The 57,671-nt window shown below is 71.1% G+C and carries 48 protein-coding genes, 1 tRNA gene and 1 other RNA gene (2 of these 50 running past the window's edge); 19 read left to right on the forward strand and 31 right to left on the reverse strand.

All coding sequences use genetic code 11. The features are described from left to right. The 4 genes in view from ABIC53_RS08130 to ABIC53_RS08145 are tightly spaced (at most 54 nt apart) and all read right to left on the reverse strand, a layout consistent with a single transcriptional unit that may run on beyond the window. Positions 1 to 656 carry the beginning of an aspartate ammonia-lyase gene (locus tag ABIC53_RS08130; protein ID WP_112615031.1) on the reverse strand. 805 nt of this gene lie to the left of the window's left edge, so 656 of the gene's 1,461 nt are visible here — the first part of the coding sequence; the start codon lies at positions 654 to 656; its stop codon lies off the left edge, out of view. Positions 657 to 710: 54 nt separating this feature from the next. Further along, positions 711 to 1,658, reverse strand: a complete 948-nt coding sequence (locus ABIC53_RS08135) for a phosphodiesterase (RefSeq protein WP_282502267.1) — start codon at positions 1,656 to 1,658, stop codon at positions 711 to 713. Between the two features lie 23 nt (positions 1,659 to 1,681). Continuing rightward, positions 1,682 to 2,017: a peptidase gene (locus tag ABIC53_RS08140; protein WP_112613687.1), complete on the reverse strand. Its 336-nt coding sequence runs from the start codon at positions 2,015 to 2,017 to the stop codon at positions 1,682 to 1,684. Further along, positions 2,014 to 3,258 carry an inorganic phosphate transporter gene (locus ABIC53_RS08145; RefSeq protein WP_112615029.1) on the reverse strand — a complete coding sequence of 415 codons (1,245 nt, stop codon included), beginning with the start codon at positions 3,256 to 3,258 and terminating at the stop codon, positions 2,014 to 2,016. The genes ABIC53_RS08140 and ABIC53_RS08145 overlap by 4 nt, the downstream gene beginning before the upstream one ends. A 199-nt stretch (positions 3,259 to 3,457) precedes the next feature. Between ABIC53_RS08145 and ABIC53_RS08150 the strand changes: the two genes are divergently transcribed. Next, a complete protein-coding gene (locus ABIC53_RS08150) occupies positions 3,458 to 5,617 on the forward strand; it encodes a S9 family peptidase (protein ID WP_502915518.1) in 2,160 nt (719 codons plus the stop codon). 20 nt (positions 5,618 to 5,637) lie between these two features. Here the strand turns inward: ABIC53_RS08150 and recR are convergent, their stop codons facing one another. Beyond that, positions 5,638 to 6,231, reverse strand: coding sequence for a recombination mediator RecR (gene recR, locus ABIC53_RS08155; RefSeq protein WP_112613685.1), 594 nt, complete (start codon positions 6,229 to 6,231; stop codon positions 5,638 to 5,640). A 3-nt stretch (positions 6,232 to 6,234) separates the two neighbouring features. Continuing rightward, on the reverse strand, positions 6,235 to 8,541 hold the full coding sequence (locus tag ABIC53_RS08160; RefSeq protein WP_354451037.1) for a DNA polymerase III subunit gamma and tau: 2,307 nt from the start codon (positions 8,539 to 8,541) through the stop codon (positions 6,235 to 6,237). Between the two features lie 90 nt (positions 8,542 to 8,631). Between ABIC53_RS08160 and ABIC53_RS08165 the strand changes: the two genes are divergently transcribed. Beyond that, positions 8,632 to 9,765 (forward strand): NAD(P)-binding domain-containing protein, encoded by a 1,134-nt coding sequence (locus tag ABIC53_RS08165; protein ID WP_354451039.1) that lies wholly within the window; start codon positions 8,632 to 8,634, stop codon positions 9,763 to 9,765. A gap of 36 nt (positions 9,766 to 9,801) precedes the next feature. Here the strand turns inward: ABIC53_RS08165 and ABIC53_RS08170 are convergent, their stop codons facing one another. The 5 genes from ABIC53_RS08170 to ffs all read right to left on the reverse strand — a co-directional run bounded on the left by ABIC53_RS08170 (position 9,802) and on the right by ffs (position 16,734). Further along, the gene (locus ABIC53_RS08170; RefSeq protein WP_112613679.1) at positions 9,802 to 12,381 is read right to left on the reverse strand and encodes a glycoside hydrolase family 65 protein; all 2,580 of its coding nucleotides are present in this window, start codon (positions 12,379 to 12,381) and stop codon (positions 9,802 to 9,804) included. Between the two features lie 65 nt (positions 12,382 to 12,446). After that, entirely contained in the window at positions 12,447 to 13,175 is a 729-nt protein-coding gene (locus tag ABIC53_RS08175) for an HAD family hydrolase (protein WP_354451041.1), read from the reverse strand. A gap of 25 nt (positions 13,176 to 13,200) precedes the next feature. After that, positions 13,201 to 14,430 carry an acetate/propionate family kinase gene (locus ABIC53_RS08180; protein WP_354451043.1) on the reverse strand — a complete coding sequence of 410 codons (1,230 nt, stop codon included), beginning with the start codon at positions 14,428 to 14,430 and terminating at the stop codon, positions 13,201 to 13,203. Then, on the reverse strand, positions 14,427 to 16,544 hold the full coding sequence (pta, locus tag ABIC53_RS08185) for a phosphate acetyltransferase (protein WP_269266720.1): 2,118 nt from the start codon (positions 16,542 to 16,544) through the stop codon (positions 14,427 to 14,429). Before pta ends, ABIC53_RS08180 begins: the two co-directional genes overlap by 4 nt. A 93-nt stretch (positions 16,545 to 16,637) precedes the next feature. After that, positions 16,638 to 16,734, reverse strand: an RNA gene (gene ffs, locus ABIC53_RS08190) — signal recognition particle sRNA small type. Positions 16,735 to 16,841: 107 nt separating this feature from the next. On the opposite strand from ffs, the gene ABIC53_RS08195 reads away from it, so the two are divergent. Genes ABIC53_RS08195 through ABIC53_RS08205 form a run of 3 tightly spaced genes read left to right on the forward strand, consistent with a single transcriptional unit; the run spans position 16,842 to position 21,427 of the window. Then, positions 16,842 to 17,834: an AAA family ATPase gene (locus ABIC53_RS08195; RefSeq protein WP_354451045.1), complete on the forward strand. Its 993-nt coding sequence runs from the start codon at positions 16,842 to 16,844 to the stop codon at positions 17,832 to 17,834. Between the two features lie 7 nt (positions 17,835 to 17,841). After that, the gene (locus ABIC53_RS08200; protein ID WP_354451047.1) at positions 17,842 to 19,122 is read left to right on the forward strand and encodes a DUF58 domain-containing protein; all 1,281 of its coding nucleotides are present in this window, start codon (positions 17,842 to 17,844) and stop codon (positions 19,120 to 19,122) included. Beyond that, a complete protein-coding gene (locus ABIC53_RS08205; RefSeq protein WP_354451049.1) occupies positions 19,112 to 21,427 on the forward strand; it encodes a transglutaminase TgpA family protein in 2,316 nt (771 codons plus the stop codon). Before ABIC53_RS08200 ends, ABIC53_RS08205 begins: the two co-directional genes overlap by 11 nt. Positions 21,428 to 21,542: 115 nt before the next feature. Here the strand turns inward: ABIC53_RS08205 and ABIC53_RS08210 are convergent, their stop codons facing one another. Beyond that, positions 21,543 to 22,940 (reverse strand): dicarboxylate/amino acid:cation symporter, encoded by a 1,398-nt coding sequence (locus tag ABIC53_RS08210; protein WP_269266728.1) that lies wholly within the window; start codon positions 22,938 to 22,940, stop codon positions 21,543 to 21,545. Positions 22,941 to 23,140: 200 nt separating this feature from the next. Here ABIC53_RS08210 and ABIC53_RS08215 point away from each other — a divergent pair, with 200 nt between their 5' ends. Further along, positions 23,141 to 23,749, forward strand: a complete 609-nt coding sequence (locus tag ABIC53_RS08215; protein WP_282502257.1) for an HD domain-containing protein — start codon at positions 23,141 to 23,143, stop codon at positions 23,747 to 23,749. Positions 23,750 to 23,786: 37 nt separating this feature from the next. Here the strand turns inward: ABIC53_RS08215 and ABIC53_RS08220 are convergent. Further along, positions 23,787 to 23,878, reverse strand: a tRNA-Ser gene (locus ABIC53_RS08220). Positions 23,879 to 23,951: 73 nt separating this feature from the next. Here ABIC53_RS08220 and ABIC53_RS08225 point away from each other — a divergent pair. The 3 genes from ABIC53_RS08225 to ABIC53_RS08235 all read left to right on the forward strand — a co-directional run bounded on the left by ABIC53_RS08225 (position 23,952) and on the right by ABIC53_RS08235 (position 26,495). Continuing rightward, positions 23,952 to 24,992, forward strand: coding sequence for a lactonase family protein (locus tag ABIC53_RS08225; RefSeq protein WP_354451051.1), 1,041 nt, complete (start codon positions 23,952 to 23,954; stop codon positions 24,990 to 24,992). A 29-nt stretch (positions 24,993 to 25,021) separates the two neighbouring features. Next, entirely contained in the window at positions 25,022 to 25,798 is a 777-nt protein-coding gene (locus ABIC53_RS08230; RefSeq protein WP_354451053.1) for a siderophore-interacting protein, read from the forward strand. A 61-nt stretch (positions 25,799 to 25,859) separates the two neighbouring features. After that, on the forward strand, positions 25,860 to 26,495 hold the full coding sequence (locus ABIC53_RS08235; protein WP_354451055.1) for an NADPH-dependent F420 reductase: 636 nt from the start codon (positions 25,860 to 25,862) through the stop codon (positions 26,493 to 26,495). Between the two features lie 40 nt (positions 26,496 to 26,535). On the opposite strand, the gene ABIC53_RS08240 is transcribed toward ABIC53_RS08235, so the two are convergent. Continuing rightward, on the reverse strand, positions 26,536 to 27,033 hold the full coding sequence (locus tag ABIC53_RS08240; protein ID WP_112615023.1) for a DUF427 domain-containing protein: 498 nt from the start codon (positions 27,031 to 27,033) through the stop codon (positions 26,536 to 26,538). Positions 27,034 to 27,043: 10 nt separating this feature from the next. Continuing rightward, complete coding sequence (locus ABIC53_RS08245) at positions 27,044 to 27,448, reverse strand: DUF3054 domain-containing protein (RefSeq protein ID WP_323987397.1); 405 nt, start codon at positions 27,446 to 27,448, stop codon at positions 27,044 to 27,046. A gap of 55 nt (positions 27,449 to 27,503) precedes the next feature. Here ABIC53_RS08245 and ABIC53_RS08250 point away from each other — a divergent pair, with 55 nt between their 5' ends. The 3 genes from ABIC53_RS08250 to ABIC53_RS08260 all read left to right on the forward strand — a co-directional run bounded on the left by ABIC53_RS08250 (position 27,504) and on the right by ABIC53_RS08260 (position 31,805). Then, the gene (locus tag ABIC53_RS08250) at positions 27,504 to 28,121 is read left to right on the forward strand and encodes a Type 1 glutamine amidotransferase-like domain-containing protein (RefSeq protein WP_354451058.1); all 618 of its coding nucleotides are present in this window, start codon (positions 27,504 to 27,506) and stop codon (positions 28,119 to 28,121) included. A 97-nt stretch (positions 28,122 to 28,218) separates the two neighbouring features. Then, positions 28,219 to 29,934 carry an AMP-binding protein gene (locus ABIC53_RS08255; protein WP_354451060.1) on the forward strand — a complete coding sequence of 572 codons (1,716 nt, stop codon included), beginning with the start codon at positions 28,219 to 28,221 and terminating at the stop codon, positions 29,932 to 29,934. Between the two features lie 107 nt (positions 29,935 to 30,041). Continuing rightward, positions 30,042 to 31,805: a pyruvate dehydrogenase gene (locus ABIC53_RS08260; protein ID WP_354451062.1), complete on the forward strand. Its 1,764-nt coding sequence runs from the start codon at positions 30,042 to 30,044 to the stop codon at positions 31,803 to 31,805. Between the two features lie 130 nt (positions 31,806 to 31,935). On the opposite strand, the gene ABIC53_RS08265 is transcribed toward ABIC53_RS08260, so the two are convergent. From ABIC53_RS08265 to ABIC53_RS08300, 8 genes are all read right to left on the reverse strand, one after another. Next, entirely contained in the window at positions 31,936 to 33,063 is a 1,128-nt protein-coding gene (locus ABIC53_RS08265) for a baeRF11 domain-containing protein (RefSeq protein ID WP_354451064.1), read from the reverse strand. Between the two features lie 90 nt (positions 33,064 to 33,153). Continuing rightward, complete coding sequence (locus tag ABIC53_RS08270; RefSeq protein WP_112613643.1) at positions 33,154 to 33,708, reverse strand: NYN domain-containing protein; 555 nt, start codon at positions 33,706 to 33,708, stop codon at positions 33,154 to 33,156. A gap of 47 nt (positions 33,709 to 33,755) precedes the next feature. Further along, complete coding sequence (locus ABIC53_RS08275; RefSeq protein ID WP_354451066.1) at positions 33,756 to 34,940, reverse strand: PQQ-dependent sugar dehydrogenase; 1,185 nt, start codon at positions 34,938 to 34,940, stop codon at positions 33,756 to 33,758. A gap of 9 nt (positions 34,941 to 34,949) precedes the next feature. Then, positions 34,950 to 36,347: a serine hydrolase gene (locus ABIC53_RS08280; RefSeq protein ID WP_354451068.1), complete on the reverse strand. Its 1,398-nt coding sequence runs from the start codon at positions 36,345 to 36,347 to the stop codon at positions 34,950 to 34,952. Positions 36,348 to 36,499: 152 nt separating this feature from the next. Then, positions 36,500 to 37,213: an NUDIX hydrolase gene (locus ABIC53_RS08285; protein ID WP_354451070.1), complete on the reverse strand. Its 714-nt coding sequence runs from the start codon at positions 37,211 to 37,213 to the stop codon at positions 36,500 to 36,502. Between the two features lie 20 nt (positions 37,214 to 37,233). After that, positions 37,234 to 38,928: an ABC1 kinase family protein gene (locus ABIC53_RS08290; RefSeq protein ID WP_282502246.1), complete on the reverse strand. Its 1,695-nt coding sequence runs from the start codon at positions 38,926 to 38,928 to the stop codon at positions 37,234 to 37,236. A 53-nt stretch (positions 38,929 to 38,981) separates the two neighbouring features. After that, complete coding sequence (locus tag ABIC53_RS08295) at positions 38,982 to 39,566, reverse strand: PadR family transcriptional regulator (protein WP_282502245.1); 585 nt, start codon at positions 39,564 to 39,566, stop codon at positions 38,982 to 38,984. 89 nt (positions 39,567 to 39,655) lie between these two features. Continuing rightward, positions 39,656 to 40,024: a winged helix-turn-helix transcriptional regulator gene (locus ABIC53_RS08300; protein ID WP_282502244.1), complete on the reverse strand. Its 369-nt coding sequence runs from the start codon at positions 40,022 to 40,024 to the stop codon at positions 39,656 to 39,658. Positions 40,025 to 40,120: 96 nt separating this feature from the next. Between ABIC53_RS08300 and ABIC53_RS08305 the strand changes: the two genes are divergently transcribed. Next, positions 40,121 to 40,978, forward strand: a complete 858-nt coding sequence (locus ABIC53_RS08305) for an SDR family oxidoreductase (RefSeq protein ID WP_282502243.1) — start codon at positions 40,121 to 40,123, stop codon at positions 40,976 to 40,978. Between the two features lie 58 nt (positions 40,979 to 41,036). On the opposite strand, the gene ABIC53_RS08310 is transcribed toward ABIC53_RS08305, so the two are convergent. Further along, entirely contained in the window at positions 41,037 to 41,816 is a 780-nt protein-coding gene (locus ABIC53_RS08310; protein WP_323987388.1) for an isocitrate lyase/PEP mutase family protein, read from the reverse strand. A 78-nt stretch (positions 41,817 to 41,894) separates the two neighbouring features. After that, complete coding sequence (gene ykgO / locus ABIC53_RS08315) at positions 41,895 to 42,017, reverse strand: type B 50S ribosomal protein L36 (RefSeq protein ID WP_023951906.1); 123 nt, start codon at positions 42,015 to 42,017, stop codon at positions 41,895 to 41,897. Positions 42,018 to 42,099: 82 nt separating this feature from the next. On the opposite strand from ykgO, the gene ABIC53_RS08320 reads away from it, so the two are divergent. Beyond that, positions 42,100 to 43,029: a GTP-binding protein gene (locus tag ABIC53_RS08320; protein ID WP_282502240.1), complete on the forward strand. Its 930-nt coding sequence runs from the start codon at positions 42,100 to 42,102 to the stop codon at positions 43,027 to 43,029. Positions 43,030 to 43,044: 15 nt separating this feature from the next. Here ABIC53_RS08320 and ABIC53_RS08325 read toward each other — a convergent pair whose 3' ends face one another. Further along, on the reverse strand, positions 43,045 to 47,598 hold the full coding sequence (locus ABIC53_RS08325; RefSeq protein ID WP_354451075.1) for a lamin tail domain-containing protein: 4,554 nt from the start codon (positions 47,596 to 47,598) through the stop codon (positions 43,045 to 43,047). A gap of 175 nt (positions 47,599 to 47,773) precedes the next feature. Between ABIC53_RS08325 and chrA the strand changes: the two genes are divergently transcribed. Continuing rightward, positions 47,774 to 48,976: a chromate efflux transporter gene (gene chrA / locus ABIC53_RS08330; RefSeq protein ID WP_282502238.1), complete on the forward strand. Its 1,203-nt coding sequence runs from the start codon at positions 47,774 to 47,776 to the stop codon at positions 48,974 to 48,976. On the opposite strand, the gene ABIC53_RS08335 is transcribed toward chrA, so the two are convergent. From ABIC53_RS08335 to ABIC53_RS08345, 3 genes are all read right to left on the reverse strand, one after another. Continuing rightward, positions 48,966 to 50,243: an MFS transporter gene (locus tag ABIC53_RS08335; RefSeq protein ID WP_282502237.1), complete on the reverse strand. Its 1,278-nt coding sequence runs from the start codon at positions 50,241 to 50,243 to the stop codon at positions 48,966 to 48,968. The genes chrA and ABIC53_RS08335 overlap by 11 nt on opposite strands. A gap of 100 nt (positions 50,244 to 50,343) precedes the next feature. Then, positions 50,344 to 51,633, reverse strand: a complete 1,290-nt coding sequence (locus ABIC53_RS08340; RefSeq protein WP_282502236.1) for a M18 family aminopeptidase — start codon at positions 51,631 to 51,633, stop codon at positions 50,344 to 50,346. Between the two features lie 64 nt (positions 51,634 to 51,697). Then, on the reverse strand, positions 51,698 to 52,393 hold the full coding sequence (locus ABIC53_RS08345; RefSeq protein ID WP_323987382.1) for a M15 family metallopeptidase: 696 nt from the start codon (positions 52,391 to 52,393) through the stop codon (positions 51,698 to 51,700). Positions 52,394 to 52,479: 86 nt separating this feature from the next. Between ABIC53_RS08345 and ABIC53_RS08350 the strand changes: the two genes are divergently transcribed. Then, the gene (locus ABIC53_RS08350) at positions 52,480 to 53,148 is read left to right on the forward strand and encodes a response regulator transcription factor (RefSeq protein ID WP_354451078.1); all 669 of its coding nucleotides are present in this window, start codon (positions 52,480 to 52,482) and stop codon (positions 53,146 to 53,148) included. Then, positions 53,145 to 54,248 (forward strand): sensor histidine kinase, encoded by a 1,104-nt coding sequence (locus tag ABIC53_RS08355; protein WP_323987379.1) that lies wholly within the window; start codon positions 53,145 to 53,147, stop codon positions 54,246 to 54,248. The genes ABIC53_RS08350 and ABIC53_RS08355 overlap by 4 nt, the downstream gene beginning before the upstream one ends. A gap of 6 nt (positions 54,249 to 54,254) precedes the next feature. Here the strand turns inward: ABIC53_RS08355 and ABIC53_RS08360 are convergent, their stop codons facing one another. Next, positions 54,255 to 54,563, reverse strand: coding sequence for a TraR/DksA family transcriptional regulator (locus ABIC53_RS08360; RefSeq protein WP_114588055.1), 309 nt, complete (start codon positions 54,561 to 54,563; stop codon positions 54,255 to 54,257). A 208-nt stretch (positions 54,564 to 54,771) separates the two neighbouring features. On the opposite strand from ABIC53_RS08360, the gene ABIC53_RS08365 reads away from it, so the two are divergent. Next, on the forward strand, positions 54,772 to 54,906 hold the full coding sequence (locus ABIC53_RS08365; protein ID WP_274177495.1) for a hypothetical protein: 135 nt from the start codon (positions 54,772 to 54,774) through the stop codon (positions 54,904 to 54,906). A gap of 120 nt (positions 54,907 to 55,026) precedes the next feature. After that, positions 55,027 to 56,526: an MATE family efflux transporter gene (locus tag ABIC53_RS08370; protein WP_282502232.1), complete on the forward strand. Its 1,500-nt coding sequence runs from the start codon at positions 55,027 to 55,029 to the stop codon at positions 56,524 to 56,526. 18 nt (positions 56,527 to 56,544) lie between these two features. Here ABIC53_RS08370 and ABIC53_RS08375 read toward each other — a convergent pair whose 3' ends face one another. After that, a protein-coding gene (locus ABIC53_RS08375; RefSeq protein ID WP_282502231.1) for an NYN domain-containing protein crosses the window boundary here: on the reverse strand, positions 56,545 to 57,671 show its 3' portion. It continues 643 nt past the right edge of the window; 1,127 of the gene's 1,770 nt are visible here — the last part of the coding sequence; the start codon falls outside the window, past its right edge; it ends in the stop codon at positions 56,545 to 56,547.

A 57,671-nucleotide genomic window follows, 5' to 3' on the forward strand; every position in this document is an offset into this window, starting at 1 on the left:
AGGCGGGAGTGATCCTCCCCCAGCGTCGTCGCGAAGCCGTGGAACTCCTGCCCGAGCGTCATCGGGACGGCGTCCTGGAGCTGCGTGCGACCGACCTTGAGGACGTCGTGGAACTCGACGGCCTTCGTGAGGAACGATTCGCGCAGCAGCGCCAGCTCGTCGAGCAGCCCCTCCAGGTCGAGGGCGAGCCCGACCTTGATCGCCGTCGGGTAGACGTCGTTCGTGGACTGGCTGCGGTTCGTGTGGTCGATCGGCGACAGGAACGCGTAGTCACCCTTGGGACGCCCCGCGAGCTCGAGGGCGATGTTGGTGATGACCTCGTTCGCGTTCATGTTCGTCGAGGTGCCGGCACCGCCCTGAACGACGCCGACGACGAACTGGTCGTGGTACTCGCCGTCGATGACGAGCTGAGCGGCACGGTCGATCAGGTCCGCGCGCTCGGCATCGAGCACCCCGATCTCGCGGTTCGCGCGCGCCGACGCCTGCTTGACCATCGCCAGGGCCCGGACGAGGTCGCGATAGACGGAGATCGGCCGCTGCGAGATCGGGAAGTTCTCGAGGGCACGAGCGGTGTGCACGCCCCAGTAGGCGTCGGCGGGAATCTCGAGCGAGCCGAGCGAATCGGTCTCGGTGCGGGTGGCGGGAGTGGACGACATCATGCGCTGGTCCTTGTGGGTCTCACGGCGATGGGAGGGACGGTCCCAGCCTAGTCAGCGCTTGCGCGAAAACGCCTCGAGACGCTCCTGCGGCGACAACCGCGCCATGTCGGCGACCCATTCGGCGGAGAAGTACTCGCCGGTCGGAGCCTCGACGACGGGCACGACGGTGTGGGTGATCACCTCGTCGTAGACGTGCACGAGCTGGAACGCCTGGCCGGCGTCCATGCCGTTGACCGCCTGCGGCGGGCGCTGGAGGTTCATCGTGTAACACGTGGCGGAGGCGACGGAGACGGGAATCCCCGCGAAGGTGCCGGACGTGGAGTAATGCAGGTGACCCGCGAGGATGCCGCGCACGTCCGTCCCTGCGATGGTCTCGGCGAGGGCGTCCTGGTCGCGCAGCTCGAGGATGTCGAAGAAGGGCACGTGGCTGGGCAGCGGCGGGTGATGCATCGCGAGGATCGTGCCGTGTGGCGCGGGCTCCGCGAGGATCTCGTGCAGCCAGTCGCGCTGACGCGCGTCGATCTCACCGTGGTGCCAGCCGGGCACCGTGGAGTCGAGGGCGATCAGGCGCAGGCCCGCCAGATCCCAGACCCCGGTCAGCGGTTCCTGCGTCGGGGGCCCGCCGAACAGCCCCACGCGCATCGCGTCGCGCTCGTCGTGGTTGCCGGCCACCCACACGACCGGTGCACCCAGGCGGTCCGCGACGGGCTCGACCGCGTCGCGGAGGCGGCGGTAGGCGTCCGGCTCGCCGAGGTCGGTCAGGTCGCCGGTGAAGACCAGCGCGTCGGGTCGGACGCCGGTGCGCTCGATCGCCGCGAGCGTGGCGTCGAGATTGGCCTCGACGTCGTAGCGCCCGCCGAGCGCGGCCCCGCCCGCCAGCAGGTGGGTGTCGCTGACGTGGACGAGGACGTGCGCCGCGGGCTCGTGACGCCCGAAACGCACGGATGCCGCGCGGTCGCGAGGCTGCGTGGAACCGTCCGACGGCACTGCTGAGGTCATGGCCACAGCCTATTCCGGGGGTCCTACCGTCCCGCCACGATGAGGACGATGCCGCCGAGGACGGCGAGACCGCACAGGGCGAAGGCGCCGTAGGCCGTGACGAGCGCGATCCTCTTCTGCCCCGCCGTCAGCGGATTCTTCTTCGCCGCCTTGGCCGCTGCCTTCGCGTGGCGCCGTGCCTGCTTCTCACTGATGACGGCGATCGCGTCGGTGAACTCCGCGGGAGTCACCACCGGCACCCGGCCCGCGCGCACCAGCATCCGGAGCCCGAGTGCGTAGAAGCCGACGACGAGCACGGCGCCCGTGATGGCCGCCGCGAACACCTGGACGAAGGCGAACCAGTCGATCGAGACGTTCATCGCTCGCCCTCCGTCTGCTCCGAGCCCGAATTCTTCGCCGCGGCCGCCGCCTTCGCGCGCCGCTGCCGCCGGGTGGGCGGCGGATCGGAGGGCACGTCGACGGCCAGGCCGGAGTCGGCGACCTCGCTCATGGCGTTGCCCGCGTGCACCTCGTTGCGGCGCGAGCGGAGGAACAGCGCCAGCACGATCGCGACGGCGGCGATCGCGTCGATGACGATGCCCACCGGGCCGAGCCACACGACCAGGAGCGCCGCCACGGCGCCGACCGCGCCCGACGCGGGAAGCGTCAGCAGCCAGCCGACGGCGATACGACCGACCGTGCCCCAGCGGACCGTCGAGCCGCGGCGTCCGAGTCCGGAGCCGATCACCGAGCCGGATGCGACCTGCGTCGTCGACAGCGCGAAGCCGAGCGCGCTCGAGGCGAGGATCGTCGACGCCGTCGACGCCTCGGCCGAGAAGCCCTGCGCGGGCTTGACGTCGGTGAGCCCTTTGCCGAGGGTGCGGATGATGCGCCATCCGCCCATGTAGGTGCCCAGCGCGATCGTGACGGCACACGCCACGATGACCCACAGCTGCGGTTCGGCGTGCTCGGCGCTCTGCCAGCCGGCCGCGATGAGGGCGAGCGTGATGACGCCCATCGTCTTCTGAGCGTCGTTCGTACCGTGGGCGAGCGCGACGAGCGACGACGTGAAGATCTGGCCCCAGCGGAATCCGTCGCGGCCGTCCGGCTTTCCGTCGTGGCGACGGGTCACGGCGTAGGCGACCTTCGTGACCGTGAAGGCGATGAGGCCGGCCGTGACGGGGGCGATCAGCGCCGGGAGGATGATCTTGCTCAGCACGACGCCGAAGTCGATGGCCATCGCGCCGACGCCCACGAGGGTCGCGCCGATGAGGCCGCCGAAGAGGGCGTGCGACGAGCTCGACGGGAGGCCGAGCAGCCAGGTGAGCATGTTCCACGTGATGGCGCCGATCAACCCCGCGAAGATCAGCGGCAGCAGCGCGGTGGCGGCGAGCTGATCCTCGTGGATGATGCCGTGCGAGACGGTCTTGGCGACCTCCGTGGACAGGAAGGCTCCGACGAGGTTGAGGCCGGCGGCCAGGAGGACGGCGACCTTCGGTTTCAGGGCCCCCGTCGCGATCGGCGTCGCCATCGCGTTGGCGGTGTCGTGGAAGCCGTTGGTGAAGTCGAAGAAGAGTGCCAGTCCGATGACCAGCAGAAGAATGAGTACAGCGGTTTCCACTGTGCGCTCTCTGTGCGTGCGGGCCCGCGAGCGCGGGTCCTCGAGTACGGGTCGGGATGCCGCGGCAGCGGCGGGCGCGAACGAAGAGTTCACCGTCTGTTCAGGGTCCGGCAACCGGACCATCGAATCCTGCCACACCATCGCCGTCACCGTGAATCCGAGCGGCCGGATCAGGCGGCCGCGGCGCTAGCGTGGAACGGTGACCGACACCCGCGACATCCCCACTCCGTCCCCCTCCGACGCGCCGGCGGCCCCCGTTGCAGCCGTGCGCGAGCACCGCCGTACGCACCACGACGACGAGTTCGTCGATCGCTACGAGTGGCTGCGCGAGAAGGAAGCCGGCGAGGTCGTCGCGCACCTCGAGGCCGAGAACGCGTACACCGACGCCCGCACGGCGCACCTGAGCGGGCTGCGCGAGCGGATCTTCGAGGAGATCAAGGGGCGCACCCTCGAGACCGACCTGTCCGTTCCGAGCCGCCGCGGCGACTGGTGGTACTACAGCCGCACGGTCGAGGGCAGCCAGTACGGCATCCACTGCCGCGCTCCCCTGGTCTCACCCGATGACTGGACTCCCCCGCAGCTCGAACCCGGCGTCGACGTCCCCGGCGAGCAGGTGCTGCTCGACGGCAACGTCGAGGCCGAAGGAGCGGAGTTCTTCTCGCTGGGCAGCTTCGAGGTCTCCACCGACGGTTCCCTGCTGCTGTACGGCGTCGATACCGAGGGCGACGAGCGGTACACCCTTCGCCTGCGCGACATCGCCAGCGGCGAGAACCTCGCCGATGAGATCGCCGGCACCTTCGCCGGAGCCTCGCTGTCACCGGACGGCCGGTTCGTCGTCTATTCCACCGTCGACGACGCCTGGCGACCCGACTCGGTCTGGCTGCACGAGATCGGCACCGACACGGCCTCCGACGAACGCCTCTTCCACGAGCCCGACGAACGGTACTGGGTGGGTGCCGGCTTCACGCGCAGCGACCGGTATCTGGTGATCGAGGTCGGCTCGTCGATCACGAGCGAGGAGTTCCTCGTGCCGGCCGACGACCTGCGGGCGGAGCCGCGCTCGGTGTGGCCTCGCCGTGAGGGCGTGGAGTACTCCGTCTCACACGCGATCGTCGACGGCGCGGATGTGCTCTACGTCCTGCACAACGACGACGCGCTCGACTTCGAGCTCGTGCGGGTCTCGGCCGAAGACCCGATGGGTGCGCGCGAGGTCGTGCTCCCCCACCAGCCGGGACGCCGTCTGGAGGGCCTCTCGACGTTCCGCGACTGGGCGCTGCTCGGCTACCGGCGCGACGGGCTGCAGCGTCTCGGCATCTTCGACTACGCGTCGGGCTCGGTCACCGAGCTCGAGTTCGACGAACCCCTCTACACGGTGGGCTCCGGCGGGAACCCCGAGTGGGCGCCGCCCGTCCTGCGTCTCGGCTACGGCTCATTCGTCACCCCCGGCACCGTCTACGACTACGTCGTCGCGACCGGAGACCTGCTGCTGCGCAAGCGCCAGCCGGTGCTGGGCGGCTACGACCCCGCGGACTACGAGCAGCGACGGGTGTGGGCGACGGCCGATGACGGAACGCGCATCCCGGTCTCGGTCGTCTGGAAGCGGTCGTTCGGAGACCCCGCGGACGGGGCGAGCGGTCAGCCCCGCGCCCTGCATCTGTACGGCTACGGCTCATACGAGCACTCGATCGACCCGGCCATGTCAGTGGCGCGCCTGTCGCTCCTCGATCGCGGCGTCGTATTCGCCGTCGCTCACGTGCGCGGTGGCGGCGAGATGGGGCGGCAATGGTACGAAGACGGGAAGCTGCTGCACAAGCGCAACACCTTCACCGACTTCGTCGCCGTCGCCCGCCACCTCGTCGAGACCGGCTACACCTCGCCCGACCGGATGACCGCCGAGGGCGGATCAGCGGGCGGACTGCTCATGGGCGCCGTGGCCAACCTCGCCCCCGAGCTGTTCGCCGGAATCCTCGCCGCGGTCCCCTTCGTCGACGCGCTGACGACGATCCTCGATCCCTCCCTGCCGCTGACGGTCATCGAGTGGGACGAGTGGGGCGACCCGCTGCACGACCCGGACGTCTACGCGTACGTGAAGTCGTACTCGCCGTACGAGAACGTCCGCGAGGACGCGACGTACCCGCGCATCCTCGCGGTCACCTCGCTCAACGACACCCGCGTGATGTACGTCGAGCCCGCCAAGTGGGTCGCCCGCCTGCGCGAGGTCGGTGTCGACGCGTTGCTGAAGTGCGAGATGGTCGCCGGTCACGGCGGCGTGAGCGGCCGGTACAACTCGTGGCGCGAACGCGCCTTCGAGCTCGCCTGGCTGCTCGACGTCGTGGGTCTCGCAGACCAGCGGGCCTGACCCCGCCTCGAGGGATGCCGTCAGAGCTGGCGGCGTCCCTCGAACGCCCGGCCCAGCGTGACCTCGTCGGCGTATTCGAGGTCGCCCCCGACGGGAAGGCCCGATGCCAGGCGCGTGACCCGGATCTCGAGGGTCGTCAGGAGGCGGCTGAGGTAGGTCGCCGTCGCCTCGCCCTCGAGGTTCGGGTTCGTGGCGAGAATGACCTCCTGCACGGTGCCGTCGGCGAGGCGCTGCATGAGCTGCGCGATGCGGAGGTCGTCGGGGCCGACGCCGCCGATGGGGCTGATCGCTCCGCCGAGCACGTGGTAGAGGCCCCGGAACTCACGGGTGCGCTCGATCGCGGCGACGTCCTTGGCGTCCTCGACGACGCAGATGAACGTGCCGTCGCGCCGCGGGTCGCGGCAGATCGCGCAGCGGTCCTGCTCGGACACGTTGCCGCAGATATCGCAGAACCGTACGCGTTCGCGCAGCTCGCCGAGCAGGTGCGAGAGCTTCGAGACGTCGAAGGTCGGGGTCTGCAGGATGTGGAACGCGATGCGCTGCGCCGATTTCGGTCCGATGCCGGGCAGGCGGCCGAATTCGTCGATGAGGTCCTGGACGATGCCGTCGTACATGGCTTAGCCGAATCTCGTGGGTGAGGTGAAGGGTTCTTCGCGGACGAAGGTGGCACCGAGCATCTGGCGCACGACCGCCTCGCCGTATCGCTCGATCCCGCCCCGCGCGGGCGCCGCGTTCGCTCGACCGTTCGGGGGCGCGGCAACGGGGGCGGCAGCGGGCCGTTCGGGACCGGAGCCGTTCCGGTCTGCGGCCGGAGGCGCGGCCGTGGGCCGCTCCACGGCGACCGGCGCGCGCGGGGGCAGCGGCGCGTAGTCGTCGACGGGCGGCGGCGGGTAGTCGCGGTCCTCCTCGTCGATGGGCGGCAGAGGCTCGGGGTACGGGTCGACGTCACCGTCGTGGGGGGCCGTGAGCGTGCGCACGGGCGCCGCGACGGCATCCTCGGGCTCGTCGTCCACCGCGAACTGCGGCGCCGGGTCGCCCTGCGGAATCGGCGCAACCGCCCACTCCGTGACGGGGGCGGCGTAGGAGGAGGAGCCGGAGGGTGACGCGGTTGCGGTCGGGCGGCCGCCCGCCGGCGCCGAGGGGGCACCCGCGGCCCGCTGACCGCCCGGAGCCTGCTGCGACGAGGGCGCCTGCACCGGCTGCCGCTGATCCGTGGAGGGCTGCTGCCGGGGAGCGCCGCCGGGCTGCCCGCCGGCAGGCTGAGGTGTGGGCCCGCCCGGGGCCGGTCCGCCGCCGGGGTCGGAATCGTGACGAGCGACGTACTTCACTCGCACCCCGAGAACGCCGAGGATCGCGCCGCGCAGGTCTTCGCTCGGGCCCTTGCCGGCGTTGAGCTTCTTGAACTGCAGGACGTCGGACTGGCTCTGGAACGAGAGGGTGAGCACGCCGGTCTCGGAGAAGGCGACGGGCGAGGCGACGGAGGCGATCATCCACGAGGTGCGGCTGATCGTCTCGAGACGCTGCAGCACCTCGGGCCAGGCGTCGCGCATCTGCGCGAGCGTCACGGTCGACGGATCGCGCGGTTCCGCCGGGGCCGCGGCCGCCGAGCCGGATGCGGCCGCCGCAGCGCCGGTCGCCGGCGCGGACGGCTGTGCCGTGGGAGCGGGCGAGGCCGCTGCACGGTCGGGCTGCGCGGAGGCCGGAACCTGCGCCGGAGCGGGGGTGACGATGCGTGGCGGGGCTGCGGGCGCGGACGCGGGCGACGAGGCATGCGACGCGGGGGCCGCGGCGACCGGCGCCTGATCGGCTGCGGGAACGCCGTGCTGGGCCGCGGCGAGCACACGCGCGACCAGCAGCTCGAGCTGCAGCCGCGGTGATGTGGCCCCCGACATCTCGTCGAGCGCGGTCACGACGAGATCGGCCGTGCGCGAGAGACGGTCGGTGCCGAAGAGCGCGGCCTGGCGTCCCATCCGTTCGAGCTCTTCGGCGGACACGCCGCGCAGCACGGCGGATGCGCCCTGGCCGGTCGCCGAGACGATGATGAGATCGCGGAGGCGCTCGAGCAGGTCGTCGACGAACCGCCGCGGGTCCTGGCCCGTCTGGATGACGCGGTCGACGGCCGCGAAGGCCGCCCCAGCGTCGACGGCGCCGAACGCCCCGACGACCTCGTCGAGCAGCTCGGCGTGGGTGTAACCGAGCAGGGCGACGGCGCGCTCATACGCGACGGCGCCGTCGTCGGAGCCGGCGATCAGCTGGTCGAGCAGCGACAGCGTGTCGCGCGGCGACCCTCCCCCGGCACGCACGACGAGCGGGAGGACACCGGCTTCGACCTGCACGCCCTCCTGGGCGCAGAGCTGCTCCACGTACTCGAGCATCGCCGCGGGCGCGACGAGACGGAACGGATAGTGGTGCGTGCGCGAGCGGATCGTGCCGATGACCTTCTCGGGCTCGGTCGTCGCGAAGATGAACTTCACGTGGGCCGGCGGCTCCTCGACGAGCTTCAGCAGGGCGTTGAAGCCCTGAGCCGTGACCATGTGCGCCTCGTCGAGGATGAAGATCTTGAAGCGGTCGCGAGCCGGCGCGAAGACGGCGCGCTCGCGCAGGTCGCGAGCATCGTCGACACCGTTGTGGGATGCCGCATCGATCTCGACGACGTCGAGCGATCCACCGCCGCCGCGGCTCAGCTCGACACAGCTGTCGCAGGTGCCGCACGGGGTGTCTGTGGGTCCCTGCGCGCAGTTGAGGCAGCGGGCGAGGATGCGGGCCGAGGTGGTCTTGCCGCAGCCGCGGGGACCGGAGAAGAGGTACGCGTGACCGACGCGGTCGGAGCGGAGCGCCGTCATCAGGGGTTCGGTCACCTGCGACTGGCCGATCATCTCGCCGAACGCTTCGGGACGGTAGCGGCGGTAGAGGGCGGTGGTCACCCAGACAGACTACGGCGTACCGCTGACACCGGCCCTGTCGGCATCCGCCACCGCGGGAACAGCGCGCGCCCGCGCGCGGTTGCACCGGGCATGAAAGCCGCCCGGGTCGACGTCGTCGTGATCGGCGCAGGGCAGGCCGGTCTCTCCGCCGCCTACCATCTGCGGCGTCGCGGGTTCGTCCCGGTCGCCCCCGGAGACGCACCCTCCGATGCACCCGTGCGAACGTTCGTCGTGCTCGACGCCGAAGACGGCCCCGGCGGCGCCTGGCAGCACCGGTGGGAATCACTGCGGATGGAGACCGTGAACGGCATCCACGAGCTGCCGGGATTCGCCGTGCCGCCGGCCGATCCGCGGGCTCCGGCACGCACCGTGCTGCCGGCCTACTTCGACGACTACGAGCGCCGCTTCGACCTCCGCGTGCATCGCCCCGTGGAGGTGCGGCGCGTCGAACGCGAAGACGCCGATCCGCGCGGTCGTCTGCGCGTGGTGACAGGCACCGGGTCATGGTCGGCCCGCTGGGTCGTCAACGCCACGGGGACGTGGCGCCGCCCGTTCTGGCCCCGCTACCCGGGAGCCGAGACATTCGCCGGCCGTCAGCTGCACGTACACGACTACGTCTCGGCCGACGAGTTCGCCGGGCAGCGGGTCGTCATCGTGGGCGCCGGCATCTCGGCCATCCAGCTGCTCGACGAGATCTCCCGCGTCGCCGACACCTTCTGGGTGACGCGCGACGAGCTGCGGTGGGATGCCGGCGGGTTCGACACCGCCGCGCGCATCGCGGCCATCGCGGGGGTCGAGGAGCGCGTGCGGCAGGGGCTTCCTCTCGGCAGCGTCATCTCGGTCACCGGCCTGCACTGGAATCGCTGGGCGGAGTCGGCGCAGCAACGCGGCGTGCTCGTGCGGCATCCGATGTTCGAGCGGATCGAGCCGACCGGGGTGCGCATGCCGGACGGCCGTCTTGAGCGCACCGACGCCATCCTGTGGGCGACGGGATTTCGAGCCGACATCCCCCACCTGGCACCGCTGGGCCTGCGGACCGCCGCCGGCGGCATCCGGGTCGCGAACGGGCGGTCGGTCGACGAGCCGCGGCTCTTCCTCATCGGCTACGGCCCGTCGCAGTCGACGGTCGGAGCCAACCGCGCGGGCCGCGACGCCGTCCGCGCGATCATGACCGACGCGACCGCCACGGCCGCCGGGGCACGCGAGGTCGCTGCGCGGGCCTGACCCGCCGCAGACGAGGACCGGATGCCCCGGCGTCCGTCAGGAGTCGGTGCTCACCTGCTGGTCGGCGAAGGTCTGCGCGTAATCATCGACGACGGGGATCTCGCCGGTGATAACGGGGACCTCCGTCGTCACCGTGGGGATGGACGTCGTGACGGTCGCATCCGGGATCGACGCCGACAGCAGCGACCCGTCCTCGCGCCTGGCGTCGGCGAGCTGGCGCAGCGACGGCCGCCCCGAGAGCAGCGGGCCCTGACCCGCGAGCGGTATACGGACGGTCTCTCCGCCCTCGACCCGCACGTCGCGTCCGCGGACGGAGAATTCGACCGCGTCGCCGGGGCCGGCGGCGACCGTCATCGCATCGGCCGTCAGCGTGATGTCGAGGCGCGTGCCCTGCCAGTGCAGCGTGTACTCCAGCGAGGGCCAGTCACGCGGCAGACGCGGGTCGAAGCTCAGGGCGCCGTAATGGTCGCGCATGCCGCCGAAGCCCGACACGAGGGCGGTCCACACACCGCCGGCGGAGGCGACGTGCACCCCGTCCGACGCGTTGCTGTGGAGATCGCCGAGGTCGACGTAGATCGACTCGAGGAAATACTCCAGCGCGAGGTCCTGGTATCCGACCTCGGCCGCGAGGATCGACTGCACGACACCCGACAGAGTCGAGTCGCCGGTCGTGAGCGGGTCGTAGTACTCGAAGTCGGCCAGCTTCTCCTCGTCGGTGAAGTGGTTGCCCTGGAGGAACAGCGCGAGCACCACGTCCGCCTGCTTGAGCACCTGGTAGCGGTAGATCACGAGCGGGTGGAAGTGCAGCAGCAGCGGACGCTGGCTGTCGGGGGTGTTCTCGAGGTCCCACACCTCGCGTTCGAGGAAGACCGCGTCCTGAGGGTGGATGCGCAGCGACTCGCTGAACGGGATCAGCAGCGCTTCGGCCGCCCGCTCCCACCCGTCGGCCTCGGCCGGGTCGAGGTCGAGACGCTCGGTGAGGGCACGGTACGCCTCCGGCGCCTGCTCGGCCATGTCGCGGACCGTGCGCGCCGCGAAACGCAGGTTGAACCGCGCCATCACGTTCGTGAACAGGTTGTCGTTCACGACCGTCGTGTACTCGTCGGGGCCGGTGACGCCGTGGATGTGGAACGACTCGGCGTCACCGTTCTCGCTGAAACGCCAGAACCCGAGCGTGGACCACAGCCGCGCCGTCTCGACGGCGATGTCGACCGCCTCGCGGTAGAGGAAGTCGACGTCACCGGTCGCCCGCACGTACTTCGCGAGGGCGAAGCTGACGTCGGCGTTGATGTGGTACTGCGCGGTGCCGGCGGCGTAGTAGGCCGACGCCTCTTCGCCGTTGATGGTGCGCCAGGGGAACAGGGCGCCCGCCTCGTTGAGCTGCCGGGCGCGGCGGCGTGCGGCCGGCAGCATCAGGTAGCGCATGCGCAGCGCGTTCCGGGCCCAGAGGGGCGTCGTGTAGGCGAGGAACGGCAGGACGTAGACCTCGGTGTCCCAGAAGTAGTGTCCGCTGTACCCCGAACCCGTCACACCCTTGGCGGGGACCCCCTGCCCGTCGGCGCGGGCGGCCGCCTGCGCGAGCTGGAACAGGCACCACCGGGTCGCCTGCTGCAGGTCCTCGTGGCCGCCGATACGGACGTCGGAGCGGCGCCAGAAGTCGGCGCACCACGCCGCCTGCCGCTCGAACTGGACCTCGACGCCCTCCTCGCGAACCCGGTCGAGCACGCGACGGCTCCGCTCGACGAGCTCGCGGGCGGGCACGCCGCGCGAGGTGTGGTAGCTGACGAGCTTGGTCACGGTGATCGGAACGCCCCGGCGCGCGTTGACGCGGAAGACGTTCTTGGCGATGTCGGGTTCGACGAGTCGCCGTGTCGAGAACTCGTTCTCGGTCTCGATCAGATGATCGGCGACGACCGACACCGTCATGCCCGAGTTGGACGACTTGTACGACAGCACCGACCGGCCGTCCTCGTCCTGCCAGTACTCCTGGGGCTGGAGGACGCGTTCCTCGATCTTCTCGGTCTTGCGCGGGTCGAAACCGGGAGCGGCACGGCCCGGCGCCGAGCCGCCGTAGACGTCCTCGCCGTCCTGGCGGTTGACGATCTGGCTGCTCACCGACACCGGAGCGTCGGAGTTGAGCACCGTCACCGTCAGCCGCATGATCGCCAGGTGCTTCTGCTCGAACGACACGAGGCGCTCGAAGTCGACCTGCACTTCCTTGCCGCTGGGGGTGACCCACAGCAGCTTGCGCGTGAGGACGCCGGTGCGCATGTCGAGCACCCGCTCGTAGTCGCGGATATCGGCGATGTCGAGCGAGAGCGGCTCGTCGTCGACGTAGACGCGCATGACCTTCGCGTCCGGCGCGTTGATGATCGTCTGACCGACCTCGGCGAAGCCGAAGGCCTGTTCAGCGTGGCGGATCGGGAAGATCTCGTGAAAACCGTTGATGAAGGTGCCGTGCTCGTGCGCGTATCGCCCCTCGGGGTGATTGCCGCGCAGCCCGAGGTAGCCGTTGCCGACGGCGAAGAGCGTCTCGGTGACGCCGATGTCCTCGACCGAGAACCTTCTCTCGACGAGACGCCAGGGGTCGACGGGGAAGCGATCGCGATCGATCATGATGGCCTTCCGGAGGACGGGTTCCCGCTGCTGGAGGCGGGCGATGCGGGCGGGTGTAGACGTGATCAGACGAAGGCGTCGAGGTCGTCGACGACGACGTGGGCTCCGAGCGCACGCAGCGCATCGGCACCGGCACCGCGATCGACGCCGACCACGAGAGCGTAGCCTGCCGCGACGGCCGACTCGACACCCGAGTGGGCGTCCTCGATGGCGACGGAGCGGGCCGGATCGACGCCGAGCATGCGCGCCCCCTCGGCGAAGACGTCGGGCGCGGGCTTGGAGGGCAGATGACGCTCTTCCGCGACGACGCCGTCCATGACGACCGGGAACCTCTCGAGCAGGCCAGCGACGGCGAGGACCTCGCGCGCGTTCTTCGAGCTCGAGACGACCGCGATGGGGGTCCCGGCTGCCTGGAGCTTGTCGACCAGGGCGAGCGATCCCGGGTAGGGCGCGATCCCTTCGGACCGCAGGACGCGCTCGAACACGGCGTTCTTGCGATTGCCGATGCCGCAGATCGTGTCCGCTGACGGGTCGTCGCTCGGATCGCCCCACGGCACCTCGACGTCACGCGAGCGCAGCAGGCTCGCGACGCCGTCGTACCGCTTCTTGCCGTCGAGGTGGCGGAAGTAGTCGTCGGCGGTGTACGCCGGTGTGATGCCCCAGGCGCTGAAGAGCTCGGTGAACATCGTCTGCCAGGCGTGCATGTGCACGTCGGCGGTCGGAGTGAGCACGCCGTCGAGGTCGAACAGGACGCCGTCGTAGGTGGTCAGGTCGGGAAGGTCAGCCGAGGTCACGGAACCAGCGTAATGAGTCGGGCAGTCACGCCGTCACGGCGATGGTCTGCCGGGCGATCTCCAGCTCCTCGTTGGTCGGGACGACCAGGACCTCGACGCGCGAGGCGTCCGTCGAGATCCGGCGGATGCCGCGCCCGCGCTGCTCGTTGCGGGCCGGATCGATCTCGATCCCGGCGAACCCGAGCGTCTCGAGTGCCGCGGCACGCACCTGCGGAGAGTTCTCGCCCACGCCCGCGGTGAAGGAGATGACGTCGACCCCGCCGAGCTCCGCGAGGTACGCGCCGGCGTAGGCGCGCAGCCGGTGGGCGTAGACCTCGAACGCGAGCGTGGCCGCCTCGTCGCCGCGGGCGACGCCCTCCTCGATGTCGCGCATGTCGGAGACCCCGGCGAGGCCGAGCATTCCGCTGCGCTTGTTGAGGAGGTCGTCGAGCTGCGGGATGGTCATCTCGGCGCGTCGGGCGAGGTGGAAGATCACCGCGGGGTCGATGTCGCCCGAGCGCGTGCCCATGACGAGGCCCTCGAGGGGCGTCATCCCCATCGACGTGTCGACCGAACGGCCGCCATCGATCGCCGTGACGGATGCGCCGTTGCCGAGGTGGAACACGATCTGGCGCAGCTCGGCGAGCGGTCGCCCGAGGTGAGCGGCCGCGGCTTCGGAGACGAACTTGTGGGAGGTGCCGTGGAAGCCGTAACGGCGGACGCGGTGGGCCTCGGCCAGCGCGGTGTCGACCGCGTAGGTGTAGGCGGCAGGTGGCATCGTCTGGTGGAAGGCGGTGTCGAAGACCGCGACGTGCGGCAGGTCGGCGAAGGCCGCCTTCGCCGCGCGGATGCCCTGCAGCGCACCGGGGTTGTGCAGCGGCGCGAGCACCGACAGCTCGTCGATGTTGATCTCGACGAGAGGCGTGATGAGCGTGGGCTCGAAGAACCGCGCGCCACCGTGGACGACACGGTGGCCGACGGCGACGGGCGGATGCTGCTCGAGCGACGGGCCGTTCTCGGCGAACGCGTCGAGCATGAGCTGGAAGCCGGCCGTGTGGTCGGCGATCGGCAGCTCGCGCTCGGAAGTGGCGTCGGTGGCGGTCACGGCAGGCTCGCCGGCAGCGGCGGGCGGGAAGAACACGGTGTGCTTGACCCGGCCCTGCTCCTGCCCGATGCGCTCGACGAGACCCGATGCGTGAGGGATGCCGGTCTCGGCGTCGATCAGCTGGTACTTGAACGACGACGAACCGCTGTTGATGACGAGCACGATGCTCATGCGGATGCCCCTCCCTGGGCCTGGATCGCGGTGATCGCGATCGTGTTGACGATGTCTTCGACGAGGGCTCCGCGGGAGAGGTCGTTGATGGGCTTGTTCAGGCCCTGCAGGACGGGGCCGATCGCGACGGCGCCGGCCGACCGCTGGACGGCCTTGTAGGTGTTGTTGCCCGTGTTCAGGTCGGGGAAGACGAACACCGTCGCCTTGCCGGCGACGGACGATCCGGGCATCTTCTTGGCCGCGACGGCGGCGTCGGTCGCCGCGTCGTACTGGATGGGGCCTTCGACCAGCAGCTCGGGAGCGCGCTCGCGGACGAGGGCGGTGGCCGCGCGCACCTTGTCGACGTCGGCGCCGGTCCCCGACTCCCCCGTCGAGTACGACAGCATCGCCACGCGCGGGTCGATGCCGAACTGGCGGGCCGTCTCGGCCGACGACACGGCGATGTCGGCGAGCTGCTCGCTCGTGGGGTCGGGGATGACGGCGCAGTCGCCGTAGACGAGGACGCGGTCGGCGAGCGCCATGAGGAAGACGCTCGAGACGACCGAGACGCCCGGCTTCGTCTTGATGATCTCGAAGGCCGGACGGATCGTGTGCGCCGTCGTGTGCGCGGCACCCGAGACCATCCCGTCGGCGAGACCGAGGTGCACCATGAGCGTGCCGAAGTACGACACGTCGGTGACCGTGTCGGCCGCCTGGCCGTACGTCATGCCCTTGTGCGCGCGGAGGCGCTCGTACTCGCGGGCGAACTTGTCGACGTGCACGGCGTCGAAGGGAGAGAGGATCTCGGCTCCGCGCAGGTCGAGACCGAGCTCGAGCGCGCGCGAGCGCACCTCGATCTCCTCTCCCAGCAGCGTGATGTCGGCGATGCCGCGGGCGAGCACGATCGAGGCCGCGTGCAGCACGCGATCATCGTCGGCTTCGGGGAGGACGATGCGGCGGCGGTCGGTGCGGGCCCGCTCGACCAGGCCGTAGGCGAACATCAGCGGGGTCACGACGGTCGAGCGTGCGAGCCCGAGTGCCTCGGTGAGCTCATTGGTGTCGATGTGCCGCTCGAACAGGGCCGCCGCCGCCTCGTAGTGGCGCCGGGAATCGGCCGCGAGGCGCCCGCGGGTACCCATGATGCGGGCTGCGGTCTCGTAGGTGTCGAGGTCGGTCGCGATGATCGGCAGCGTCTCGCCGACGCCGTCGATCAGACGGTCGACCGCCTCGGGCAGGGGGAATCCGCCGTTGATGACGATCGCCGAGAGCGAGGGGAAGGTCCCCGACCCGTGCGCGAGCAGGGTGGCGAGCAGAACCTCGGCACGATCGGAGGGAATGACCACGACCGAGCGCTCGCTGAGCCTCGGCAGCACGTTGACCATCGACATCGCACCGATGACGACCCCGAGCACCTCGCGCCCCAGGAGGTCGGCGTCGCCCTTGACGAGCGACCCCTCGACGGCGGCGAGGACGGTGCTCACCGACGGCGAGACGAGGAAGCGGTCCTCCGGCACGGCCCAGACCGGGACGTTCTGCGGTACCGCACCGCGCACGGCCTCGACGATCTCGTCGAGACGATCGCCGTCGGCACGGTTGGCGACGACGGCGAAGAGCTCGGCGCGGTCGCCCCGCAGCTCGGCGACGGCCAGCGAAGCGATCTGCCCCATCTCGTCGGGGGTGCGTGCCGGGGCCGAGCCGAGCTTCTCGCCGCCGCCCTGGCCTGCCCGGCCGCCGAGCACCAGCAGGACCGGCGCCCCGAGGTTCACGGCGATGCGACCGTTGTAGCTCAGCTCGGCGGGAGAACCGACATCCGTGTAGTCGCTGCCCATGATGACGACGGCGTCGCACTTGGCCTCGACCGACTTGTAACGCTCGACGATGCGGGAGAGCGCACCGTCGGGGTCGCGCCGCATGTCGTCGTAGGTGACGCCGATGCACTCGTCGTACGCGAGGTCGACGCCGTCGTGGTCGAGCAGCATCTCGAGGACGTAGTCGCGTTCCTCCGTCGACCGGGCGATCGGCCGGAACACTCCGACGCGGGGCGCGACACGGCTGAACGCCTCGAGCACCCCCAGCGCGATGATCGACTTCGCGGAATGGCCTTCTGCGGACGTGATGTAGATGCTCTGAGCCACGGGTTCAGCCTAAGAGGGAGAGGCCTGACCACGAGCCGTGAATATCCCCACGGGTCGTGGCGGCGGGTGCCGCAGGCCACGACGGTGGGGGAAAAGTAAGACTCTCCGCGAACCCGGCAGAGCCCGGTTACCCTTGCTACGTTTCCGTCCTGGGGGAGTTGGCCTGGATGCCGCCTCGCGGAGAGCTGTCACCATCCTAACCCGGAACCTGAGTCCTCCCGTCACCGGGGGCGGTTAGGCTCTCGCCAGATGGGCGCGACGCGGCGGGACACGCGGCGCCGAGAACGAGGGGATCGCATGACCAACGACGGCATCCAGGCGGCTTTCGGCCCGGACCGGTTCGCCGCCACCACCGACGCGATCTCGGCGAGCATCGCCCGCGTCATCGACGGCAAGCCCGAGGCGGTGCGCTCCGCGCTCGTGTGCCTCCTCGCCGAGGGTCACCTCCTCATCGAGGACGTGCCCGGGGTCGGCAAGACGATGCTCGCGCGAGCGCTCGCCGCGACGGTGGATGCCACGGTGCGCCGCATCCAGTTCACCCCCGATCTGCTCCCGGGCGACGTCACGGGGGTGAGCGTCTTCAACCAGGCCGATCGCGAGTTCGAGTTCAAGCAGGGGGCGATCTTCGCCCACATCGTCATCGCCGACGAGATCAACCGCTCCTCCCCCAAGACGCAGTCGGCGCTGCTCGAGGCGATGGAGGAGCGTCAGGTGACGGTCGATGGCCGAACCCACGCGCTGCCCGCGCCGTTCCTGGTGGTCGCGACGCAGAACCCTCTCGAGATGGAGGGCACCTACGCCCTGCCCGAGGCGCAGCGCGACCGCTTCATGATGCGGATCTCGATGGGCTATCCCGATGCCGCCTCCGAGGCGCGGATGCTGCGCCAGCGCGACACCGTCAACCCGCTCTCGTCGCTCGCTCCGGTCATCACCGCACGCGAGGTGCAGGATCTCATCGCGTGGGCCCGCAGCCTGCACGTCTCACCCGCTGTCGAGGAGTACGCGGTCGCGATCGCGCGGGCGACCCGCGACCACCGCGACCTGCGTCTCGGGGCCAGTCCGCGAGCCACGCTGCAGCTGGTCCGCGCCGCGAAGGTGTGGGCGGCGCTCGACGGGCGCCCCTTCGTCATCCCGGACGACATCGTCGCCCTGCTGCAGCCGGTCTTCGCTCACCGACTCATCCCGGCACGCACGACCGGCGCCTCCCGCGGCAAGAGCGGTGCCGAGGTGGTCGAGGCCGCACTCGCCGACATCGCCGCGACGGTGCCGGTGCCTCTCCCGGTCCGCTGAGCCCGCCATGTCCGCTTCTCCCGCCCCGGCTCGACGCCGGCTGCACCCGCTGGGACGCGCTCTCCGACGGACGTGGCCGCTGACGCCGCGCGGGGTCGGCGCGGTCGTCATCGGCATCGCCGCCATCGTCTGCGCCCACGCCTTCGGCGTCGTGGAGCTGGTGTACGTCGGCGTGCTGCTGCTCGTGATCGTCGCGCTCGGGTGGGTGTCGCTGTGGTTCGTGCACCGCTACGGCGAGGTATCGCGCTCGTTCTCCCCCGACATCGCCGCGGTCGGAACCGAGAGCGTCGTCACGGTGCACGCGACGGCGCGCGGCGGTCTGTCCGGCGCGATCGCACGATGGACCGACATCCTGCCCGAAGGCGTGGAGGGCGAGGCCTCCGGGATCCTGGCCGGCGCCGCAGCCCTCGACCACGTCCGGCTGACCTATCGCATCCGGGGCACTCGACGGGGCATCCGCGACGTGGGGCCGTTCTCGATCGTCGTCACCGATCCGTTCGGGTTCACGCGTCGCAATGTGCGGGCGGGTGGCGTGGAGCCGATCACGGTCGCGCCGGCGACGGTGACGCTGCCTCCCCTGACGGAGTACCCCGGCGAGGCAGGCGGCAGCCTCCACACCGCGACCCATCAGCTGGGCGAGGGCGCCGACAACCTCATCCCCCGGGCCTACGCCCCCGGCGACTCGATGCGGCGCATCAACTGGCGTGCCAGCGCGCACCACGACGAGCTGATGGTGCGTCAGGAGGAACAGGAATCCACCCCGGAGGCGAACGTCGTGCTCGATCGCGCGGCGGCGCGCTGGGCTCCCGCCGCGTCACGACCGGGCGAGGACCCGACGTTCGAGGCCGCGGTGACCGCCACGATCTCGGCCGCCGCCCGTCTCGCCCGCGAAGGCTACGACGTCACCGTCATCGACACCGATGCGCACCCCATCGGCGCACCCGTCCCGGCGGGAGACATCGTCGCGGTCGAGCAGCTCGCCCTCGACCTCGCGACGATCGTCACCGGATCGGACGACCGTCTGGCCTCGCTCCCCCGCCTCTTCGCGGGCACCGTCGCCGGTCCCGTCGTTGTCGTGTCGGCGCGGGTCACCGCCGCCGATGCCGAGGCCCTGGCACCATTGGTCGCTCACAGCGCGCTCCCCGTGCTGCTGGCCGCCGATTCCTCGGACGACGCCCTCGAGCGGGCGTCCGCGGCCGGCTGGCGGGCCGCCGCCCTCTCCGCCGACGGCGACCTCACCGAGACCTGGCGCGCCGCGACCGAATGGGGGACGGCTCGTGCCCGCTGATCCGTCACGCCGGTTCTGGCGCCGCCCGGCGACGATGCCCGCGCGCGGTGAGCTGACTCGAACCGGTGACGTGCGCCTGGCGACGGCCCTCCTCGTCGCCATCATCGCGGCGATCCTTCCGCTGCTGCGCGTCGTCGCCGCCGGCACGTGGCTCGTCGTCGCGGTCACGGTGGCCGCGGCCGTGCTGCTGGTCGGCATCGGATTGCGACGACTTCGCACGCCCGCCGTCGTCGTGACTCTGACCGAACTGGTGGCCGCCGGCGCGCTCGTCACCGCGGTGTACTTCGGCGACACCGCGTTGCTGCTGGTGATCCCGACGCCCGGAACGTTCGCCGAGGTGCCCTCTCTCGTGGCGGGCGCGAGCGACCAGATCGTCAACGGCATCGCGCCGCTCTCGGCGGAGCGGCCACTGTCAGCCCTGGCCGTGACCGGTGTCGCGGCTCTCACGGTGCTGCTCGACCACACCGTCATCACCGCGCGGATGCCCGTGCTGGCGGCCATCGCTCTCGTCGCGGTATGGCTGATCCCCGCCCTGTCCGTCCCTTCCGCCGTCGACCTGGTCGGGTTCGTCGTCTTCGCCGCCGCGCTGCTGCTGCTCATCCGCGCCGAGACCCGGTCTCGCGAGCGCGCCCTCGCCCGATCCGTCGCCGCTGCGGAGAAACCGCGCGGTGAGGCGGCCTCCGCCGCGCGTCCGCGCCGCGCGGGAGCGGTGCTCGCCGCCGGCCTGGCCGTGACCGCGATCGTCGCAACCGTCATCGTCGTCCCGGAACTCCCCCGCCCGGCGCCCCGCATCGGAGTCGGCACGGGGCCCGCCACGACCATCAATGCCAGCCTCGAGCTCGGCGACGACCTGCGACGCCCCACGGACGTCGAGGTGCTGACGACGCGCACCAACGCGCCGAGCATGCCGTACCTGCGGGCGGCGACGCTCTCTCGCTTCGATGGCCGGGTGTGGGAGCCCGACCGCGACGAGACCACACCGCTCACCCCCGAGGCGCTCGGTCCCGTCGTCGCCGACCCCGACATCCGTGTGACGGAGTACCAGACCACCGTCAGCATCACCCAGCTCTCCTCCGCCTGGCTGCCGGTTCCCGGCCCGGCCGTGCGCGTCGATGACCTCTCGGGCGCGTGGGAGGCGATGCCATCGAACCGCACGGTCATCGCAGGAGACGCCGTCACGCAGGGCCAGGAATACGTCACGACGACGCACGTCGTGCGACCGACCCTGGAGCAGATCCAGGCGGCCGGGACCACGATCGACGGCCTCCCCGAGACGGTCAGCGAACTGCCCGCCGAGATGCCCGCCTCGATCGAGCGGACGGCGCGCGAGGTGACCGCGACGGCGGAGAACGACTTCGACCGGCTCGCCGCCCTCCAGCGCTGGTTCCGCAGTGGGGAGTTCACGTACTCGCTCGACGCTCCGGTCTCCGACGGGTTCGACGGATCAGGCGTCGATGCGATCGCCGACTTCCTCGAGGTCCGCAGCGGCTACTGCGTGCACTTCGCCTCGGCGTTCGCCGTCATGGCGCGGACACTCGGCATGCCTTCCCGCATCGTCGTCGGATACCTGCCGGGGACGCTGACCGGCCGGGTCGCCGACGGCGAGAGCGTCGCGACGGTGCTCAGCTCGCAGCTGCACGCGTGGCCGGAGGTGTATTTCGCCGGCATCGGCTGGGTGCCGTTCGAGCCCACCAACAGCCTCGGGACCCCCGCCACCTACACGCGATCCACTCAGCCGGTGCCTGACGACGGCGGGCAGGACGTGCCTCCGGCGCCCGCGCCGCAGCAGACGGCGACGGTCGCGCCGGACGGCGTGCCCACACCGACGCCGACCGCCTCGACGGGGACGGGAGCGGGCTCCGGGACGTCGCCCCTCTCGCTCGTGCTGCCCTACGGCGGAGTCGCCCTCGGCTTCGCGGCCCTCGTGCTGCTGCCGGCCCTCCTCGGAGCGGCGCGGCGGCGGTGGCAGGCGACGGCGGCTGAACGCGGCGATGTGCTGGCCGCGTGGCGCATCGTCCGCGAGAGCGCTCGCGACGTCGGCCTGCGCGTGGACGACGCCGAGAGCCCCCGTGCCCTCGGCATCCGGCTGGCGGCGGTGCCGACGGTTCCCGCGAACAGGGTCGAGGCCCTCGTCGCCGCGGTCGAACGCGCGAGCTACGGCGTTCCCGGCAGCGAACGCGACGCGGAGATCGGCCGCGCCGCGGCATCCGACGCCCTCGCCGTCCGCCGCGGGCTGCTCGCGTCCGTCTCGACGCCGCGGCGCATCGGCGCCGTCCTGCTCCCCCGCGCCCTCGTTCACGCCTGACCTACCCGCTACGCGCGCCCCGTGCACGCCGATGGGGCGCACTTCCTGAGGTCGAGCGCAGAAGAAGCTGCGCCGGATGCCGGAAAGTGCGCCCCATCGCGGGTGGGCGCGAGCGTCAGGCCCGGACGGAGGGCTCCAGCTCGTCGGCGCTGTCGTCGGCGAACGGGTCGCCCGAGCGCTCCGCGTCGTACAGCTCGCGGTCGAGGATGCCCTCTCGCTTGGCGACGATCGTCGGCACGAGCGCCTGGCCTGCGACGTTGACCGCGGTGCGCCCCATGTCGAGGATCGGGTCGATCGCCAGCAGCAGGCCGACGCCCTCGAGCGGCAGGCCCAGGGTCGTGAGCGTCAGTGTGAGCATGACGGTCGCGCCGGTCGTACCCGCCGTCGCCGCCGAGCCGACCACCGACACCACCACGATGAGCAGGTACTGCACCGCGTTGAGCTCCAGGCCGAAGAACTGCGCGACGAAGATCGCGGCGATCGCCGGGTAGATCGCGGCGCAGCCGTCCATCTTGGTCGTCGCCCCGAACGGCACGGCGAACGAGGCGTACTCGCGCGGGACACCGAGGTTGCGCTCCGTGACGCGCTGCGTGAGCGGCAGCGTGCCGATCGAGGAACGCGAGACGAACGCGAGCTGCACGGCGGGCCAGACACCCGAGAAGTACTGCCGGATCGACAGGCCGTGGGTCTTCAGCAGCACCGGGTACACCACGAACAGCACGAGCGCGAGGCCGATGTAGATCGCCACGGCGAACCAGAGCAGCGTCGTGAGCTTCTCCCAGCCGTAGGTGACGACAGCGGATCCGATGAGGCCGAGGGTGCCGATCGGGGCGATGCGGATGATCCACCAGAGCACCCGCTGGACGACCTTCAGGGCCGACTCGGTGAACGACACGAACGCCTCGGCGCGCTTGCCGAGCTTGAGGGCGGCGATGCCGATCGCGACCGAGATCACGATGATCTGGAGCACGTTGTACCCGACGCTCGAGCTCGCGGCACCCGTCTCGGGGTTGATCGAGGTCGACACCGACAGACCGAGGAAGTTCTGCGGGATGAGGCCCGTGAGGAAGCTCCACCACGAGCCGACGCTCGAGGGGACGTCGGGCGTGAGCTCACCGGCGTCGACACGCGCGCCGGGCTGGATCGTGACGCCCAGCACGATGCCGATCGTCACGGCGATCAGCGCGGTGATCCCGAACCAGAGCAGCGTCTGGCCCGCCAGGCGCGCGGCGTTCGTGACGTTGCGCAGCTGCGTGATCGAGGCGACGATCGCGAGGAAGATCAGCGGCACGACCGCCGTGCGCAGCAGTGTGACGTAGCCGCTGCCGATCGTCGACAGCGTCGCGGCGAGCCCGTTCGGGTTGCCCTCGGCATCGGGCCCGAGCTGACGTGCCAGCAGGCCGAGGAGGACGCCCGCGACGAGGGCGATCGTGATCTGGAAGCCGAACGAGCGGTAGAAGGGCTTCTTCCGCTTCGCCGGGGCGGCGGCGTTCTTCGAGGTGGCAGAACTCATGGTGGTGCTCCTGAGAGGGATGACGTCGCGATGGCGACCCACCGACGCTAAACCCGATTCGAGGTCGTCGGGGCCATATGACCCTCCGTGACACCCGCTGACTCCGACACGCCGTCGCTTTCGGGACACGGCCGCTCTGATGTCTGCCGGAGTCGGCAGCGGGGCGGTCCGGGCCGTCGCCGCCACCCCAGAATGAGCGCATGATCCGTGATCTCGACCGTCTCCTCACCCCGCCGACGCCCGCCGCCGCGCTGGCTCTCGAGGCGGTGAGCCGGTGGTCCTCGCCCGCGCTCGTGGACCACGGCATCCGGTCGTGGGCCTGGGCGCGGCTGCGCGCCGAGGCGCTCGGGCTCGACCACGACCCCGAACTGCTGTTCGTCGCCGCAATGCTCCACGACCTCGGCGTGACGCCGGCGTTCGACGCGCACGAGGTGGCGTTCGAATCGGCCGGCGGGGCGGCGGGGTGGCTCTTCGCGGCCGGTGCGGGGTGGCCCCCGGAGCGGCGCGAACGCGTGCGCGAGGTCATCGAGCGGCACATGTGGCTGAGCGTCGACCCGGCACTCGACCCCGAGGGTCACCTGCTGGAGGTCGCGACGAGCCTCGACGTCTCAGGAGTCGCGCCGGAGCTGTGGGATGCCGAGACCCTGCGGGCGGTCACCGAGCGGCATCCGCGTCGAGACTTCACCGCGCAGTTCGCGGGATGCATCCACGCGCAGGCGCGCCGCAAGCCCGGCACCGCCGCGGCCCGGCTTGACGCGTCGGAGCGCATCAGCGAGGGCGGGCGGGTGTGGGACGGCATCCTGGCATGACGAAGGGCGCCACCCGGATGAGTGGCGCCCTTCGTTGTGGCGGAAGTGACAGGATTTGAACCTGCGAGGCGAGTTACCCCGCCTACATGGATTCCAGCCATGCTCCTTAGGCCGCTCGGACACACTTCCGTCGTCGAGTTTATCAGTCCCCGGCGTGCTCGCCCGCCGCGTTGGTCTCGGGCCGCGGAGCTAGGCTCGTGATGTGACTGATTCCTCTCTCGTCCTGGTCGCCAACGCGGGTGACAGCACCATCAGCGTGTTCCGTCTCGACGGCGACGCCCTCGAACGACTCTTCGTCGCCGAAGGCCTCACCGGAACCGGCACCTTCGCCATCGACGGCGAGCGCGACCTCGTCTACGCCGGGGTCAAGGGCGCGTCCTCGGACGAGCCTGCTGCGATCGTCACGCTCACGCTCGATCGCGGCACGGGCGAGCTCACCCCCCTCTCGCGGTTCGCGCTTCCGGAGGGGTCGGTCAGCTACATCGCGCTCACCCGCGGGGGCACGGCGCTGCTCGCTGCGTCGTACGGCGGCGACTACGGCCTCGTCGCCCCGATCACCGACGGCGTGATCGGCGACCCTACCGGCCGCGTCGAGTTCGCCAAGCTCCACTCGGTGCTGCCCTCCTCCGACGGCCGCTTCGCCTACTTCGTCTCGCTCGGCGACGACCTCGTCGGGCAGTTCGCGCTCGGCGACGACCTGACGCTGACTCCGGTCGGCTCGGGCACCGCCGCAGCGCCCGCCGGCAGCGGCCCCCGCCATCTCGTGCTCAACAGCGCCGAGGACGCTGTCTACGTCATGACCGAGTACTCCGGCGAGGTGCTGCACTACATCCGCGATCTGGAGACGGGCGGCCTGCAGCTGCACTCCCGGGCCAACGCGGTCGACCCGGCCGCCGGGCTCGTGCGCGGTGAGATCGGCGGTGACCCCGTCGCCAACCACGCCGTCTGGGGCGCCGACATCCACTTCGGCGCGGACGAGCAGTACCTCTGGACCTCGGAGCGCTCGACGAGCACGCTGGGCGCCGCACCCGTCGCCGAGGACGGCACCGTGCAGGACGTCGCGTCCTTCATCCCCACCGAGCCGCAGCCGCGCGGATTCGTCCTCTCCCCCGCCGGCGACCGCCTGATCGCGGCGGGCGAGAAGTCGCGCACGGTCTCGCTCTACGCCGTCGACGGTGCCGAGCTGACGCTGCTCGAGCAGGCCGAGACCGGCGCGGGCGCGAACTGGGTCCGCTTCGCCTGACCCGCGGCGCCCCGGGTACCGTGGATGAGGTGGCCCTCTCCTCTCGCACCGCTCCCCGTACCCCGCGCCCGAGCATCGAGCTCGAGGTGGTCGGAACCGAACGCCTCTCGGCGCACCTGGTGCGCGTGACCCTCGGCGGCGAGGGCTTCGCTGCGTTCCAGAACCGGCCCGAGACCGATAAGTACGTCAAGCTGAAATTCACGACCCCCGCGCCCGAGTCGGCGCCGGTCACTCGGACGTACACCGTCCGTCGGGTGGATGCCGTCGCCGGCACGCTCTCGATCGACTTCGTCGTCCACGGCGACGAGGGCCTCGCCGGACCGTGGGCGGCGCGCGCGCAGGTGGGCGACCGGATCGAGCTGATGGGACCGGGCGGCGGCTACGCCCCGGATGCCGCGGCCGACTTCCACCTCTTCGCCGGTGATCTGTCGGCCGCTCCGGCCATCGCGGCGACGCTCGAGGCCCTGCCGTCGGATGCGGTCGGACACGCGTTCATCGAGGTGGAGTCCGACGATGCGATCCTCGCCCTCGAGGCGCCCGCCGGGGTAGAGGTTGAGTGGATCGTCGACCCCACCCACGATCCCGAGGCTCTCGCCGCCGTCGTGCGGCAGTACGACTGGCCGGCGGGCGACGTGCAGGTCTTCGCCCACGGCGAGCGCGAGTCGATGAAGGCTCTGCGACGCGTGCTCTTCGACGAGCGCGGACTCGACCGCGGCCGGGTCTCGCTGTCGGGCTACTGGGCCCGTGGGCGCAACGAGGACCGGTTCCAGGCGGAGAAGCGCGAGCCCATCGGCCAGATCCTCTGACCAACCCGGTCTCTACAAACCTGCGGGAATGCCGGGGCCGGTTCCAACGGTTCACCTCCCCATGACCACTGTGGGAATCATCGGAGCAGGACACATCGGAAGCGCTCTCGCCGAGGGGCTCGTCGCACGCGGCTACGACGTCGTGATCGCCAACTCGCGCGGGCCGGAGACGCTCAACGATCTCGTCGCGAAGCTCGGCGACCGTGCACGGGCGGCGACCGCCCAGGATGCGGCAGAGGCGGCCGATTGGGCCGTCGTCACGGTGCCGCTCAAGGCGCTCGAGGACATCCCCGCCGAACCACTGGCGGGCAAGATCGTGCTCGACACGAACAACTACTACTGGGAGCGCGACGGCCGCATCGCCGAGCTGGAGGCGAAGCGCACCACGACGTCCGAGATGGCGCAGCGTCATTTCGCCGAGTCGAAGGTCGTGAAGGCGTTCAACCACATCCCCGCCGCCGACATCAACACCGGGGGCTCCCCCGCCGGCACCCCCGACCGTCGGGCGCTCGCGGCCGCGAGCGACCACCCGGATGCCGTCGCGCACGTCACCGCGCTCTACGACGAGTTCGGCTTCGACACCGTAGACATCGGTTCGCTCGCCGAGAGCTGGCGCGTCGAGCGCGACCAGCCCGCCTACGTCGTCCGGCAGAACGCCGACGAGCTGCGCGCCAACCTCGCCCGCGCCCAGCGCTGAACGAAGCGCGGCTACGCCTCCGCGGGCCGGTTCGAGCGGATCACCATCCCATCGAACCCGGGATGCCCTTGAACGGGCCCGCGAGGTTCGACGTCACCCAGCCGCCGTAGAAGCCGCCGGGCTGAGGCACGACGACCTCGCCGTCGACCGTGCACCGGTCCATCCCGCCCGCGTAGACGGCGACGCGGCCGACGAGCTCCTCATAACCCGGCGACGGGTTCGGGTACCCCCACGCGGCGCGCTCGCGTACCGCCGTGCCGCGCACGACATCGAAGTACTCGGCTGCGCCCTTGAACTCGCAGTACGAGCTGCCTGCCGCCGGGACCAGCGAGCCGGGCACGAACGCTGCGGCCGGCAGGTAGTACACGGGCGGATGGCTCGTCTCGAGCACCCGCACCACGTCGTCGGTGTCGACGATCGTGACAGCGGCGAAGTCGATCGTCACGCGCGAGTGAACGCGTTCGAGGCGGGGCGGACGGGGATAGTCCCAGACGGACTCCTGTCCGGGACCGACAGGATCGGGAGTGGGGCGGCGCATGCCCGACAGGTTACGCGCGGCGAGCGACATCCCGGCTGCGAGACCGCTCACCGCGGTGCGAGCGCAGCGAACGGATGCCGCGGGCGACGAGGCGCCATCCGACCAGAAGCGCGAGCAGCGTCAGCGTCGCGACGATCACGAACGGCAGCGCCGTCCCCTGACCCGACACGGCGCGAAGCAGCATCCCGCTGACGACAGTGACCGCCCACACGACGAGACCCGTCGGCACGATCCCGGTCGGCGATCGCCATGCCCGCACGGCCACCCACGCCACCAGCAGGCCGGCGAGGAACGGCCACGAGGTCTGCCAGAGGCCTGCGAGCACATCGGAGTCATGGCTCGCCCGGCCCGTCGCCGCGAACGCCACCACGAGGACGGCATCGAGCAGGAAGGCGAGGACGGACGCACGGATCATGTCCCCATCCTCTCCCGCCACAGCGGTGTCGGCCGCCCTCGATAGCGTCGCAGGCGTGCGACTGCTCCTCCTCTCCCTGCATCCCGGCGCGCTGAGCTCGTTCCTCGACGGCTGTGACCGTCCGGGCCCGATCGTGTACATCGACGACGCGCAGGCGGCGTTCCGCGATGCGCCCTTCGTCGCCGCCGAACGCGAGGCGGTGAGCTCGTGCGGCCGCGACGTGATCGACGCGACGCTGCGAGACACCGCCCCCGAGGACGCGGACCGTCTGCTCTCGCGTGCGGGGGCGGTGTACGTCGCCGGCGGAAGCACCTTCGCTCTGCTCGAAGCCCTGCGGATCTCCGGCAACGACGACGTCCTCGTCGACCACGTCCGGCGCGGGCTCCCGTACATCGGACTCAGTGCCGGATCGATCGTGGCGGGACCGGATGTGACGCCCGCATCGCTCATGGACGATCCTGCCGACGGTCCCGCGCTCGAGAACCACGAAGGGCTCGGCCTGATCGATGTCACGCCGATCCCCCACGCCGACGGAGCACTGCCGCCCTACCCGCCGGAACTGACCCGCCGCACCATCGACACCTACGGACCGGACTTCGCGCTCCTCGCGCTACGCGACGATCAGGCGCTGCTCGTCGAGGACGGCAGCGCCACGGTGATCGCCTCGCGCTGAACCCGCGCATCCCATGCTTCGCCCAGCATCCGCTCCTTCCTAGACTCGGAAGGCGTCCGCCGCGCCTGCTCCGGACGAGAGAACAGATCCGAGGCCCATGTCTTCTCCCGATGCGACGGCGGCGACGGCCGCATTCCGCGCCGCCCGCGACTTCCTGCTCGACAACGCGCACTCCCCCGAGGCAGCCCACGCCGGGTTCAGCTGGCCCGACGTCGGCGACCACTTCAACTGGGCCGTCGACTGGTTCGACGCCATCGCCTCGGGCAACGACCGCATCGCCCTGCACGTCGTCGACGAGGACGGCAGCGAGACGCGGGTCACGTACGACGAGATGCGTCGTCGCTCCAACCGCGTCGCCAACTGGCTCACGGGCCTGGGCGTCGGGCACGGCGATGCCGTCATGCTCATGCTCGGCAACCGTGTCGAGCTGTGGGAGGCGATGCTGGCGATCCTCAAGATCGGTGCCGTCATCCTGCCGACCTCCGTCGTGCTGGGCGCCGACGACCTCCTCGAGCGCGTCGACCGCGCCGACATCCGCGCCGTCCTCGCCGACCCGGTCGACGCTGCCAAGTTCGACGGGATCGCGGGCGGCTTCGAGCGCATCGTCGTGGGTGGCGAGCGTCCGGGATGGCACTCGTTCGCGGACGCGGCCGACGCCGACGACGCGGCACCCGGTGTCGTCGTGGCCTCCGATGATCCGGCCATCGTCTACTTCACCTCCGGCACCACGTCGCGGCCCAAGATGGTCGTGCACACGCACGTGAGCTACCCGGTAGGGCACCTCTCGACCACGTACTGGATCGGCGTCCGCCCCGGCGACGTCCACATGACGATCAGCGCCCCCGGCTGGGGAAAGCACGCGTGGAGTCTGTTCTTCGCGCCGTGGATCGCCGAGGCGACGATCTTCGTCTACAACTACTCCCGCTTTGACGCCGCACGCCTGGTCGATCAGCTCGACCGCAACGCGGTCAACACCTTCTGCGCTCCGCCGACGGTCTGGCGCATGCTGATCCAGGCCGACCTCGAGAAGCGCCCCCGCGCACTGCGCGAGCTGCTCTCGGCCGGCGAGCCTCTCAACCCCGAGGTGATCGATACGATCCAGCGCTGGTGGGGACTGCAGATCCGCGACGGCTACGGGCAGACCGAGCTGACGGCGGTCATCGGCAACACCCCGGGAGTCGCCGTCAAGCCCGGCGCGATGGGACGCCCGCTCCCGGGCAACGACATCGTGCTGATCGACCCGCTCACCGGACGCATCGGAGATGAGGGCGAGATCTGCCTGCCGACCGCGCCGACCCGTCCGCTCAACCTCATGCCCGGCTACCTCGGCGAGCCCGAGCGCACCGCCCGGGTCGACCACGACGGCTACTACCACACGAGCGATGTCGCCGTCCGTGACGCCGACGGACAGCTCACGTTCGTCGGGCGCACCGACGACGTGTTCAAGGCCAGCGACTTCAAGGTGTCGCCGTTCGAGGTCGAGTCGATCCTGCTGACGCACCCGGCCGTGGCCGAGGCGGGCGTCGTCGGGGCGCCCGACGCCGTGCGCCTCAACATCGTCAAGGCGTACGTGTCGCTCGCGGCATCCTGGGAGGAATCCGCCGAGACCGCGCGGGCGATCCTCGCGCACGCCCGCGAGCACATGCCTCCGTACATGCGGGTGCGCCGCGTGGAGTTCTTCGAGCTGCCCAAGACGATCTCGGGCAAGATCCGCCGGGTCGAGCTGCGCGAGCGCGAGGTGGCCGCGGCGGATGCCGGCGAGCGCGTGACGACCGAGTGGCGCGAGTCGGACTTCCCCGACCTCAAGGGCTGAAGCGCGGGTCGCCTGCCGCTCAGGCGAGCCATTCGCAACCCCTGGCACGCGCACAGGCGGCGGGAGAAGACTGAGGTGTCCCGACAGCCTCAGCAGAAGGAGCCCCCGTGCCGCAGAACGTCGCCGAACAGATCGTCGCTCAGCTGATGGATGCGGGGGTGAAGCGGATCTACGGCATCGTCGGCGACTCGCTCAACCCGATCGTCGACGCGGTGCGACGAACCGGAGGCGCGGCGGAGGGCGGGATCGACTGGATCCACGTCCGCCACGAGGAGGCCGCCGCGTTCGCCGCCGCCGCTGACGCCGAGCTCACCGGCGAGCTGGCGGTGTGCGCGGGCAGCTGCGGTCCCGGCAACCTGCACCTGATCAACGGACTGTTCGACGCGCAGCGATCGGGTGTGCCGGTGCTCGCGATCGCCAGCCACATCCCGAGCCTCCAGATCGGGTCGGGGTACTTCCAGGAGACGCATCCCGAGCGCCTCTTCACCGAGTGCAGCGACTACTGCGAGATGATCCTGACGCCCGAGCAGTCGCCGCGCGTCGTGAACTCCGCGATCCGTCACGCCACCGCGGGGTCGTCCGTCTCGGTGATCGTGCTGCCCGGTGACCTCGCCGAGTTGCACTCGACCGGCGAGTTCCCGCCATTCGTCGCCGCTCGCCCCGGTCGCATCGCGCCGGACGAGCGCAGCGTCGCCGACCTCGCGGCCGCCATCGATAAGGCCGAGAAGATCGCGATCTTCGCGGGCGAGGGCGTACGCGACGCCCGCGAGGAGGTCATCGCGTTCGCCGAGCACCTGCAGGCACCGATGGGGCACTCGCTGCGCGGCAAGCAGTGGATCCAGTACGACAACCGATTCGACGTGGGCATGTCGGGTCTGCTCGGCTACGGCGCCATCGACCACGCGATGCACGAGGTCGATCTCCTCCTCATGGTGGGCACCGACTTCCCCTACGACCAGTTCCTCCCCGACGGCGCGAAGACCGTCATCGCGCAGATCGACGTCGATGCCCAGCGGCTCGGACGTCGAGCGGGCGTGACGCATCCCATCCACGGCGATGTCGGCCTCACCCTCGCGGCCCTGCGCGCACGGACCGCTGCGAAGACCGACGACACGTTCCTCGAACACACGCTCAAGCGGTATCGGAAGGCGATGAAGGACTCGGTGGCGGCGTACACCGACTCGGATGCGCAGCCGATCCATCCCGAGCGCGCCATGTCGGTCATCGACCGGGTCGCGGCATCCGACGCCGTCTTCACCGCCGACACCGGCATGGGCAACGTCTGGCAGGCCCGCTATGTCACTCCCGGGCCCGAGCGCCGTCTGCTGGCGTCGTGGCGGCACGGGTCGATGGCCAACGCCCTCCCCCATGCCTTCGGAGCGCAGATGGCGTACCCCGACCGGCAGGTCATCGCGATCGCGGGCGACGGCGGACTCTCCATGCTCCTCGGTGAGCTCATCACCGTCGCCGCCTACGACCTGCCGCTGAACGTCTTCGTCTTCAACAACTCGACGCTCGGGATGGTCAAGGCCGAGATGCTCGTCGCCGGCTTCCCCGACTTCGGCGTCGACGTGCCGATGGTGGACTTCGCCGCCGTCGGGCGCGCGCTCGGGTTCCACGCGCAGCGCGTGACCGACCCGGCAGACCTCGAGGTCGCCGCCTCCGCCGCCCTCGCGCACCGCGGTCCGTCCATCGTCGACATCGTCACCGACCCCGATGCCCTCTCGATGCCGGCGTCGATCACCGCCGAGCAGGTCGCGGGCTTCGGGATGTCGATGGCGAAGATGGTGCTCGGCGCGAAGGACTCCGGGGGCATCGGCGCGGTGCTCGAGACGGCGAAGTCGAACATCAAGCACATCCGCAGCCTCTGATCCCCGCCGGCCCGCGCCCGCCCCGCCCCGCCCGTGTCCGCCGATACATTCGTCGGAGGCGCGGGGCTGGTGTCGTCTCGCCGCTTCCGCGAGACGACACCAGCCCCGCCGGTCCGACGGATGTATCGCCTCAGGCGAGGTCGGCGGGGAGCGGGAAGCGCAGCACGGCGGCCACGGGTGCGCCGTCGGGCAGATCAGTGCTGCGGACGGCCCGCACCCGGCCTCCCGAGCGCAGGACGCGCGCGGCGATCTCGTCGAGGATCGCGTAGGTGCTCGGCCCGGCGTCGGGCGCGCGGGTGATGTGCCCGGCCTCGTCGATGACGCCCTCATGCTCGAAGGCCAGGTCGAACAGCAGCTCGTCGACGGCGGCGGTGCTCGCGGCGACGGCGGCCTCGCGGACGGATGAGGTCGCGAGCCCCTGCGCCCGGAGCGAGCCGAATCGCTCACGCCACTGCGCGAGCTCATCCTGCTCGTGGGCGTCGAGGATGTCGCGCGCCGCCTGTTCGAGATCGGCGCTCGAGAGCGAGTCCGGGTGCGCGTCGATGCCGCGCTCCAGCAGCAGGCGGTGGGTGTTGACCGCGCGGTAGGCCGGCTCGAGGTCCTGGGATGCGGCGAGGATCAGCGGAACGTCGGCGGGAACGACGCGCACGACGGCGTCCTGGATGATTCGGCTGAACTTCTCGCGCTCGATGCGGTCGCCCGTCGTCCCCTGCGGCCTCGGCATGTCGCGCTGGCCGTCGGTCGTGGTGTGCTCGAGCGCGGCCCACAGGTCGTCGGGAAGCTCGAGTCGACGCTCGGTGAGCCCCAGATCGGGCCCGAGTTCGCTGAGGCGGCCGCCCTCGCGCGACACCTGGACGACGAAGGCTCGACGCGGGAACGACACGGCGCGCAGCAGCTGACCGGCGTCGAAGCGGTCGCCGACCGATGCGCGCGCCTCGAGGCGGCTCGGCAGACGGAACGCCTCGACGCGGCCCGGGGATGCGAGCACCACCGTCGAACGCGACTGGCTCTGCCAGAACTCTTCGTCGTCGAGCAGCGCGCGCAGCGATGCGAGCACCGCGTCACGATCGGCGTCGTCGACCTCGGCCTCGGCCAGTTGTCGGGCCGCCTCGTCGATGCCCTCGCGCAGCTGGAGCTGCGCGTGATGCCGATCCGTGGGGATCGGCGACGACGGGGCCACGATCGTCACGCTCGCGGGGTGGCGGGCGCCGATGAGGTCGAGCAGGGATGCGGTCTCAGGAAGATCGGATGCCAACATCGCCTCAGGGTAGGCAGACGACCGCGCGCGGCGTCGAGGGGTTGCATCCAGCCGTGGATGCCGTTAGGTCGTGAACCCGGCGAGACCCGATCAGGCGAGGAACTCCCACGGGTCGAAGGTCTCGATCGGGATGACGCGCACGCGCGGCAGCGGGGCATCGAACGCGTGCACGTCGTACTCGAGGTCGAAGAACTCGACGCCGGGGATGGCCGTCAGCTCGCTGCTGCGGAACTCGGAGAACGCGAGCACGCCCACGCGTCGGTCGGGCCCGGTCAGGGCGGCCACCTCGCCGACGAAGTCACGGTCGTGACTGACGAGCACGACGTCATCGGTCCGCTCCTTCAGCGCCGCGAGCGTGCGCTGGATGGCGATGTCGACGACCTTCTCGTCAGCGTCGCCCGACAGGGGAACCGGCTTGTAGCCGAGCGCCAGCAGAGCCTGCACGAACGACATCGGGAGGTGATTGCTGGCGTTGAGGAAGAACAGGCCGCGCGCCGGCTGCTTCCACTGCTCGTCGACGAACTGCAGCAGCCGGTCCCAGCGGGGGCGCTCGTCCGGCAGCGGGCGACGGCCGAGGATCGACTGACCGAGCGTCGCGTCGATGTTCTCGCCGTCCACGAGCAGCCACGTCACGCGTTCGGTCATGAGGTCCCCTGTCTGCGGATGTCCTCTGAGAACGCTATCAAGCCGGTTCAGCCCTCGGGCGCGAGCGTGACCCGCGCCAGCCGGTCATCACCGGCCGCCGCGTTCCCGCGGCCGTCGGTGTTGTTCGTGAGCAGCCAGAGTTCGTCGCCCGCGACGACGGCATCGCGGACGCGGCCGAGCTCACCCGGCCAGAGCGCGACCGGCTCGCCGACGAGAGCGCCCGCTTCGACGTCGATCTCCCAGACGCGTTCGCCGCGCAGGCCCGCGACGAAGAGCGTGTTGCCGCGCGCCGCGACGCCGCTCGGGCTCGCCTCCTCGGGCGTCCAGGTGATCAGGGGCGCGATGAAGCGCTCGTCATCCGATTCGCCCTCCACGACGGGCCAACCGTAATTGCCGCCCGCCTCGATGCGGTTGAGCTCGTCGAAACGGTCCTGTCCGAACTCGCTCGCCCACAGGATGCCGTCCTGGGTCCACGCGAGACCCTGCACGTTGCGGTGTCCGAGGGAGTACACCTCCGACCCGAGAGGGTTGCCCGGGGCGGGCTCTCCCTCCGGCGTCAGCCGCAGGATCTTCCCCGCCAGCGAAGCGGGGTCCTGCGCGGCGTCGGGCTCTCCCGCATCTCCCGTGGCGACGTAGAGCATGCCGTCCGGCCCGAAGGCGATGCGCCCGCCGTTGTGAACGCGGTCGCGCGGAATGCCGTCGATGACGACCTCCGCACCGCCGAGCCGGCGGTCGCCGGCCTCACCCTCCAGCTGCATCCGCACGACGCGATTGTCGTCAGCCGTCGTCACGTAGGCGTAGAGCAGCGCATCGTCCTCGCCCTCGCCCTCGCGGACCGCGATGCCGAGAAGACCACCCTCGCCGACCGCGGCGGTGAGGTCGATCTCGCCGACGACGCGCGCGAGCCCGTCCGCGTCCACCTCGAGGACAGCACCGTCGTCGCGCTGGCTCACCAGCTGCGTCCCGTCGTCGAGGACGACGACCGACCACGGCACCTCGAACTGGGTGACGACGTCGATCGGACTGCCGGTCGGGCGCCACCAGCCGGGCGAGGCATCGACCGGCGCGGTCGACGTCTCGTCGGGAGTGGGCGTCGCCTCGTGGTCCGGAGGCCGCCGGTCGGCCACGCCGGTGCATGCGGAGAGCAGCAGTGTCGAGGCGAGCAGGGCGCCGACCACGGCCGCCGGCCGAGACCGGCGAGCAGGGATGCCGGTTCCCGTCGAGCGCGTCATCGTTCCAGGCTACGGGCCGGTGAGGATCGCGGCTGCGTCCTGCGCCCATCCGAGCGCCACGGCAGGGCTCGCGAGCGTGGTGGCGTCGTCGGCGCGCGCGAGCACCGTGATGACGACCGGCGCGGCGCCCTCGCGTTCGAGGTACCACGATCCGGCGAGCACCCCGACCGAGCTGCCGCCCTTGAACGCGACGAACGTCCACTCGTCCCCGAACGCGAGACCGGGATTGGCCGACAGGATGTCGCGGACCGGCGCTCCCGCCTCGGTTCGCGCCCGCTCCTGCAGCGCCTCGTGCGCCGCGGCCAGATCGTCGGGGGTCGCGAACCAGTCGGCGCCGTCGCGCCATCCCGGAGTCGCCGCGGATGCGGCGGAGAGGTCGGGCACACCCGCGGGGAGTCGCTCGATGACGGAGCGACGCGCCTCGGGATCGTCACCCGCTCCACCCCACAGTGCGCGGAGGTCGGGGTCGCCGAACAGGAGCCAGAAGAGCTCGCGCGTGGTGAGGAACGGCGTGTTCGCGCCCGGGTCTGCATGCCCCATCGAGACCATCGCCGATTCGACGGCATCGCGCCCGACGGCACGGATGAGCATGTCGGTCGCGGTGTTGTCGCTGATCGCGATCATCTTCTCCGCGGCCTCGCGCACGGTCACCTTCGTGCCGTCGGGACGGTCCTGCAGCTCGCCGCTGGGGAGGCTCCGCACTTCGGCGTCGACGACCAGCTCGTCATCCCAGGTGAGCCGGCCGGCCGCGACGGCGTCGACGACGGCTCCGAGCACCCACAGCTTGAAGACGGATCCGATGGGTCCGGCCGCCTGATCGCCGCCCTCGTAGAGCACCTCGCCGTCGACCTCGCGGACCTGAACGCCGACAGTGAAGGCGGCCTCGTCGATCTGTTGCGTGAGCTCATCCCACGAGGCCGCGGGAGTCCGCTCCGGCTGCGGCGGGGCGAAGAGGAGCATCGCGATGCGAGCGTCGGGGGTCACCGAGATCGACATGTCGTACGTCACCTGCTCGGACTCGATGGTGACGCGGGCCTGGGTCTCGACGCCGTCGTACGCTACGGCCGTCCACGGGGCCGCGGCCTGCATCTGCGTGAACACCTTCTGCAGTTCGCCGGGCGCCAGCTGCTCGAGCGCTGCGTCATCGAAGTGCGTCTCGATGTCGTCGACGTCGGTGGTCTCATCGCCGTTGATCTCGTCCATCACCCAGCGGACCTGCTCGCCGACCGGCGTGGCGGGAATCTCCACCGAAGCGGCAGACGAGGCCGATGCGTCGTCGGGTGCGGGGTCGGCCGCGCAGCCCACGAGGACTGCGGCGGTCGCAGCCGCGACGGCCACGGCAGCCGAGCGCCGTCTGGGGGCACGGGCGGACGAACGGGTCGAAGGGGTATCGATGGGGGAACTCACGCATCCAGCTTGGCGTCGCGCGCCTTCGGCCACCTCCCCCCACAGGAGGAGATCGCACCGGCGTTCACGCTCGCCGCGGCATTCGCCGGCTTCGGGGATCCGACGGTGCCGTTCATCGCCAGCCTGTTCCTCGACGCTCGCCACCGGCGCCATCACTGCGGCGGGAGCGGCAGCTCTCGGTCGAGATCCCAGTCCTCGGTCCACCCGAGTTCGGTGAACAGGCCGTCCAGCAGCATCGCCGTGAAACCCCAGACGAGGAACTCTCCGGCATCCTGACGCACGACGAAGCCCGGCCCCCGCCATTCGGCGCCGTCGCGGCGCAGCACCGTGACACCGCGGTTCGCCGGCGCGAGCAGGTCGGCCACCGGCGCTCGGAACACCGCCGCCGACTCCGCGACGTCGACGACGCGAACGGGTGACGGGCGGCGCCACCAGGCGAGCACGGGCGTGACGAGGTGGCGGGAGTACTCCAGCGGCAGCGGCGGAAGCGGGCCGAGCACTTCCACCCCGGCGGTGTCGAGGCCCGTCTCCTCCCGCGCCTCGCGCAGCGCCGCGGCGACGACGTCCTCGTCACCGGGATCCACCCGTCCGCCCGGCAGCGCCACCTGTCCCGGATGCGACCGGAGCGTGGCCGCGCGGGCGAGCAGCAGGACATCGAGATCACGCGAGAGAGCGGCCTCGGGCGCATGATCGCTCGGACGGTCGTCGAGGATGCCGAAGAGCACGAGCACGGCGGCGGCACGGGTGCCCGGCGCGGCCTCGGACCCATCGAGCAGCCCGCCCCCGGCGAACCCGGGCCGTGCGGCACGCGCCGCGAGCGCGGCGAGCTGTTCGCGCGCACCGGTTGCAGGCGTCTCGAGGGGCATGACCTCAGGCTACCGAGCCGTCAGTCGCGGCGGCCGAACACGCCCGCCAACAGGACGTGCAGCAACGGCAGCGCCGACAGCCCCATGAGCACCGTTCCGAGGGTCTCGTCGTCGGGGCGCAGGAGCACTCCCCCGACCAGCAGTCCCGCGAAGAGGATCCCCGAGACCGCGCGTCGTCCCAGTCGTTCCAGGCGCGACATGCGCCGTTCGAGCCTGCCGCTGTCGAACCCGAGGTTCCCGTCCTCGAGATGCGTGATGAGCCCGTCGAGCCGCTGCGGCAGGCGCATCGTGACGTCGGCGAGGCCCATGGCACGCCGCGCCATGTCGCGCATAAGATCTCCGCGTTCCTCGCGGAGCAGCCGAGCCGCGTACGGCTCCACCGCGTCCCAGAGGTTGAAAGCGGGGTCGATCGAGGTGCACACACCCGACGTGAGCGAGGCGGCCCGGATGACGAGCAGGAAGTTCTCCGGCAGCTGGAAGGGCAACGCGCGGGCGAGCTCGCCGAACTCCCCCGCAAAGTCGCGGAACTCGCGCGGATCGACCTCCTTCAGCTCCGCGAAGCCCATGCCGCCGAAGCGTGCGAACAGCTGCGTCATGGCGCGCTCGAGCTCGCGGACGTCGGCCGAGGGCAGCAGCGCGCCCACCTGCGACATCCCGGCAACGAGCCCGCGGCCGTCGCGAGCCGCGGCCGCGACGAGCACCGTGCGCAGCGCCTCCCGCGTCGAGGGCGATATCTCGCCCATCATCCCGAAGTCGATGAACGTCAGCAGCCAGTCGGGCCGGTCGTCGCGGCGCTGGTCGGACGGCACCGGCGTGACGAAGACGTTCCCCGGGTGAGGGTCGGCGTGGAAGAACCCGAACCCGAAGAACTGGTCGAACATCACGGAGGCGAACACGCTCGCCACCTCGTGAGGATCGATGCCCGCGGCCCGGAGACCGTCGACGTCGGTGACCTTGATCGCGGTGACGTCGGCGAGCGTCAGGACCCGCGACGTCGAGCGCTCCCAGGCGATCTCGGGAACGGCGACCCGGGGGTTGTCGGCGAACTTCTCCCGAAAGCGTTCGGCATTGGCCGCCTCGTGCCGGTAGTCGATCTCCTCGAGGCTCGTGACGGCGAACTCCTCGACGAGCGCGGGCATGTCCGCGCGGCGCGAGACGAGGCGGATGCGGCGGAGCCATCGGGCGATACGTCGCAGCGCAGCCAGGTCGACGTCGACGATCGTCTGGATGCCGGGGCGCTGCACCTTCACGATGACATCGGTGAACCCCGCGTCGGCGGCCTGCTCCGGCGTCAGCCGGGCGCGATGCGCCTGACCGAGGGATGCCGCGGCCACCGGCTGTTCGTCGAACGACGCGTAGGCGTCGCGCAGCGGCATCCCCAGCTCCGCCTCCGCGGCCGCGCGGATCTGGTCGAAGGGCACCGGCGGCACCTCGTCCTGCAGGCCGGCGAGCTCGGTCGTGATCTCCGGAGGCAGGACGTCGAGCCGGGACGACATGAACTGCCCGACCTTGATCATGAGCCCGCCGAGCTCGACCGCGAGCGCATGGAAACGACGGGCCAGTCGGCGCAGTCGCGCGGTCCGACCCCGTTCGGCGAGGCGCTCGAGGCCGAAGCGGGGCAGGACGATCTCGAACCACCACGTCTGCACGAGTGCGCGCGCGGCGAACCGCAGGATGCGGCGGTAGCGCGAACGCGCGCGCGCATCACCCGGCACCGAAGGGATGCCGGGTGATGCGACGCGATGCGGGTCGGCCGAGGCCACCCGCGTCAGGCCTGCGCGAGCAGGGCGTACAGCTTGCGACGCGCGTCGTCGAGGATCTCGACGGCCTGCTGGACCTGCTCGGGCGATCCGCTGCGGCCGACCTGGGCGGCGGCCTGCGCGAGCTCGACGCCTGCCTTGGGCAGTGCCGTCACGCGGCTGTGGTCGCGGCTCGTGCCCTCCCACGGCGCCGACTTCTCGCCCGCCTCGCCCGCCGCTGCGCGGCCGGCCTCGGTGAGGGAGTAAGTCTTGCGTCCGTTGGACTCCTGGGCGCTGACGAGGCCCTCGTCGGCGAGCAGCTGGAGGGTCGGGTACACCGAGCCGGCGCTGGGCTTCCAGGACCCGCCGCTGCGCTCCTCGATCTCGTGGATGATCTGGTAGCCGTGCATGGGCTGCTCGGCGAGGAGGGCGAGCACGGCGGCGCGGACGTCGCCGCGTCCGACCCGGGTGTTCACCTTCTGCTCGAAGGTCGACTTCAACTGGTCGAACGCTTCGAACACGTTGCTTCCGAGATCGGAGACGTTGAATCCGCCGCGACCTCCGAAGATGTTGTCACGGCCGCCGAAACCGCCGGTGGGGAATGTTCCGCTCATGCTGACCTCCCGGTCGTCGATACGTTAGCGATACCTGACGATATATCGTTACCGCCACCGACGACAGGGTTCGCATGGAATACCCAGCCTCACTCGCCGAGGTCGACGATCTCGTCCGCGTGCGCCGCGATCCACTCCATGAGAGGCATCATCCGCTCCATCAGCTCGTCGCCACGTTCGGTCAGCGAGTACTCGACGCGGGGCGGGACCTCGGGGTACGCGGTGCGGTTGACGATGCCGTCGGATTCGAGCGTTCGCAGCGTTGAGGCGAGCATCTTCTCGCTGATGCCCGTGACCGAGCGACGCAGCTCACCCCATCGGGCGGTGCCGTCCGTCAGAGCCATCAGGACGAGCACACCCCATTTGCTCATGACGTGGTCGAGTACGACTCGCGTCGGGCAGTTCTCCGTGAACACCTGATCGGATGTCGCCCGGATCTGCGCGAAACTCACTGCCATGTAGGTAGCTTACCGAAAAGTGGGTACCCATCGTCTGGAATGTTGGCCCGCCCCGGAACGGTTGACCCGAGCATCACCCGATCGAAAGGATCACCGATGACCATCCTCATCACCGGAGCGAGCGGACAGCTCGGCCGCCTCGTCGTCGACGCCCTGCTCGCCCGCGGCGCCGCCCCTGACACCGTCGTCGCGGGAGCGCGCGACGTCGCGAAGATCGCCGATCTGGCGGACCGCGGGGTGCGCACCGCCCGCGTCGACTACGACGACCCGGCCTCGCTGCGCGAAGCGCTCGCGAACGTCGACAGCGTCCTGCTGATCTCGGCGTCCGAGCCGGGCAGGCGCTTCGCGGGCCACAAGAACGTCATCGACGCTGCCGCCGCGGCAGGCGTCTCTAAGCTCGTCTACACCAGCGCCCCGAAGGCGACGACCTTCGAGTGGGCCCTCGGCGCCGAGCACAAGGCGACCGAGGAGGCCATCGCGGCCAGCGGCGTTCCTGCCGTCGTGGTGCGCAACAACTGGTACATCGAGAACTACGTGCCCGACGTCCAGCGCGCCGCCGAGAGCGGTGTCATCGCGGCATCCGTCGGCGACGGCCGGATCGCACCGGCCTCGCGCGCAGACTTCGCCGAGGGCGCGGCCGTCGTCCTCCTCGAGGACGGCCACCTCGGCGAAACGTACGAGTTCGCCGGAGACACCCGTATCGGGTACGACGCGATCGCCGCCGCGGCCTCCGAGGTGCTCGGTCGCGACGTGACGTACGCCCGCGTCTCGACGGACGACCATGTCGCCGCCCTCGAGAGCGCCGGACTCGACGCCGGCACCGCGCAGTTCGTCGCCGGGATCGACACCGGCATCCGCGACGGCGTTCTCGACGTGGACGACCACACCCTCTCGCGCCTCATCGGGCGACCGACGACGTCGTTCGCCGACGGGCTTCGCGCCGCGCTGGCCTGAGCCGCGGCATACCGGCGCGCACCCACCTCGGGGGCGGTGCGCGCCGGCTCTGCGGGCCTCAGTTCAAGGGACGCGTGGACGGCGGGATGACCCCGTTGGCGTACAGCTGCTGGGCGACATCCTGCAGCGCCGTCAGAGCGACCCGCTGTGTCGTCGGGCCGTAGGAGATGCGGGCGACGCCGAGATCCTCGTACTCCGCCGCGGTCAGCGCACCAGGAAGCCCGATGACGCTGAGCTTGCGCTCACCCAGACCCTCCACGAGGCGCCGGGTGATGTCGGCGTCGAGGATGCCCGGGACGAACACCAGGTCGGCGCCGGCGTCGAGATACGCGCGACCGCGCTCGATCGCGTCGGCGATCGACTCCTCGGTCGACCGGTCGCCCGCGCGCACGAAGGCGTCGGTGCGGGCATTGAGGGCGAACCGGACGCCCTCGGCCTCCCCCGCCCGGACGATGGCCTCGACCGCGCGGACCGAGTCCGCCAGCGGCTGCAGGCGGTCTTCGACGTTCGCACCCACGATGCCCACGCCGATGGCCCGGCGCGTCGTCTCACCGGGGTCGCCGAAGCCCGCGTCGAGGTCGGCCGACACCGGGACGTCGCCCGCCACCGCGACGATGCGGCCCACCATGTCGAGCACGATCTCGAGCGGGATGTCGGTGCCGTCCTCGTATCCGAAGGATGCCGCGATCGAGTGACCGGCCGTAGCGATCGCACGGGTCTCCGGCAGAGCCAGGATGGCCTCGGCCGACACGACGTCCCACACGTTCACCACCCGCAGGATCTCGGGGGCGGCATGGAGGGCGGACAGGGTCTGGGCTCGCTCAGCGGGAGTGCTCATGTCGCTCACGCTAATCGTGCGGGGCAGCCGGAGGGCATATGTTGCGCGGATCGACGGCACGTGTCATCGGGCCGCGCCTCAGCCCTGGCGCCCCTTGAAGCGCGGGTTGAGCTTGTTGATGACGTACACGCGGCCACGGCGGCGCACGACCTGCGCGCCGGGCTGGTTCTTCAGCGACTTGATGGATGCGCGAACCTTCACGATGACCTCCTATTGAGAACTGTTATCAACAACAAGGTACGGTGGAGGATCGATCGCCACAACTCGAGCCGGAGAGAACACCGTGACCACTCACCTCGCCGTCACCGGCGTCTGCAGCGCCGAACGCCGTCGTTACGCCCGTCTGTGCGTCATCGCCGGGCGCCACCGCTCCCTCCGCGTCGTCGATCTCGCCAGCGACGCCGACCCCGCTCACGTCCACGCCACCGTGCACGGCATGCCGTCGCTCTGCGTGCTCGATGCCCGCCACGCGATCGACGACCTGCGCGACGAGGCGCCGCTGCGTCGGGCCGTCCCGCACGGAGACGGGCGAGCCGACGTCGGCGCACGCGCGCGGTTGGCGGCGCAGCTGATCGAGGCGGCGAGCGCCGTCGTGATCGTCAACTGGGAACGGATGCCGACGGCCGACCTCTCGATCCTCATGGCGCTCGCGTCGCACCTGGCGCCGACCGCCCGCATCCGGCTCAGCCGCGGCGTCGTCGACGACCTCTCCGCGCTCGGTTTCGGCACCACCCTCCCCCTGCGGGACGCGGGCGACCGCGCCGGATGGACGCGTGCCCTCAACGGCGAGCACGATCCGTTCCTCACCGATCGGCGCGTCGCCACGATGCGCTACGAGCAGTTGCGCCCGTTCCACCCCGGCAGGCTCGTGCTGGCTCTCGATCTGCTCGATTCCGGCTCGTGCGGACTGGTCGTGCGATCGGTCGGGGTCTGCCGTCTCGCGACGCGAGCCGCCACCCCAGCCCGATGGGAGCAGGCGGGTTCGGCCATGTGGATCGATCCGATCGAGGCGGGTCACGGGCTGGACGACGTCGGCCAGGACATCGCCCTGACGGGCATCGACCTCAACACCGCCGCTGTGCGGCACGTCCTGGATGCCGCCGTGCTCGACGACGCCGAGCTGTCGGCGGGCCCGATGGCCTGGCGACGGCTGCCCGACCCCCTGCCCGAATGGAACGTGGCGGTCGGGTCCGAGGACCCGACCGCCGACTGAGCCGCTGGGTGCGGTTCAGACCCGTCCGCGACGATGCGCGCGCCGGCGGATCGCCGTGAGAAGCGCACCGCCCACCAGGAGCACGAGAGCGATCCCGGTCACAGTGGCGGTCGTCGAGGCTTCCCCGCCGGTCGCAGCGAGATCGCGACGTGAGCCGGTCCCGTCACCCGCGCCCGCCGCCTCGGGGTCGGCCGCGCCGGTGCCGCCGGACGGAGCATTACCCGCGCCACCGCCGGTGTCGCCGCCGCCCGTGCCGCCGCCCGCGCCCGGGTCCGACCCTCCGCCCGAGCCGTCGCCGGGGTTCTCGGGCTCGGCCGCGGCGATGACCGTGAACAGCGACACCCGCGAGTCGTCGACGGCGCCGAACGGATCGCTCGTGCGCACGTACCACCCCCGCTCACCCTCCTCCGCGAGCGGCCATGCGGCCGAGAGGATCGAGCCGCTCGCGACGTCCGAGAACGTCGCGATCTCGGTGTCCCCCAGAACCTCCGCCGAGAAGGCGTCGGTGCCGAGCGTTCGCGTGCCGGGCTCGATGCGCAGCTGGTCGTACGTGAGCGCGAACTCCTGCTGCGAGTAGTCGCCCGCCCCCGCCGGGCCGAGCAAGCTCGGCTCGTCGGAGTTGTACACGTCGAGCGAGGGCGAGTAGGTGCGCACGAGCATCTGCCGGCCCTCGTTGTCGAAGTGCAGGAGACGCAGGAACCCGAGACCGCCCTCCGGGAGACCCTGATAGTCGAACAGCATCGAGTACACCGTGCGGTCCAGGGCGCCGTCACCGTCGTCGTCGAATCCGTCCTCGCGCAGGAACGCGTCGTGGTAGTGACCCGAGAAGACCATGCGGACGTTCGGGTTCGTCGCGACGACCTCGTCCATCACCCGCTGCGGGATCGCCCCGAGCCCGCCCGTGGTGAGGATGAACTCGTGCTGCGCGATGATCGCGACGCGGTCGGGGTACTGCGCGAGCACCTCGTTCATCCAGGCGATCGAGGCGTCACCGGGAAGCCACCCGGTGTAGAGCATCAGGAAGTCGATGCCGCCCGCCGAGATGAGGTCGTAGTGACCGCGGTTGTCCTCGAAGCTGCCGCCGTACCAGGGGTTGCCGGCATAGCGGTCCGCGCCGAAGTACGCACCGTAGTTCGAGTAGTCCTCGAGGTGGTGGCCCACATCGTGGTTGCCGGCCAGCACGCCGTACGGCAGCCCGGCCTCGTCGAGGCGGCGGTACTCGGGGTCGGCCCGCTCCCACTGCTCCATCACGTCGTAGTCGTCGATGATGTCGCCGGTGTGGAAGAGGTACTGCAGGTTCAGCTCGTCGCGCCGATCGAGCAGGTACGAGTGGATCGCCTGCTGGTGGCGGTAGGGCTCACCCGGCATGGTGTTCTCGTTGTAGTACTGCGTGTCGGACTCCCAGGCCAGAGTGAAGTCGTAGTCGCTGCGCGGCACATCGGCGACGTTGTGCGGCGTGACCGGAGTCGTCCGCTCGGAGCGGTCCGCGCCCGCGAAGCCCTCCGAGTGCTGGACGAGCATCCGCACCACCCGGCCCGCGCCGTCCGACGCGGCGAAGGCGTAGTCGTCGACCGCGACGACGGCGTCGAGCGAGAACGACTCGTCATCGGCCGCGCTCACGTGGCGATCGACCTCGTCCCAACCCGACCCGTCGGCTCGCTGGACGTAGAGGATGACCGTCGCCCCCGCGTCGGCGTGACCCGACCACGTCGAGCGGACGTCCGAGCCGGCGTCGGCATCGGTGACCGCGACGTCGAACGACTGGTACGGGAACGCCCGGTCGCTCGTGATCTCCTCCGAGACGCCGTCAACGGCGGCGAGGGTGCGCAGCTCGTCGGCCGTCAGCTGCTCGGCCTCGGCGCGGTCGACCGCCCGAGCGTCCTGCACGGTGCCGGACTGCGCGCTGACGTCGCCGTCGGACAGATCGAGCCGGCGCCCCTCGAGGAAGCTCACGTCGAGTACGTCGCCCGTCGGGTCCTCGACCTTCGCCTGCAGGGTCACATCACCCGCTGCGACCTCGGCCCCTTCGGCCGGGGCGAGGACACCGGCGCTCGGCTGCTCCTCATAGGTCGTGAAGGCGGCCGTCCACGTGTCGGTGTTCCCCACGTGGTCGGTCGCGGTGATCTCGACGCGGTGATCCCCGGCCGCGAGGTCGACGGACGACGTCTCGTGAGGCAGCGCGATCTCGACGCCGTCGAGCCGGGCGACGGTGCTCGCGACGCCCGATCCCGCGTCGGCGACCTCGGCGTCGATGACGATGGGCCCCTGATAGGCGGTGCCGTCGACGATCTGCGAGGTGACGACGGGAGCGGTGTTGTCGACCGTCACCGTCCGCGAGAGGGTCGTCTCGCCGTCGGTGGCCGCCACGACGGCGGCACCGTCGGCGCGGGCCGTCGTGTCCCACGAGGCCGAGAGAGCGGCGAACGCGTCGTCGGGCAGCGCGAAGCGCGCCTCGTAGTAGTCGAGCTTGCCGGTGGCCGCCCCCGTGTCGGTGACGCTGTCTCCCATCCGCAGGACCGCCGCGGGATCGTCGTACCCGATGGGCGTGAGCGTCCGCCCGTCGGGCAGGACCAGGCGCAGACCCCGGATCTCGAAGTCGTCGTTGTTCTCGGCGAGGTCAATCTCGGGCGCCTTCTTGGTACCGGCCCACACGCTCACGACGAGCTCGTCACCGCGGACGACGTACTCGACCGGCACCGGGGTCACGATGGTCTCCCACCCCTGCGTGCCGATCTCGAAGATGTTGAGGACGTCGTCGCCGATGCGCACGCCGTTCTTGAAGTAGTAGTTGACGTTCGTCGTGTCGAAGACGAAGCGCGGCTGGTCCTCCAGGGTGGGGGTGGTCTCCACGGCCGCGCCGTCGATCGTCAGCTCGATCGGGCTCGGGTACGCGTCGCCCGCGGCGACGATCTCGGTCGTTCCCGAAACGAACCGGCCGTCCTCGAGGTTGAGTCGGACCGGGTTGGTGTCGACCCCGGCCACCGGAACGCGACGGGTCGACGTCGAGGTGGAGTTCGTGCCGTCGCTCGCGGTGATCGTGTACTCGTACCAGCTCTTGCCGATGAGGTCGGCGGCGTTGACCACGAACGTCACCGAGCCGTCGCCGGCGTCGAGGAGGTTGATGCGCGCCGGAGCGGGGTCGACGTCGTTGGCGAGCTGCAGTGTCACGGTCCGCGCCAGGACGTCGTCGGTCACGGTCGCGGTGATGGCGAAGTCGGTGCCCGGCTGGATCTCGGCGGCGGTGCCGTCGACGATCGTCGGCGCCTGCGTGTCGGGCGCAACGATCATGAGACCGCCGGGAACCTGGTCTGGCTGCACGGCACCCGGCGATGCCGGGGCGAGGTCGACGATCCGCTGCGTCGCGACATCCGCTCCGACGGTGTAACGGATCCCCTGGTCGGCGACGGTGTCATCGGCGCCGTCGAGGTTGTACAGCGCGGTGCTGACGTGACGGCCGCTGTTGGTCTCGATCGCGACGCCCCGAGGCGAGCCGTTCGCCATCCCGGCCGAAGAGATCTCGACGAGGCTCTCCCCCGCGACGAGCCGCGAGCCGAAGTGGTCGTTGAAGTCGGCGGCGGTCAGGGCGTCGTTGGCGCCGTTCTTGATCCACAGCACGAGCGTCTCGCCGGCCGGGATCACGACGTCACCGGGAACAGCCGGCCAGACGCTCGACGAGCCCTCGACGGGGTAGAGGTAATCGATCGTGTAGTCGGAGAAGTCGATCGGATCGCTCGAGGCGTTGTAGACCTCGATGAACTCGAAGGCGTCGGAGCCCGCGACGTTCGCCGAGTCCGGCAGCAGCTCGGTGATCTGCAGCGGCGCGGTGACGACGCTCGGGTCAGGCTTCGGGTCGAAACCGGGCTGTCCCCCGGGCTCCTCTCCCGCGGGCGGGGTGATGGCCTCGGGCGCCACGACGCCCGGGGTGGCCGGGGCCGGCTCGGCGAGGATGTCGGTGCCGCCGTCGACGCGCTCAGCGGGCAGGCGGAAGTGCGCCGATTGCCCGGCTGCCGTCGCGGTGCGCCCGTAGGTCGACCATCCGACGGTCTCGTCGTTCTGGAGGATGCGGATGCCGCGCGGCGCGCTGTTGGCCATGCCGGCCTGCCCCGTCACGCGTACGACGGGGGTGCCGTCGTCGGCGCCCCAGTGAGCGCGGAACTCGTCGATCGAGTGCGCGAAGGAATCCACGCTCCCCGCGGTGTAGCTCAGCCAGAAGACCACGGTTCCGCCGGCGGGGACCACGACCGGATCGGCCACGGTGAGCGGCACGTCGCGGGCCCGGTCGGCACCGTCGACGTACGTGTAGGCGAACGAGAAGCCCGCCGCCGCCAGATCGAGGTCGGTCGCGCCGCGGTTGTGGACCTCGAAGAACTCGTAGTCGTCGACCCCGACGTTGTCGGGGGCGATCTCGGTGACGATGAGCGCGCCGGATGCCGCGTCGGCCGCCGTCGGCACGAGAGCGGTGGGCGATGCGAGCGCGGGCGCCGCGAGCGCGAGCGAGAGGGCTCCGGCGGCGAGCGTCGCCGTCGTCGCGATGGTCAGGAAACGGGCGCGTGGGCGCTCAGCGGGCATGACAAGCCACCTTCGGTGCAAGAGGGATGCCGCCGACCGTAGGGACCGCGCACGATCACGGAGTGAACGATCCCTCCCCGCGAGGTGTCCGCCCGGTGACGCGCCACGTCATCTCGATGTGCTAATCGCGCGTGGCGTTCACCGGCTGTTCACGGATCGGTGGTGCGCTGGACGGGTGTCGAACCTCGCCGCCGTGTTCGCGGTGTTCCTGCGCCTCGGACTGACATCCTTCGGCGGCCCGATCGCGCACCTCGGCTACTTCCGCGACGAGTTCGTCGAGCGCCGGCGATGGATCGGCGATCGGACCTACGGCGAACTCGTGGCCCTGTGCCAGTTCCTGCCCGGGCCCGCCTCGAGTCAGGTGGGGTTCGCGATCGGCCTGCGCCGCGCGGGACTCGCGGGCGCGGTCGCGGCCTTCGCCGCATTCACCCTGCCCTCCGCCGCACTCATGGTCTGGGCGGCGAGCGGAATCGGGGCCGTGACCGGCACCATCGCGACCGGAGTCGTCGACGGGCTCAAGGTGGTCGCGGTGGCCGTCGTCGCACACGCCGTCTGGGGCATGGCGAGAAGCCTCGCACCCGACCGACCGCGCGGGACGATCGCGATCACGGCAGCCGTCGGGGTCGCACTGGTGGGCGGGCCGTTCGCCCAGTTGGGGGCGATCGCCCTCGGCGCCCTCGCGGGGATCCTGTGGCTGGGCGAGGGGTTCCCCGACTCGGATGACGCCGCCGACGCGGACGCCCTTCCGAGCGCGAGCACCCGTGTCGGGGTCACCGCGCTCGTGATCCTGACCGGCCTCCTCGTCGCGAGCCCGATCGCGGCTCGGGTGACGGGAGACGGCTCGCTCGCACTGTTCGACGCCTTCCTGCGCTCGGGCGTGCTCGTGTTCGGCGGCGGCCACGTGGTGCTCCCCCTTCTCGAGAGCGCCGTCGTCGGCCCGGGCTGGGTGGATGCCGGGACGTTCCTGGCCGGCTATGGTGCGGCGCAGGCCCTGCCCGGTCCGCTGTTCGCCTTCTCGGCCTATCTCGGGGCGCTCGCGAGCGTCGGCCCGGGTGGCGTGGCCGGGGCCATGATCGCGCTCGTCGCGATCTTCCTGCCCGGCTTCCTGCTGCTCCTCGGTGCGCTGCCCGTGTGGGCCGTCGTGCGGCGCTGGTCCCGGGCACGAGGCCTGGTCCGCGGAGCGAGCGCCGCGGTCGTCGGCATCCTCGGCGCCGCCCTCTACGACCCGGTGTTCACGACGTCGGTCACCCGCGTCGACCAGTTCGCGCTCGCCCTCGTCTGTTTCGGGCTGCTGACGCTCTGGCGCTGCCCGGCCTGGGTGGTCGTGATGCTGGGCGCCGGCGTGGGGGCGACGACGGCAGCGCTGATCAACGGCTGACGAGCGACGGTGCGGAGTGGGCTCCACCCGATGTCCGGGCCTGTTCCTCCGCGCGTTCACGTCGCTCGATCACGACGTTGACGACCCCGAGCACGAGGACGAGGACCGCGGCGATCGTCGGCAGGAGCATCGCCAGCCGGACATCACCCGCCTCCGCGATCGCGCCGGTCGCGGCTGACGCGAGCGCTTGCGCCAGCGTCAGCGCCGATCCGAGGAGCGTCATCGTGGTCGCCGACCGGCCGACGGGGCTGCGGTGTCCCGCGATGCTGAACAGCGTCACGAGCGTCGGTCCGACGCCGAGCCCCATCAGCAGCAGCATGACGATGACCGCGCCCAGCGAGTCCGAAGCGGCGTAGCCGCCCGCCGAGACGGCCAGCACGGCGGCGAAGACGAGCCAGCGGTGACGCAGGGCGAAGCCCGACGGCAGGAGCACCACCGCGAGGGCGAGGGCGGCCGAGCCGATTCCCATGAGGCCGTAGAGCAGCCCGGCCTCGACGTCGTCGCCGGCGGTTTGCGCGAACGCGGTGAGCGAGGTCAGCGTCGCTCCGAAGAAGAGTCCCACGCCGAAGGTGCCCGCGACCAGGACGAGGACGCGCCCGCGCAGCACCTGCGCGATCGGCGCCCGCTCCTCGCTCTCACCGGGGTCGAGGGCGGTCGCGGCGATCCGCCCGCTGGGGTGGAGGGCGAAGGCGGTGACGAACACGAGGCTGAGAGCTGCGGCGATCGCGATCGGGGCCCAGGGCGCGATGACGGCCGCGAGGATGCCGACGAGGAACGGGCCGATCACGAACGCCGTCTCGTCGGCCGCCGACTCGTACGACATGACGCGCGAGAGCGTGCGTGGCCGGTGCTCGGCACCGAGGCGCGCCCGGATGATGCCCATCAGCCGGCTGCGCGACATGGCTGCCGCTTGCGGAGCGCTCAGGCCGATCGCCGCGGCGGCGGTCAGGATGAGCGGGTCGGGTGATCCGGCGGTGACGACGATCGGGAACACCCCGAGCAGGATGCCGTTGAGGATGCCGAGTGGAACGAGCACGCGCCGCTGCCCGAACCGGTCGACGGCGTCGCCGATCACCGGGCCGGCGATGACGACGCCGATGCCGACGGCGGCCGACGTGAGCCCGCCGAGCCCCACCGACCCGGTCGCAGAGACGACGAGGGTGAGGACACCGACGACCATCATCGCGAAGGGAAGCCGGGCGATGAACGCGATCGGGAAGAACGCCCAACCCGTGTGGCGGATCAGGGAACGATCATTCGACGTCATGCATGCCTCCGAGCAGTCAGCTCGTTCTCACGTGCCGCCTTGCTCCGTCAGCAGGTAGTTGCATCGCTTCGTCCGGGCCGGCGCCGCGGACTGCTCGATTCTACCGGCGGAACAGCTCCTCGGCCACGAGCGAGAGATCGTGCAGGTCGGAGACCCCGGCGAGTTCGCGCGCCGAGTGCATCGAGAGGATCGGGATCCCCACGTCGACGGTGCGGATGCCGAGCCGCGTGGCGGTGATCGGCCCGATCGTCGACCCGCAGGGCACGCCGTTGTTCGACACGAACTCCTGGCTGCGCACGCCCGCCGCGTCGCACCAGCCGTTCCATGCGGCGGCCCCGACGCCGTCCGTCGCGTACCGCTGGTTGGCGTTGATCTTCAGGATCGGCCCCGATCCGAGCACCGGCAGTACGACGGGGTCGTGCTTGTGGGCATAGTTCGGGTGCACCGAGTGCCCGACGTCGCTCGAGACGCACCAGGATGCCGCCAGGGCGCGCATCCCCTCCTCGCGATCGGCACCGAGGCCGAGCTGGATGCGCTCGATGACATCGGCGAGGAAGGGACCGGCCGCACCCGAGCGGGTCGCCGACCCGACCTCCTCGTGGTCGAAGACGGCGAGCATCGCGATGTGCCCGGCGTCGAAGCCTCCGGCGGCTCGCTCCAGCGCGACGACTCCGGCATGGACGGAGGCGAGGTCATCCAGCCGACCGGCCGCGAAGAAGACGTCCCCCGCGCCGAAGACCGAGCCCCGGGCGGCATCGGCCGTCACAACGTCGTAGCCGCGGATGCGGGCGGCATCCACTCCCGCCTCGCGGGCGAGCTCGCCGAGCAGGTCGGCGGAGTCGGCGGACCCGAGCCCCCACACCGGCTGCGTCTGCGTCTGCTTATCGAGGGCGAGGTGGTCGTTCGCCTCGCGGTCGAGGTGGATGGCGAGCTGCGGCAGGCGGAGGAGCGGGCCCGTCGCGGTGAGCACCGCGGTGCCGTCGTCGAGCACGAGGCGGCCGGCCAGCCGCAGCTCGCGGTCGAGCCACGAGTTGAGCAGCGGTCCGCCGTAGACCTCGACCCCGGCTTGCAGCCAGCCGAGCCGGCCGGTGGTGGGGCGGGGCTTGAGCTTGAAGGCGGGCGAGTCGCTGTGCGCGCCGAACACCCGGACGGGCGTCACCGCGGTCGCCGCTGCCGGCACGATCCACGCGAGCACGGCTCCGTCGCGCACCACGAGGTAGCGCCCGCCCGGTTGTTCCGGCCACTGCTCGTCTTCCGCCAGCGCGGTGAAACCGGCTGCGGTGAGGCGTCGCGCCACCTCGGCAGCGGCATGGAAGCTCGACGGCGACGCGGCGACGAACTCGGCGAGGTCGTCGGCGTGGGAGCGGGCGGCGGCGGTGACGGCGGACACGGTGACTCCTGGATCGTTGAGGGGCTCCCTCGATCGTAGGCGCACCCGCCGCCGCGGCCCGGGCTCAGCCGTTGGCATCGGTGCGCATCGGCGGGCACTCCGATCCCGGCGTGGTCGCCAACTCGAAATGCCACGGCTCGTTGCCGTAGGTCTGGCAGATGCCGAACTCCGAGCCGTACGAGATCAGCCAGTACTGCGCGTCGACCGGCCCGATGTCGATGGCGTCGCCGCTGACGTGACGCGACTGCTCGGGGGTGGCGACGTAGGCGCGGGCGGTCTCCTCCCCCACCGAAGCGATGCGGTCGTCGAGGAGCCACTGCTGATACCCCGCGCTGCGCCATCCGCTCGTCACGCCCAGGCGGATGCCGTCGTCCGCGGCACGCGCCTCGGCAGCGCGCATCGCCGCCAGCAGCTCCGGGTCGATGCGCGAGATGGCCGGCAGGTCGTCATCCCACAGACTCACCTGCACGCCGTCGTCGATGAACCCGTCGTCGGCCGACGGCGTGAAGACCGCGCCCGGGAAGACCGGCGGCATCGGCGGCAGCTGAAGACCCGATGAACCGGCGAGCGCACCGATGGCGGAGGCGCCGAGGGCGACCGCACCCGCGACGGCAACCGCGCCGAGGGCGAGGCGGCGACGGCGAACACGACGGGATGTGCGCGCTCGCGGGCGCGGCGGCACGAAAGTCACCCGCCGTCCGGATTCGGTCGTCGGCAGCGCGAGCGGGCGGGTCGGAACCGGGGCGGAGGAAGTGCTCATGCTCCCAGTGGACGAGAGCGGATGTTGCACCGGTGTCGCCGATTCCGCATACGCCCGCGATACATGCGCCCGCCTATCCTGAGGCCATGCGTGTGCTGATCGTCGAGGACGAGCTCTTCCTCGCCGAGGCGATCCGCGACGGCCTCCGCCTCGAGGCCATCTCGGCCGACCTCGCCGCCGACGGCGATACCGCGCTCGAGCAGCTGGCGATCACCGCGTACGACGTGGTCGTGCTCGACCGCGACATCCCCGGCCCGAACGGTGACGAGATCGCGCGCCACCTCTCCCAGCAGACCGGGGCGCCCCGCATCCTCATGCTGACCGCGGCCGATCGGCTGGACGACAAGGCGTCGGGCTTCGAGTCCGGTGCCGACGACTACCTGACCAAGCCGTTCGCGATGCGCGAGCTCGTGCTGCGACTGCGTGCGCTGGCGCGGCGCTCGGCCAGCTCCGCTCCCCCGATCCGCGAGTTCGGCGGCGTGAGGCTCGATCCCTTCCGCCGCGAGGTCTACCGCGATGGACGGTACATCGCGCTGACACGCAAGCAGTTCGCCGTGCTCGAGGTGCTCCTCAGCGCCGGCGGTGGTGTCATCAGCGCCGAGGCGCTGCTCGAACGCGCCTGGGACGAGAACGCGGACCCGTTCACGAACGCGGTCCGCATCACGATCTCCACGCTCCGCAAACGGCTCGGCGAGCCCTGGGTCATCGAGACCGTGCCGGGTGTCGGATACCGGATGTCGGAACCCGCGCTGTGATCGCCCGCCGCCGCGGGCTCTCCCTGCGGGTCTCACTCACCCTCAGCTACGCCGGGTTCCTGGTCGTCGCGGGCGCGGTGCTCTTCGGCGTCGGGCTGCTGGCCCTGCGGTTCGTGCCGAGCGGCGACCTGTTCAGCCAGTCGACGGGCGGGTGGGCGCCCGGACGCGGCGACCTCACCGACGTCTTCGTCAAGTACGCGTGGTGGGCTCTGGCCGCCCTCCTCGTCGTCGGACTCGTCGGCGGCTGGTTCCTCGCGGGGTGGATGCTCGCGCCGCTCGGACGGGTCACCGAAGTAGTCGGCCGGGCCGATGCCGGAACGCTTCACCGCCGAATCGCGCTGCGCGGACGCCGGAACGAGCTGACCGACCTCGCCGACGCCTTCGACGACATGCTCGACCGGATCGAACGCGCTGTCGCAGAGGAATCGCGGTTCGCGGCGAACGCGTCGCACGAGCTGCGCACCCCGCATGCCGTCATCCGGACGATCATCGAGGTGGCGCGCGCCGATCCGGGCGGCCGCGACGTCGACCTCGTCCTGAGCAGGGTCGCCGAGACGAACGAGCGGGCGATCGCCACGACGGAGGCCCTGCTCGACCTCGCGCGCGCCGGACGATCCGGCCTCGACTTCGCGCCGGTCGACCTCGCAGCCCTGGTCGAGCAGGTCGTCGCAGACGCACGCGACGGCGCGGATGAGGCGGCCCGTGGAGGGTCACCGAGCATCCGCGAGGAGCGGGGGCCGGCCACGGCGCGCGGGAACGCCGCCCTCCTCCGGCAGCTGGTGTCGAACCTCGTCGCCAATGCCCTCATCCACAACCTCCCGGACGGGGCCGAGGTCGCCGTACGCACCCGGACGGCACCCGATGGCTCAGCGCTGCTCGAGATCGCCAACACCGGTCCCGACCTCGATCCGGCTCGCGTCGCAACGCTCACGGAGCCGTTCGTGCGCGCGGGAGACCGGACCCGCGCGGCATCCGACCGGGGGATCGGTCTCGGACTGACGATCGTCTCGGCCATCGTCCGCAGCCATCGCGGCGATCTGCGGATCACCCCGCGTGAGGGCGGGGGCCTGATCGTCCGCGTGACACTGCCCGGCGCCTGACAGCGCCTAGGCCGTCTCGGCCCGGCTCTGACACTCGATGCACGCGGGAGCGTAGGGCACCGCTTCCAGGCGTGCCGGCGCGATCGCGCGGCCGCATCCGACGCAGCGCCCGTACGAGCCCGCGTCGACGCGATCCAGGGCCTCGGTGATCAGGGTGATCGTGGCGCGGTGCGATGCGGCGGTCTGATATGCCACCGGGTCGACGGAAGGAACCGCGCGCGGCTCGATATCCTGCAGCAGCTCGCGGCGTTCGGCGAGCAGCGCTTCGAGGCGCATTCGAACGTCGCTCGACGTCGCGTCGGCGGTCTTTTCCATTTTTCTTCCGTTCTGATTTTTCTGGTGCGCGAAAAACCCCGGTCTCAAGCCTGCAAGGGCGAAACAACGGGGCGGTGACCACCCACCATAGCCAGTCCGCACAGAAAAGCAAGCTGCGCCGAGGCGGCCCGAAAAGCGGATTTGACTTCTTTTTCTTCCGGGCTATGGTCGGGAGTCACACGCCAGCCACGAGGGGAAGCGAGTTCTCATGTCGACCAAGACACCACGCACACGAGGCGACAAAAAGGCGCCGCAATTGTCGTTGAAAGAAAAACGCGCGGCCAAGCGCGAGAAGCAGGAGGACGGCGCGTTCCTGAAGCCCCGCAAGGGGTCCTCCCGCTGACACCGCGAGCGCGCATGCGGGATATCCCTTGGCGCATCTCGAATCGATTCGATACACTGATTGACGGCGGCGCTCCGGCGCCGCCGTTGTCGTGCCCGCATCTTCTCGAAGGCCACCGCGATGTCCCGCACCCTCACCACCGGCAGCCCCTGGCGCGTCATCCTCGCGTTCTCGGTGCCTCTCCTGATCGGCAACGTGGTGCAGCAGATGTACCACATCGTCGATGCGGTCGTGGTCGGGCGCTGGCTCGGCGTCGACTCTCTCGCCGCCGTCGGCGCGACCGGCTCGATGCTGTTCCTGCTCATCGGGTTCGCGTGGGGACTCACCTCCGGATTCGCGATCCCGACGGCGCAGGCCTTCGGCGCGGGCGATCACGCCGCGGTCCGCCGGTCGGTCGCGGCCGGCGCCACGCTGACCGCGATGACGAGCGTCGTCCTCACCGTCGTGGCTCCGTTCCTGTCGCGTCCCCTGCTCGAACTGCTGCAGACTCCCCCCGAGCTCCTCGATGATGCGACGACCTTCGCCGTCGTCAGCTTCCTCGGCGCCGGGGCGACGATGTTCTTCAACTACCTGGCGGCGATCATCCGCGCGATCGGCGACTCCCGCACTCCGCTGATCTTCCTGACGGTGGCATGCGTCTTCAACGTCGTGCTCGTCGTGCTGATGGTCGGGCCGCTCGGATGGGGCGTCGGTGGCGCCGCCCTGGCGACGGTCGTGTCGCAGGCGTTGTCGGTCGGGCTGTGCCTCGACTACATCCGCCGCCGCATCCCGGTCCTGCGCATGCGGCGCGCCGACTGGCGCATCACGCGCGCCGACCTCGCCCTGCACCTGCGACTCGGACTGCCGATGGGTTTCCAGGCGTCGATCATCGCGATCGGCACGCTCGCGGTGCAGGTGCGCCTGAACGAGCTCGGCGCCGACGCCGTCGCCGCCTACACGACCGCTTCACGCGTCGACGGGCTCGCGATCGCTCTGCTGCAGTCGCTGGGACTCGCCGTCTCGATGTTCGTCGCGCAGAACTACGGCGGTGGACGTCCCGACCGCATCCGCCAGGGCGTCGCACAGGCGACGTGGATGGCCGTGATCGGCGCTGTCGGACTCGGCGCGGTGCTCATCACTCTCGGGGCGCCGCTCGTCCGCCTGTTCGTCGGTGACGGCTCGGACGACGTGGTCTCGCTCGCCGCCCTCATGCTGATCATCAACGGCGCGACCTATACGGCGCTGGGCGTCCTGTTCGTGCTCCGCGGGGCGCTGCAGGGCCTCGGCCACACTCTCGTGCCGACCATCACCGGAATCGTCGAGCTCTTCATGCGCGCCGGAGCCGCTGTCGTGCTCGGCGCGCTCATCGGTTTCGCGGGGGTCGCGTGGAGCAACCCCCTCGCCTGGCTCGGTGCCACCGCCATCCTGATCCCGGCCTACCTGCGAGCGCGTCGCGAACTCGCGAGCATGCCGGTCGCACGCGCGGATCACATCAGCGCGGCCACGACTCCCGTTCCGGTCGTCGGCCCCGCGAGCGGATCGATGGTCGTCGATGCGGTGGTCACGCAGCCGGTCCCCGTCGTCCCGGCCCGGCGACGCCGGCGTACGGTCGCCGCAGCGCTGCGCCGCAGCCGCGGCTGACCCCGGGTGACCTGCGGATCAGCTCGCGGATGAACCGGGGCGTGATGCCCGGCGTGGCGTCCGCTTGACGGGGGCGGCTGCCGCCGCGGGCTCTTCGGCGCGCGGCTCCACGGCGGGCTCCGCGGGAGCGTCCGTCACCGGAGCCTTCCGGCTGCGGGGTGCCCGCTTCGGCCGAGTGGGCGCCTCGGCATCGGCCCCGGCTTCGGCTTCGGCTTCGGTATCGGCTTCATCCGACGGTGTCTTCGGAGCGGCGGCCCGGCTCCGCGAAGCGCGCTTCGGCCGAACCGGGGCGTCGGTCGAAGGCTCGGTCTCAGCCGGAACGGACTCGGCGACGGGCTCGACGTCAGCCGCGGGGGCGGACGCCGCATCGGTGCTCGGAGCCGGCGCAGCCTCGTCCGTCTGCGTCTCCGTCGACGCGTCGGCGTCCGTCGCGCGCTTCGCGGCGGTGCGGGCACCGGTTCTGCGAGGGGTCCGGGTCTTCGACTCGCCGCTCGCCGACGTCGTCTCCGCTTCGGACTTCGCGCTCGTCTTCGCCGCTGTCCTCCCGCCGGTCTTCTTCCCGGCCCGGCCCGCAGCGGGCGCCTCATCCGTGACCGGAGCGGCGTCAGCCGAAACCGCCGGCTCGTCAGTGCTCGCGACGTCCGAGGTCTCGGTCGCGTCGGATGCCGGCGCGGGCTCGATAGTTGCCACGCCGGCCGCCGTCTCCGTGCTCTCCGACGGCGCTGCGGACGCTGCGGCGTTGCCGCGCGCCGCCGACGAGACCGCGTCGAGAGCCGCATCCAGGGCTGCGCCCAGCGTGAGCTGCTCGATCATCGGACGGCGGTTGCGCGGCGTCGATCCGCTCGTCGGTTCTGCCGGAGGCATCGCCCGCGAGCCCTCGTCACGCGCCTCGGCGGCGACCTCCGGGGCCGGCGGCTCAGCGTCCTGCGCGGCGCTCTTGGCGCGGGACGGCTTGCGCCGCGAGCGACCGCCGGTCGTCCCGGCTTCGGCCTCGCCGCGAGCGTCGCCGCGCCCCTTCGCGGACGCATCCGCAGGGGTGTCGTCGGAGCCCTTCACGCCCGCTGCGTCCTTCGGGCGAAGCGACATCCCGCCCGGCTTCGACTCGATCGTGAACAGCCCCACCGCCCGCACGAGATCCGAGAGTT

Origin of the sequence: Microbacterium sp. 1262 (assembly GCF_040544895.1) — a bacterium.
Taxonomy (GTDB): Bacteria; Actinomycetota; Actinomycetes; order Actinomycetales; family Microbacteriaceae; genus Microbacterium; species Microbacterium plantarum.

Coding starts and splice junctions, on each gene's coding strand:
- ABIC53_RS08135 (WP_282502267.1), bottom strand. CDS start 1,658: ATGACCTCAGCAGTGCCGTCGGACGGTTCCACGCAGCCTCGCGACCGC.
- ABIC53_RS08140 (WP_112613687.1), bottom strand. CDS start 2,017: ATGAACGTCTCGATCGACTGGTTCGCCTTCGTCCAGGTGTTCGCGGCG.
- recR (WP_112613685.1), bottom strand. CDS start 6,231: ATGTACGACGGCATCGTCCAGGACCTCATCGACGAATTCGGCCGCCTG.
- ABIC53_RS08165 (WP_354451039.1), top strand. CDS start 8,632: ATGAAAGCCGCCCGGGTCGACGTCGTCGTGATCGGCGCAGGGCAGGCC.
- ABIC53_RS08170 (WP_112613679.1), bottom strand. CDS start 12,381: ATGATCGATCGCGATCGCTTCCCCGTCGACCCCTGGCGTCTCGTCGAG.
- ABIC53_RS08180 (WP_354451043.1), bottom strand. CDS start 14,430: ATGAGCATCGTGCTCGTCATCAACAGCGGTTCGTCGTCGTTCAAGTAC.
- ABIC53_RS08195 (WP_354451045.1), top strand. CDS start 16,842: ATGACCAACGACGGCATCCAGGCGGCTTTCGGCCCGGACCGGTTCGCC.
- ABIC53_RS08200 (WP_354451047.1), top strand. CDS start 17,842: ATGTCCGCTTCTCCCGCCCCGGCTCGACGCCGGCTGCACCCGCTGGGA.
- ABIC53_RS08210 (WP_269266728.1), bottom strand. CDS start 22,940: ATGAGTTCTGCCACCTCGAAGAACGCCGCCGCCCCGGCGAAGCGGAAG.
- ABIC53_RS08215 (WP_282502257.1), top strand. CDS start 23,141: ATGATCCGTGATCTCGACCGTCTCCTCACCCCGCCGACGCCCGCCGCC.
- ABIC53_RS08235 (WP_354451055.1), top strand. CDS start 25,860: ATGACCACTGTGGGAATCATCGGAGCAGGACACATCGGAAGCGCTCTC.
- ABIC53_RS08240 (WP_112615023.1), bottom strand. CDS start 27,033: ATGCGCCGCCCCACTCCCGATCCTGTCGGTCCCGGACAGGAGTCCGTC.
- ABIC53_RS08245 (WP_323987397.1), bottom strand. CDS start 27,448: ATGATCCGTGCGTCCGTCCTCGCCTTCCTGCTCGATGCCGTCCTCGTG.
- ABIC53_RS08255 (WP_354451060.1), top strand. CDS start 28,219: ATGTCTTCTCCCGATGCGACGGCGGCGACGGCCGCATTCCGCGCCGCC.
- ABIC53_RS08265 (WP_354451064.1), bottom strand. CDS start 33,063: ATGTTGGCATCCGATCTTCCTGAGACCGCATCCCTGCTCGACCTCATC.
- ABIC53_RS08270 (WP_112613643.1), bottom strand. CDS start 33,708: ATGACCGAACGCGTGACGTGGCTGCTCGTGGACGGCGAGAACATCGAC.
- ABIC53_RS08275 (WP_354451066.1), bottom strand. CDS start 34,940: ATGACGCGCTCGACGGGAACCGGCATCCCTGCTCGCCGGTCTCGGCCG.
- ABIC53_RS08285 (WP_354451070.1), bottom strand. CDS start 37,213: ATGCCCCTCGAGACGCCTGCAACCGGTGCGCGCGAACAGCTCGCCGCG.
- ABIC53_RS08295 (WP_282502245.1), bottom strand. CDS start 39,566: ATGAGCGGAACATTCCCCACCGGCGGTTTCGGCGGCCGTGACAACATC.
- ABIC53_RS08300 (WP_282502244.1), bottom strand. CDS start 40,024: ATGGCAGTGAGTTTCGCGCAGATCCGGGCGACATCCGATCAGGTGTTC.
- ABIC53_RS08305 (WP_282502243.1), top strand. CDS start 40,121: ATGACCATCCTCATCACCGGAGCGAGCGGACAGCTCGGCCGCCTCGTC.
- ABIC53_RS08310 (WP_323987388.1), bottom strand. CDS start 41,816: ATGAGCACTCCCGCTGAGCGAGCCCAGACCCTGTCCGCCCTCCATGCC.
- ABIC53_RS08325 (WP_354451075.1), bottom strand. CDS start 47,598: ATGCCCGCTGAGCGCCCACGCGCCCGTTTCCTGACCATCGCGACGACG.
- ABIC53_RS08335 (WP_282502237.1), bottom strand. CDS start 50,243: ATGACGTCGAATGATCGTTCCCTGATCCGCCACACGGGTTGGGCGTTC.
- ABIC53_RS08345 (WP_323987382.1), bottom strand. CDS start 52,393: ATGAGCACTTCCTCCGCCCCGGTTCCGACCCGCCCGCTCGCGCTGCCG.
- ABIC53_RS08350 (WP_354451078.1), top strand. CDS start 52,480: ATGCGTGTGCTGATCGTCGAGGACGAGCTCTTCCTCGCCGAGGCGATC.
- ABIC53_RS08360 (WP_114588055.1), bottom strand. CDS start 54,563: ATGGAAAAGACCGCCGACGCGACGTCGAGCGACGTTCGAATGCGCCTC.
- ABIC53_RS08365 (WP_274177495.1), top strand. CDS start 54,772: ATGTCGACCAAGACACCACGCACACGAGGCGACAAAAAGGCGCCGCAA.
- ABIC53_RS08370 (WP_282502232.1), top strand. CDS start 55,027: ATGTCCCGCACCCTCACCACCGGCAGCCCCTGGCGCGTCATCCTCGCG.